This is a genomic window from Micromonospora sp. NPDC000663 (genome assembly GCF_042898105.1).
GTDB lineage: Bacteria > Actinomycetota > Actinomycetes > Mycobacteriales > Micromonosporaceae > Micromonospora.
On the sequence record NZ_JBIAYR010000001.1, the window covers coordinates 1758570 to 1815119 of the forward strand.

Genomic DNA, 56550 nt, shown 5'->3' on the forward strand with positions numbered 1-56550 from the left:
CATCAGCGAGGAACTGCGCCCCACCGCCACCCAGCAGCTCTGGATCTTCGACATCTACGGCTTCGTGCTGGCCGGCCTGCTGATCACGATGGGCGCTCTCGGCGACCGGATCGGCAGGCGCCGACTGCTGCTGCTCGGCGCCATCGCCTTCGGCGCGGCGTCCCTGCTGGCCGCGTACGCCCACAGCGCCGAGACGCTCATCGCCGCGCGTGCCGTGCTCGGCATCGGCGGCGCCACCCTGATGCCCTCCACCCTCGCCCTGGTGCGCAACATGTTCCACGACGCCCGGCAGCGGGGCACCGCGATCGGCATCTGGACGGCCACGCTCACCGGCGGCATCGCGATCGGTCCGGTGCTCAGCGGCGTCCTGCTGGAGCACTTCTGGTGGGGCTCGATCTTCCTCATCAACATCCCGGCGATGCTGATGCTGCTCCTGCTCGCCCCGGTCCTGGTGCCCGAGTTCCGCAACCCGGCCGCCGGGCCGTTCGACCTGGTCAGCGCGGTCCTGTCGCTCGGCGCGCTGCTGCCGGTGATCTACGGCAGCAAGGAGATGGCCCGCGACGGCGTCGACGCGACGCGGGTCCTCGCGGTCGTCGCCGGCCTGCTGGTCGCGGCGCTGTTCCTGCGCCGGCAACGGACCCGGCCGTACCCGATGATCGACCTGGCGCTGTTCCGCCGACCCGGCTTCGGCGGGTCGCTCGCGGTCAACCTGCTGGCGATGTTCGCGCTCGTCGGTTTCGCCATCTTCACCACCCAACACCTCCAGCTGGTGCTCGGCATGAGTCCGCTGCGGGCGGCACTGTGGAGCCTCGTGCCGTCGCTCGCCGTCGGCGGTGTCGCGCCGGCCGCCGCCGCGCTCGCCCAGCGCGTGGAGCGGGCGTACCTGATCGGCGCGGGTTTCGGGATCGCGGTGCTCGGCTTCGTGGTGCTGACCCGGGTCACGCCGGACTCGCACCTGTGGCTGCTGCTGGCCGGCGCCAGCGTCTACGCGGGCGGCCTGGTGATGGTGATGTCCCTCGTCACCGAGCTGGTCCTCGGCGCGGCGCCGCCGGAGCAGGCCGGCGTCGCCTCCGCGCTCACCGAGTCCGGCAGCGAGCTGGGCGGCGCGCTGGGAATGGCGATCCTGGGCAGCGTGGGCGCTGCGGTCTACCGGCGCGAGGTCGTCGACGGTCTGCCCGCCGACCTGCCGCAGGGCGCCCGGGACACGGCTCGGGAGACGTTGGGCGGTGCGCTCGCCGTGGCCAAGGGGCTGCCGGGGGAGCTGGGTGACGCAGTGCTGCACGCCGCCCGGTACGCGTTCGCCGACGGGCTGCACCTGGCCGCCTACGCGGCCATGGCGACGATGCTGCTGGGAGCGGCGACCGCGCTGCTGACGCTGCGCGGTGTGCGGCCGGCCGACCCCGCGGCGGTGACCGCCGCCGAGCCGACCGGTACGCCGGTGTCGTCGGTCAGTCGGTGAGCACGTGCGCCAGACGGTCGCGGAACCGCCGCTCGGAGTCGCTTACCGTCTCACCGCCGATGCCGAGCAGCCCGCCGCTGGACGCCGCGCCCACCACCTGCTCGGCGATGGTGACCAGCCAGTGCTTGTACGCGCCGGCCTCGCCCTCGTCGACCCGGGCGGCCAGCAGCGCGGCGGCCTCGCCGGCCCGCAGCAGCACGTCGTCGATGTACGCCCGGGGTTCGGCGGGCTCGATGACAGGCAGTTCCGCACCGGTCTCCGGGTCACCGACCCGGGTCACGATCTCGCCGGCCACGGCGGCGACAAGCGGGCTGGCCGACTCCCGGCCGGCGGCGATGGTCTCCAGCCCGGCCGCGGTCTCCGCCATCGTCCGGCGGGTGCCGTCGGACTCGGCGGCGCTCGCGGCGGTCAGCACCGACTGCGGCAGACCGACGAGCAGCCCCCACTCCCCGTCGGAGAAACCAAAACCGGTGTACGCCGGCTGCTCGATCACGGCAACGCCCCTTCCGCCCTGCTCTGTGTGGTCAATCGGTGCCCGGGTCAGGCTAGTCCAGTGTCAGCAGGCCCTGTTCGGACACCACGCGCACGGACAGCGTCTTGTACCCGACCTCGTCGAACAGAACCGTCATCTTGTCGTCCTCGTAGCCGAGCACCATGCCGTGCCCCCACTCCGGGTGGCGGACCTGGCTGTGCACGGGGAACGGCCCGACCGCGCCCTGGTCGGCGACGCTCGTGCCGTTGTGGCAGTTGTCGCAGTGCGCGCAGACCTTCGTCATCTGCTCGCCGAAGTAGGCGAGCAGGGTCTGCCCCCGGCAGGCGGTGGTCTCGGCGAACGCCCGCATCATGTCGGTCCGCGAGCGGGTTACCGTCTGCTGCCGTTCGGCCTCGGCCAGCGCCGCCGCGGCGGCCTCGGCCGGCTTGGGGGAGTAGCGGGGTGCGCCGATGCGCTGACGGGCGCGCGGCTCGGCGGCGCCGACCTGCTCCAGCAGTGACAGGTACTGGCCCAGCTTGCGCGGCCCGAGTCCGGTGGCCTCGCGCAGTTCGGTCTTGGTGGCCGGCTTGCGGCGCAGCAGCGCGGCGAGGTCACGCAGTTCGGTCTCGTCGGGCAGACCGCCGCTGAAGAAGCGTTGCAGACCCACGTCCTCGACCTGCCAGAGCAGCAGCACCCGGGCCGGCTCGCCGTCGCGGCCGGCCCGGCCGATCTCCTGGAAGTAGCTGTCCGGCGAGTCGGGCAGCGCCATGTGCACCACCCAGGCGATGTTCGGCTTGTCGATGCCCATGCCGAACGCCGAGGTGGCCACCATGATCGGCACCTGGTCGGCGAGGAACGCCTCGTGCAGGTCGGCGCGCGGGCCGGCGGCCATCCCACCGTGGTAGAACTGCGCCGGGTAGCCGGCGTCGGTCAACCGGCTGGCCAACTCCTCGGCCGCCCGACGGGTCGGCACGTAGATGATCCCCGGCCGACCCTCGTCGCGCAGCAGGGTCATCAGGCGCCGCCACCGGTAGTCCTCGGTGGGGCAGTGCGCCACCTCCAGGAACAGGTTCGGTCGGTCCAGACCGGACACCACAAGCTCCGGGTCGCGCAGGCGCAGTCGGGCGATGATGTCGTCGCGGACCGGCGGGGAGGCGGTGGCCGTCAGCGCGACCACAGGCGGTCGGCCGATGCCCTCGATGAGGTGCCCGAGCGCCAGGTAGTCGGGGCGGAAGTCGTGCCCCCAGGCCGAGATGCAGTGCGCCTCGTCGATCGCCACCAGCGCCGGCTTGAGCGACTTCACCTCGGCCATCCGGTCGGGGTTGCTCAACTGCTCAGGGGTGATGAACAGGAACTCCGCCCGACCCTCGCGGATCTCGGCGATCGCCTCGGCCTGCTGGGTGGCCGACTCGTTCGAACTGATCCGCACCGCCCGCAGCTCGGGGCGCTGCCGCTCGTTGAGGGCCGCGATCTGATCCTGTTGCAGGGCCAGCAGCGGGGAGATCACCACGGTGGGGCCGGGGATCAGGCTCGCCGGGATCTGGTAGATCGCCGACTTGCCGGCGCCGGTGGGCAGGACCACCAGCGCGTCGCGTCGCTTCATCACCGCGCGCATGGCGGCCAGCTGGTTGGGCCGCAGCGCGTTCCAGCCGAACAGGCTGCGCGCCGCGCGGCGCAACGACATCGAATGCGTGGACAGTTTCATCGAGGGCCGGAGGTACCCGAGCCCATGACCGCCGAAACACTTTCAACGATCATGGGCTCGTAACTCGTCGTCTCAGCGCAGTCGGGGCAGGACCTCCCGCCGGTAGAGGTCGAACAGACCCTGGAAGTGGGGGCCGGTGTTGGCCACGTACACCTCGTCGAAGCCGGCCTTGGCGTACTTGTCGATCATCTCCAGGTGCGCCTCGGCGTTGTTTCCGCAGACGAACGCCTCCTTCATCATCTCCGGCTTGACCAGCTCGCCGGCCTGCTCGAAGTGCCGCGGCGAGGGCAGCACCTGGGACAGCTCACCGGGCACCCCGGCGTTGGGCCAGCGCTCGTACGCGATCCGCACGCCCTCGTCCTCGCTGTCCGCGTACGCCGCCTTGAAGCCGCCCTGGCACGGCTTGTCGCCGCCGCCGTTCTCGCGGAAGCGCCGGACCATGTCGCCGTCGGGCATGGTGCTCACGTAGCCGTCGCCGATGCGGGCGGCCAGGTCGATGGCCTTCGGGCCGAACCCGGAGACGTAGATCGGCGGGGGAGCGTCGGGCAGCGTGTAGATGCGGGCGTGCTCGACCGTGTAGTGCGTGCCGTGGTGGTTGACGAAGCCGCCCTCCCACAGCTTGCGCAGCACCTCGACGGACTCCTCGAGCATCTCCAGCCGGACGTCGGCCTGCGGCCAGGCGTCGCCGAAGATGTGTTCGTTGAGCGCCTCGCCGGTTCCGACGCCGAGGACGAACCGTCCGCCGTGCAGCACCGCGCTGGTCGCCGCCGCCTGCGCGATCACCGCCGGGTGGATCCGCACGGTGGGGCACGTCACGGCCGTCGTCACCGGCAACGAGCAGACCTGGCTGAGCGCGCCGATCATCGACCAGACGAACGGGCTCTGGCCCTGGGCGTCCACCCACGGGTGGTAGTGGTCGGAGATCCACAGCGCCTCGAAGCCGGCCTGTTCGGCGCCGCGCGCCTGCTCCAGCAACTCCTCGGGCGTGTACTCCTCACTGGACAGGAAGTAACCGATCTTCATGGTGTCCCCTTCGGCGCGCGTACCTGCTGATGTCCACGCGGTACCCCGACGCCCTCCGGTCACACCGGCGGCGCCGTTTCTCAGCGCTTGCCGAACATCGCCCGGATCGCGGCGAGCAGCAGCAGGGCGCCGACGACGAGGCCGAGCAGGCGTACGCCGGGGATGTCGGCAGGGCTCGTCGCGTCGGCCAGCAGGGCGGGATCCATTCCCGCACTCTCCCCGGGCCTGCGCACTCAGGCAACTGTAAGGTTTATTGACTATTCAATCGCTCGGTGTGACCATGGCAGCACCGCCTGCCCGGGCGGTGCGCCGAGGGCGCGCGAGAGATGGGGTACGGGTACCGCATGAGCGAGCGCAACCAGCGGGTCGGCGGGTACGCGTCGACGCCGGGAACGGACGCCCAGCACCGCGAGGGGATCGCGTGACCGCGCCAGCCGGAGACCTGTCGGCGCTCGCCGCCGCCGTCCTGCAACCCGGGTTCGTCGGCACCACCCCACCGCCGTGGGTGTGCCGTTGGCTCGGCGAGGGCCTCGGCGGGGTTGTCCTGTTCGCCCGCAACATCGTCGACCCCGCCCAGGTGGCCGCCCTCACTGCCACGCTGCGCGCCGAACGCCCGGACGTCATCGTGGCGATCGACGAGGAGGCCGGCGACGTCACCCGCATCGAATCCGGCAGGGGCAGCTCCCGACCCGGCAACTTCGCCCTCGGCGCGGTCGACGACCCGGCGCTGACCGAGGCGGTCGCCCGCGACCTCGGCACCGAACTGGCAGTCGCCGGAATCACCCTCGACTACGCCCCGGACGCCGACGTCAACTCCAACCCGGACAACCCGGTGATCGGCGTGCGTTCCTTCGGAGCGGACCCGGCGCTCGTCGCCCGGCACACCGCCGCCTGGGTCCGCGGGCTCCAGGCCGGTGGTGTCGCCGCCTGTGCCAAACACTTCCCCGGCCACGGCGACACCCGGGTCGACTCCCACCACGACCTGCCCCGCATCACCGCCGACCGGGACCGGCTCGACGCCTGCGAGCTGGCCCCGTTCCGGGCCGCCGTGGCCGCCGGGGTGCAGGCGGTGATGACCGGCCACCTGCTGGTCCCCGCCCTGGACCCGGAGCTGCCGGCCACGCTGAGCCAGCGCATCCTGGGCGGGCTGCTCCGCGACGAGCTGGGCTTCTCCGGCTTGATCGTGACCGACGCCGTGGAGATGCGCGCCGTCGCCGACAGGTACGGCTTCGCCGGAGCGGCCGTGCGCGCGCTCGCCGCCGGCGCCGACGCGATCTGCATCGGCGGTGAACGCGCCGGCGAGCGGGACGCCCGCGAACTGCGCGACGCCATCGTGGCCGCCGTGGTCTCCGGTGAGCTGCCCGAGGAACGCCTCGCCGAGGCCGCCAAGCGGGTCGGTCAGCTCGCCGCCTGGACGGTCGCCGCCCGCACCACCCTGTCGAACGGGACTCGCGGCGCCACCGACGTCGGGCTCGTCGCCGCCCGACGCGCCGTGCGGGTCAGCACCACGCGACCGGGACCGGCCGTGCTGCCACTGACCCGCCCCGCGTACGTGGTCGAGTTCGAGCCGCCGCGCAACATCGCCATCGGCGCCGAAACGCCGTGGGGAATCGGGGAGCCGCTGGGCGAGCTGCTGCCGGGCACCGACACGGTCCGCTACGCCGAACCGGACGTGCCCGCCGACCCGGGCGCCCCGGCGGGTGGGCGTCCCCTTGTCCTGGTGGTCCGCGACCTGCACCGGCACGACTGGATGCGGGACGCCGTACGGCGGGCCGTGGCGGCCCGCCCGGACGCGGTAGTCGTCGAGCTGGGCGTACCCGAGCTGGTCACCGGGGCGGTGCACCTGGCCACCCACGGCGCCACCCGGGCCAGCGGGCGGGCGGCCGCCGAGGCGCTGACCGGCCGGGCCTAGGCCTGCTCGACGACCAGGTCGGCGTACTCGGGGTGTTTGTCGACGAACGCGGCCACGAACGGGCACTGCGGCACCAGCCGGCCACCCCTGGCGCGGATCTCGTCCAGGGCGCCCCGGATCAGCGCGCTGGCCACGCCCTTGCCCTGGAATCCCGGGTCCACCTCGGTGTGGGTGAGGACCAGCACCTCCCCCCGGGGCACGTACGCGGTGAAACCGGCAAGCGCGTCGTCGACCAGGATCTCGAAGCGGTTCTTGGCGGGGTTGTCCTCGACCAGGGTGCTCACCGGGTCATTCTCCCTTCCCGCTCGAGCACCACGTCGAGTTCGGCGAGCAACAGGTCCACCTCGTCGGCCGTGTTGTAGTGGTAGATGCTGGCTCGCACCGCACCGCCGCTGTCGCGCAGACCCATCAGTCGGAAGTACTCGTAGGCGTAGTAGTCGCCGGCCGAGAGGCAGAAACCGGCGGCGCCCAACGCCTCCTGGGTGGCCGCCGGTGACATCCCGGCGACCCGGAACGACACGGTCGGGCAGCGCCGGGCCGGCGAACCGTAGACGGTGACGGCGGGCCGTTCCGCCAGCCCGGCGAGCAGCCGCTCCAGCAGTGCCTCCTCGTGCGCCTGCGCGGCGGCCAGTCCGGCGCGCAGCCGTGCCCGCCGGTCGCCGACCGCCTCCGGGTCCAGCCCGGCCAGGTGGTCCACGGCGGCGGTGACGCCGGCCAGCAGCGGGAAGCTCGGGGTGCCGTACTCGAACCGGTCCGGCACCGCGTCGGACGACGGCAGCAGCTTCGCCGGGCGCAGCGTGTCCCAGTGCGCCGGGTCGGCCACCATCGCCGCCAGGTGCGGCCCGGACCACTTGTAGGCGCTGGTGACCAGCACGTCGGCGCCGAGCGAGGCCAGGTCGGTGGGCCCGTGCGGCACCGAGTGGACGCCGTCGACGCAGACCAGCGCGCCGACCGCGTGTGCGATCTTGGCGATCGCCGGCACGTCCGGCACGGTGCCGATGGCGTTGCTGCCGCCGGTCACCGCGACCAGCCGGGTCCGCTCGCCGACCAGGTCGGTGTACTGCGCGGCGGGCAGCTCGCCGGTCTCCCGGTCGACCTCGGCCCAGCGCACTGTCGCGCCGGCCGCCTCGGCCGCCTGCACCCACGGCCGCACGTTGGCGTCGTGGTCGAGCCGGGACACCACCACCTCGTCGCCCGGGCGCCAGGTCGCGCCGAGCGTACGGGCCAGGGTGTACGTCAGCGCGGTGGCGCTCGGACCGAGCACCACTCCGGCCGGGTCGACGCCGAGCAGATCGGCCACCGCCGAGCGCGCCTCGGCGACCAGCTCCAACGAGCGCCGACCCGGGACGAAGGCGGCACTGCGGTTGCCGACCGCGCTGCGCATGGCGTCGGCCACCGCGTCGATGACACCGGCCGCGGTCTGGGTGCCCCCGGCACCGTCGAAGTGGACGAAACCCTCGGTCAGGGCGGGGTAGGCGGCCCGGGTACGGGCGATGTCGAAGGGCATGTCCCGGACCCTAGCCGGGGTGCCCCGGGCCCTCGCCGCCGCCCGGCGTCGCGCCCGTCTCGTACTCTTGGCGGGGTGACGAACCGACCCGCCACCGTGCCCCCCGCCCCCGTCCGCCGCGCCGCCGGTCTGTTCGCCGGTCTGGCCCTCGGTCTCGCCGTGCTCGCCGGTTGCAGCTCCCAGGGCGCCTCCACCGACTGCGGGCTGGACGCCTGCACCGTCACCTTCGAGCGGGGTGTCGACGCGAGCGCGACAATCCTCGGCGTCGAGGCCAAGCTGGTCGGCGCCGAGGGCGACCAGGTGACAGTCGAGGTCGCCGGCGAGCAGTTGACCCTCACCACCGGGCAGCAGGCCACCGAGGCCGGCGGCTTCGCGGTGACCCTGGACAGCGTCACCGACCAGCAGGTCAAGATCCGCGTGTCCCGTAACCCGGGCAACTGATCGCCCCCGGGCGGCGGTGGCCGACGTTTGGAAATCTTCGTAAACGGAGATTGTGGCGCCATGTCACTTACCCGTAACGCCGAAGCCACCGCCTCCCGAACGGCGGACAGCCGGTGGCTGGAACTCCTCGCCCGGGCCGGCTTCATCGGCTACGGCATCGTGCACCTGCTCTTCGCCTGGCTGGCGTTGCAGATCGCGTTCGGCACGTCGTCCGACGACGGCGACCAGTCCGGCGCCCTGCGGACCCTCTCCGAACAGCCCCTCGGCAAGTTCCTCGTCATCGCCATCGCGGTCGGCCTGCTCGCGATGGCGATCTGGCAGGGGCTCGAGGCGGCTGTCGGGCATCGCGCCGAGCGCGACAAGGAACGGGTCATGGAACGGGTCGCCTCGGCCGGCCGGACCATCGTCTACCTCTACTTCGCCTGGACCGCGTTCAAGGTCTTCTCCGACGCCGGGTCGAACAGCGCCGACCAGCAGGAGGCGCTTACCGGCAAGCTGATGACCTCCAGCGGTGGCCGCTGGCTCGTCGGCCTGGCCGGGCTGGTGCTCGCCGCGATCGGCATCGGCCTGGTGATCTACGGCATCCGCAAGAAGTTCGAGAAGCACCTCAAGACCGGTGAGATGAGCCCCAAGACCCGCCAGTTGGCCCGCCGCCTCGGGATGGCCGGTTACGTCGCCAAGGGCGTCGCGTACGGCATCGCCGGTCTGCTGGTCATCGTGGCGGCGGTGAACTACGACCCGGAGAAGGCCCGTGGTCTGGACGCCGCGCTGCACACGCTTCAGGAGCAGTCGTACGGCACGTTCCTGCTGACCCTTGTCGCCCTGGGCATCGCCGCCTTCGGCGTCTACTGCTTCCTCCAGTCCCGGTACCGCAAGGTCTGAGCTGGTCGATTCCGGCTACGTGCGGCACTCTTGGGCTTTTGCCCGAAGCGCCGACGCTTGGTCGAAGGGAAGCACCGAACCCGTGCAGAGTTACCTCACGACGGCCGTCGCCGCGCTCGCCGCGGCGGCGGTCGCTCTCTTTCTGGTCGAGGTCGTCCACCGGCTCACCCGGCGGTTCGGCCGCCGGTCGCAGCTGTCGACCGAGCTGACCGATCACGCGCACCGCCCGTTCCAGGTCGCCGGGACGGTCCTGGCCGTGCAGTTCGCCGTCCGGTTCAGCACCGGGTACGCCGTCGGCGAGCACTGGCGGCAACTGCTGCTGCACCTGCTCGTCCTCGGCGTGATCGCCACCACCGCCTGGCTGGTCGCGTCGCTGTTGGTGGTGGTGGAGGACACCGCGCTGGCCCGCTTCCGGGTGGACGTTCCGGACAACAGGCACGCCCGGCGCGTCCGTACCCAGGTGGTGATGCTGCGCCGGCTCACCATCGCGGTGATCGTCATCCTGACCGTCGGCGTGATGCTCATGACGTTCCCGAGCGTGCGTGGCATCGGCGCCGGCGTGCTCACCTCCGCCGGTGTGGTGGGTGTGGTGGCCGCCCTCGCCGCGCAGAGCCTGCTCGGCAACGTCTTCGCAGGCCTCCAGCTCGCCTTCAGCGACGCCGTACGCCTCGACGACGTGGTGGTCGTCGAGGGGGAGTGGGGCCGCATCGAGGAGCTGACGCTCAGCTACGTGGTCGTGCAGATCTGGGACGACCGGCGGCTGATCCTGCCCACGTCGTACTTCACCAGCAAGCCCTTCCAGAACTGGACCCGCACCGAGGCGGCGGTGCTGGGTACCGCCGAGTTCGACGTCGACTGGGCGGTGCCGGTGCAGACCATGCGCGAGGAGCTGCGCCGCCTCGTGGAGGGCACCGAGCTGTGGGACGGGCGGGTCTGCGTCCTGCAGGTCACCGACGCCACCGGCGGAACGGTACGGGTACGCGCGCTGGTCAGCGCCGCCGACGCCGGCAGCCTGTGGGATCTGCGCTGCCTCGTCCGCGAACACCTGGTCGCCTGGATCCGGGACAACCGGCCCACCGCGATGCCCCGGGTGCGTACCGAGCTGGGCGACGCCAGCAGCAACCTGCCGTGGCAGTGGGTGCAGCCCCGCCGGCAGGTGCGCCGCCCCGGCGGCACCGAGGCCCCCGACGACGCACGCGTCTTCGGCGGGAGCGACGACGGCGACGCCCGCAGCGAGGCCTTCGTGGGCCCCGACGAAACCTCCTCCGCGTCCCTGCGCCCCTAGCGCGCGCGAGTCGGGGCGGTTGAGAGGTTTGGGCGGGCTTGGGTGGGGGATCCGCTGCCGGACTTCTCTGTCGCGGGCGGTCGCCGCCGTCGGATTTCGGCGGCGCGGCGACCGGACGACAGGGACGGGCACCCGCTCGCCGCGCTTTAGGATTGACGGGCGGCGACTCCGGGCATACAGCGCGGTGATGAGGAAAGGAGGACAGCATGGCTGACGTGGCGAACGCCCGCACATCCCGCAACGGGAGCGAGCCCTCCACCGCCGAGCTGGTGCAACGAGCCACCGAGCAGGTCTCCCGCCTCGTACGGGACGAACTGGCGCTGGCCCGGGCGGAGTTGACCGAGAAGGGCAAGCACGCCGGCATCGGGATCGGCCTGTTCGGCGGCGGCGGAGCGATGGCGTTCTACGGCCTGGGAGCGCTTGTCGTCACGGCGATCCTGCTGCTGGACCTGGTACTGCCCGCCTGGGCCGCGGCGCTGATCGTGGCGGTGGCGCTCTTCCTGATCGCCGGCATCCTCGCCCTGGTGGGCAAGAAGCAGGTCAGCCGTGCGGTCCCACCGGTCCCGGCGGCCACGGTACGCAGCCTGCGGGCCGACGTGGACACCGTCGCCGCCGCGGTGAAGGACAGGGGACGGGCATGACGGGTAACGGGACCGGCGACACGGAGGCGCTCCGCGAGGAGATCCGTCGTACCCGGGTCGAGTTGGGCGAGACGATGGAGGCGCTGGCCGCCAAGGCGGACGTCAAGGCGCGCCTGAAGGAGTCCGCAGGTCAGGCACGGGAGCGGGTGCGCGAGCAGGCGGCGCAGACCGTGGCCCGGGTCAAGGGGCAGGCCGTGCGCCACGCCGAGGACGTGCGGGCGCAGGCGTACGACAAGGGGGACATGGTCCGGCGCAATCCGGTGCCGTGGGCGACGGTGGCCGCCGGTGCGGTGGCCGCCGTGGTGTTGCTGATGATCGTGCGGGGGAGGCGTAGGTGAGCAAGAGCATCGGCAGGGCCGCGTACCGGCCGGCAGGCATCCTGTTGGGTCTCGCCGCGGGTACGGTGGCGGGCGCGATCTTCCGGCAGGTCTGGAAGGTCACCGCGGGCGACGGTGAGGCGCCCAACGCCACCGACGAGGACCGCGGCTGGGGCGAGATCCTCGCCGCCGCGGCACTTCAGGGGGCCATCTTCGCGGTGGTCCGGGCCGCAGTGGACAGGGGTGGAGCGGTGGGCGTACGCCGGATGACCGGCCACTGGCCGGACTGACCCGACACATCGACATCGGCCCCCTTCCCGTATCGACGGGAAGGGGGCCTTTCGCACGGTGGAGCACGACACCCAGCGATCTGAGGCATCCGTCAGGTCACATGTCGGAGAAATTCGTCGGAGAGGTCGTGCAGAGTTTTTGCGTACGTGATTTGCTGTTCCACGCTGTTGCGAGATGGCGTGGGTTGAGAGAAGCCCCGGTCGTGGGGCCGCCTCAGACGCCGCTGCTCGAAAACGGCCAATCGGCCGCACGGCGTGCACGGCCGCCAGTTTTAGAAGGAGATACACATGGCGCAGGGAACCGTGAAGTGGTTCAACGCTGACAAGGGCTTCGGCTTCATCACCGTCGACGGCGGGGGTGCTGACGTGTTCGTCCACTTCTCGGCCATCCAGACCAGCGGCTACCGCACGCTGGAGGAGAACCAGCGGGTGGAGTTCGAGATCGCTCAGGGTCAGAAGGGCCCGCAGGCTGAGCAGGTCCGTCCCATCTGAGTAGTGCGGCCGGCCCCCGCCGGCCAGTGGGACGATCCGGCCAGGGGTCGTTGTGCAGCCCCGTATCCCGGGAGGGATACGGGGCTGTTCCACGTCCCGGGGCCGACGGGTCAGAGTCGGCGGCGCGACCGCAGGCCGAACCAGATCACCACGAGACCGGCCAGCGTCACGATCGGGCCGAGCACCGCCCAGAACCGCTCGTCGGTCATCACGCTGCCACTGACATAGCCGAGGCCCTGCACCGTCCACACCGCACCGACCACGACCGCCAGCAGGCCGAGGCTGAGCGTGAGCCAACCCCTCATCGCGTCACCACCTGTCGTGCACCTGCGGGCGGATCAGCTCGTCGTAGACTTCGCGTACCCCTGCCAACTGTTCGGCGGTCAGCGGCGCCTGGGCCGCGGTGGCCGCGTTGCGCCGCGCCTGTTCGGCGTCGCGGGCACCGGGGATGACGACTGTGACGCCGGGCTGGTCCACCACCCAGCGCAGGGCGAACTGCGCCATCGTGCGGTCCGCGTCGACAAGTGGCGCGAGCCGGCGTACGGCGGCCAGGCCGCGCTCGAAGTCGACGCCGGAGAACGTCTCGCCGACGTCGAACGCGGCGCCGTGCCGGTTGAAGTTGCGGTGGTCGTCGGCGGGGAACTCGGTGTGCTCGTCGTACCGGCCGGAGAGCAGTCCGCTGGCCAGCGGCACCCGGGCGATGATGCCGACCCCGGCCGCCGAGGCCGCCGGCAGGACCTGCTCCAGCGGCTTGTGGCGTACCGCGTTGAGGATGATCTGCACGCTCGCCACGCCCGGTCGGGCGATGGCGGTGAGGGCCTGGTCGCAGGTCTCCACGCTGACGCCGTACCCGGCGATGGCCTTCTCGGCGACGAGGGTGTCCAGGGCGTCGAAGACCTCGTCGGAGGCGAAGACGGCGGTGGGCGGGCAGTGCAGCTGCACCAGGTCCAGTGTGTCCATGCCCAGGTTGGCCCGGGACCGGTCGGTCCACTGCCGGAAGTTGGCAAGGGTGTACGCCTCGGCGCGCTGCTCGACGCGGCGGCCCATCTTGGTGGCGACGGTCAGCCCGGCGTCGGGGCGGGAGCGGAGGAAGCGGCCGATGAGCTGCTCGCTGCGGCCGTCGCCGTACACGTCCGCGGTGTCGAGGAAGGTGACACCGGCGTCCACGGCGGCGGTGAGCACGGCCGTCGCGTCGGACTCGCTGACGGTGCCCCAGTCGGCGCCGAGCTGCCAGGCACCCAGGCCGACCACTCCGACGCTCCGGCCGAGCCGGTTGAAGCTGCGCTGTTCCATGCCCCGAGCCTAGTGATGGGGTTGCCGGGGTGCCACGCGAGCCGTACCTTAAAACAAGACGGACGTACGGTTTGGGAGGCGGCGATGTGGGATCCGACGACATACCTGCGGTACGCGGACGAACGGTCCCGTCCGTTTCACGACCTCGTCGCCCGGATCCCGGCCGGGCGACCCCGCACCGTGGTCGACCTCGGCTGCGGCCCCGGTCAGCTCACCGCCACCCTCGCCGAGCGCTGGCCGGCGAGCCGCGTGGTCGGCCTCGACTCCTCGCCCGAGATGATCGACCGGGCCGCCGCCCTGGACACCCCCGTCGACTTCGCCGTCGCCGACGCCTGCGACTGGCGGCCGGCCGGCGACGAGGACGTGGTCGTCGCCAACGCCCTCCTCCAGTGGGTCCCCGGCCACCGGGAGCTGCTGCGCCGCTGGGCCGCCGAGCTGCCCGCCGGCGCGTGGCTGGCCATGCAGGTCCCCGGCAACTTCGACGCCCCCTCGCACCGGGCGCTGCGCGAGGTCGCCGGCCGCCCGGCCTGGCGTGCCGAGCTGGCCCCCCTGCTGCGCGCCGACCCGGTCGACGACCCCATCGACTACGCCGAGCTGCTGACCGCCGCCGGCTGCTTTGTGGACGCCTGGGAGACTACCTACGTGCACCTGCTGCCGGCCCAGCCCGCCGCCGACCACCCGGTGCTGACCTGGATGGAGGGCACCGCCCTGCGCCCGGTCCGCGCCGCGCTGGACGCCGCCGGCTGGTCCGCCTTCCGCGCCGAGCTGGGGGTACGCCTCACCGCCGCGTACCCGGTCCGGCAGGGTCGGGTGTACTTCCCGTTCCGCCGCGTCTTCGTCGTCGCCCAGACCGGCGACCGTGCCGAGGAGATCTCGTGACCGACCTGTCCACCTTCATCGCCGGCCTGCCCAAGGTCGAGCTGCACGTGCACCACGTCGGCTCCGCCTCGCCCCGGATCGTCTCCGAGCTGGCGGCCCGGCACGAGGGCCGCACCCCGGTGCCGGCCGACCCGGCGGCGCTCGTCGACTACTTCGAGTTCCGCGACTTCGCGCACTTCGTCGAGGTCTACCTGAGCGTCGTCGACCTCATCCGTGACCCCGAGGACGTCTGGATCCTCACCCACGAGGTCGCCCGGGAGCTGGCCCGCCAGCAGGTCCGGTACGCGGAGCTGACCATCACGCCGTACTCGCACGTGCGGCGGGGCATCCCCGCGCCGGCGTTCTGCGAGGCGATCGAGGACGCCCGCAAGCGCGCCCTGACCGACTTCGGCATCGAGCTGCGGTGGTGCTTCGACATCCCCGGCGAAGCCGGCCTGCCCGCCGCCGAGGAGACCCTGCGCATCGCGCTGGAGGAACGCCCCGAAGGGCTGATCAGCTTCGGACTGGGCGGCCCGGAGATCGGCGTACCCCGACCGCAGTTCCGGCAGTTCTTCGACCGGGCCCGCGCGGCCGGGCTCCGCTCGGTGCCGCACGCGGGGGAGACCACCGGCCCGCAGACCGTCTGGGACGCGCTGCGCGAGCTGGGCGCCGAGCGGATCGGCCACGGCATCTCCGCCGCGCAGGATCCGGAGTTGCTCGCGTACCTGGCCGAGCGTCAGATCGGGATGGAGGTCTGTCCGACGTCGAACGTGCGGACGCGGGCGGTGGCCAACCTCGACGAGCACCCGCTGCCCCGACTCGTGGAGGCGGGCCTGCTGGTCACCATCAACTCCGACGACCCGCCGATGTTCGGCACCACCCTCAACGACGAGTACGCGGTGGCGGCCCGGCTGCTCGGGGTGGGGCCGCAGGGGCTTGCCGGGTTGGCCCGCAACGCGGTGACCGCGTCGTTCCTGGACCCGGCCGGCAAGCAGGAGATCACCGCCGAGATCGACGCGTACCTCGCCGCCGCCGGCTGAACGGGCTGACGGGGGAGCAGGGCGCGCGGCGGGAGCGTGGGTGTGGGGGGACCTGTGGCTCCCGCCGCGCGCGCGGCTCCACCGACCGGTGGGTGCACGGTGCGGTGGTCGGTGGAACTGGTGGGTTCTTGCGTCGATCCTGTCAGCCCGCGGCTGATCCACCCCGGTCGTTAACCGCGATCTAAGGAAGACTTGCGCCGGGGCACAGCCCTGGGTTCAGTCGTCGGTGGGGCGCTGCCGGGGCCAGCGGCGGCCGCTGGCCTTCTGCTCCCGGACGTCCCGCGCCATCCGACCCACCAGACCGAAACGGCTGACCTGCCGGGGCGTCGCCTCCGGGTCGGCGAGCAGCATCACCACGCTCGCCCCGCCCAGCCGGGCCCGGTCGATGCTCACCGATCCGTTGGCCTGCAACGCCACACGCTTGGCGATGTCCAACCCGAGGCCTGTCGAACCCTGGTCGCTGGCCCCCCGGCGCAGCGCCCGGTCCGGGTTGGCGATGCCGGGGCCGGCGTCGTCGATCCGGATGGCCACATAACCGTCGCGGCGGGACACCGCCACCTCGAACGCGGTGCCCTGCGGGGTGTAGCGGAAGACGTTGCCGATCACCGCGTCCAGCGCGGCGGCCAACTCGGCGCGGGGCACCGGCGCCGGGATGCGCAGCTGCGCGCCTGTCACCCGCTGCGGGCGGTTCTGGTCGCTGGCCAGCGCCGCCCAGAACACCATCCGGTCCCGGACCACCTCGCTCACGTCGCACATCGCCGGCCCGGCCTCGTGCGCCACCGCCTTGCGCGTGGTCTTGATCAGCACGTCGATCTCACCTTCAAGGGTGACGATCGCCTGCCGGATCCGCCGGATTCCGCGCCGACGGTCCAGTTCGGCCTCGGAGAACGACCCCACACTTGTGTCGTCGGACTCCAACGCCTCCGCGTCCAGCCGCAGCACCGTCAACGGGGTACGCAGCCGGTGCGACAGGTCGGCCACCAGCTCCCGCTCGTCGGTGCGCGCCGCGTCCAGCCGGTCCGCCATCCGGTTGAAGGCGTACCCGGCCTCGGCCAGCTCCCGGGGGCCGGTCGGCTCCACGCGGACGCCGAGGTCGCCGTCGCCGATGGAGAGGGCGGCTTTGACCAGGCCGCGGGTCGCGTCCACCGCGCGGGCGGCGACCCGGTCGACCACCAGCACCGCCGCGCCGGTCATCGCGGCGCCCACCGCGAACAACAGCAGCCAGGTGCCGCCGGCGCCCCCGCCCAGCGCCGAGTCGGGTACGAACACCTCGACGACCGCCGTCCGGTCGCCCAGCACCACCGGATCGAGCCGGACGACCCCGCCGTCGACGTCGGCGACCATCGAACGGCGCTCGGCGCGGGCCTGGTCCACATCCCTGGCACCGGCCCGGCCGGCGGACTCGTCCAACCCCAACCCGTGCACCACGGGACGGGTCGGCGCGCCCTCGGCGCTCGCCACCACGGCCCGTTCGACCACCGCGGGGTCGGTGCTCACCGCCAGCGCGCCGGTCACCAGCGCACTACGACGGGCCGCCTCGGCGATCGCCTCCTGGCGGTTCTGCTCCCGCAGACTCAGCCCCAGCGGGATCAGGAACGCGAGCGCGACGAGACTGCACATGCCGGCCGTGAGCAGGGCCAGCGCGGACCTCAGTCCGGCGCCACCAGCCGGAACCCGACCCCCCGCACGGTGCGCAGGTAGCGCGGCTTCGCCGCGGACTCGCCCATCTTTCGGCGTAGCCAGTACAGGTGAACGTCGATGGTCTGATCCTCGCCGACCGATGGCTGACGCCATACCTCCTCCAAGAGTTCCCGGCGGGACACTACCCGCCCGGGTCGTGCGGCGAGATAGGCCAGCAGGTCGAATTCCTTGCGGGTCAGCGCCAGCGCCTCCCCGTCGAGCTGGGCGCTGCGCTCACCGACGTCCACCCGCAGCCCACCGACAGTGTGCACCGCGGGCTGCACCGTCCGGCTGGCCCGCCCGGCCCGCCGCAGCACTGTGGTGATCCGGGCGTCCAGGTGCGCGCCGGTGAACGGCTTGACCATGTAGTCGTCGGCGCCGGCGCGCAGCAGCTTCACCACCGACTGCTCGTCGTCCCGGGCGGTGGCGATGATGATCGGGACGTCGGTGATGCCGCGCAGCATCCGCAGCGCGTCCGAACCGTCCAGGTCGGGCAGCCCGAGGTCCAGCACCACCAGGTCGGGTGTCTCGGCGGCAACGCGGCGCAGGGCGTCCAACGCCGTACCCACGGCGTGCACGGCGTGCCCCCGGTCGGTGAGGGACCGCAGCATCGCGCCGCGTACGACGTGATCGTCTTCGACCAGGAGCACGGAGGCCACGACAAGACCGTACTTGGCGTGGCAAGTTGATCGCGTTGCGGCGTACCTGGGAAGCGGGCAAGCTGGTACGACGATGTCGTTCACCCTGTTCGTCGATGCCCGCCTGGCGCTCGCCCGGGACAGCCTCGCCGGTCTCTCGACCGGCGACGCGCTCGGCGCTCGGTACTTCCTGCCGGGCGAGGCGTTCCCGGATCTCGGCGTGGAGGCGCTGCCCGCCGCGCCCTGGGAGTGGACCGACGACACCGAGATGGCCTGCTCGGTCCTCGCCGAGCTGGCCGACGCCGGCGGCATCGACCGGGACCGGCTGGCGCTGGCGTTCGCGCACCGGTGCTCCCCCCACCGCGGCTACGGCTCCGGCGCGCTGGCGATCCTGCGACTCATCCGCACCGGCACGCCGTGGCCGCTGGCTGCCGCGTCCGCGTTCGACGGCGAGGGCTCGTGCGGCAACGGCGCGGCGATGCGGGTGGGTCCGTTGGGTGCGTACTTCGCCGACTCGACCGCCCGCGCAGCGGCGCAGGCCCGCGCCTCGGCGGAGGTGACCCACGCGCACCCGGAGGGGATCGCCGGCGCGGTCGCGGTGGCGGTGGCCGCCGCGTTGGCCGCCCGTGCCCGCCTCGACGGGCACCGGCCGGCTCCCGAGCGGTTGCTCGCCGGGATCGCCGCCGCCGTCGACCCCGGCACCGAGGTGCATCGCGGCGTCAGCCGGGCGGCGGGACTGCTCGGCCGGCCACTGCCCCGGGTGGTGGCGGCGCTGGGCAACGGCTCCCGGGTGACCGCCCAGGACACCGTCGGGTTCACCCTCTGGGTGGCCGCCACCCACCTCGACGACTATCCGGCGGCGATCCAGACGTGCGTGCGCGCCGGTGGGGACGTGGACACCACGGCCGCCATCGCGGGTGCGGTGGTGGCCGCGTACACCGGCGTCGGCACCCCGGGCGGGGTGCCCGAGGCGTGGCTGGCCGCCCGCGAGCCGCTACCTCCCTGGGTGCCTTGACCCCACCTCTCACCGGCGGGCACCTGCCCCCTTCGGTCTCCTGTGCCGACCGCCAACCTGCCCTTGCACCCCCTTTGCTCTGCACCCCTACGTGCTCCAGGCACGCTCCGTAACCGGTGCATGGGCGGGTGCAGAGCAAAGGGGGTGGAGGGGGTTGGTTCGCTCCGGTCCCGGCGGAGTTCGTCAGCCGGTGCGGACCGGAGTGCCGACCGGGGCCGACTCCGCCCCGGACGCCGCCTGCGCCCCGGCGACCTGCGCCCCGGCGACCTGCGCCCGGTCGACGTCGGCGGGCTCGGCGGGCTCGGTCGCCTCGTCCTCCGCGCCGGTCACCTCGGCAAGCGCCGCGTCCTCGGCCGGGTCGCGCCGCCGCCACCGGCTCACCAGCCAGCCGATCGCCGTGCCGCCCCCCAGGCCCGCCAGCAGCCCGGCGCCCAGCATCGCGTCGGCGCTGCCCTGCTCCTCGCCGGAGCCGCCCGCCGCGTCCGTCGCCGTCCCACCACCGGTGTTGGAATCGGCGTTGGTGTCGGCTCCGTTCGCCGGAGCACCGTGACCGCCGTGGCCGACCGGTCCGGCAGCGCCCGCCGCCGGCAGCAGGGTCAGCGTCGGGGCCGGGTGCGCCCCGTCGGCGTCCGTCCACCTGACGACAGTGCCGTCGGCGTACGTCTGGACGACCTCGAAGGTGAGCTTGTCGGCCTGCGGCAGTGGGCCCATGGACAGCGCCAGCCGGGCCGGTCCGGGTGCGGCCTGGCCCACCCGCACCCAGGTCACCGCCGTGGTGACGGTGCTCACCCTTGAGGAGTGGATGCCCGTCACCGGCTTGTCCAGGGTGCGGGAGCTGATCCGGGGCGCCCAGCCGTCGACCGACATCGGGTAGACCTCGGCTACCGGCGCGTCGGCCGGCAACCGGACCTCGATCTGCCGGGTGGTGGTGCCCGCCCGCTCCTCCGGCACGCTGAACTCCAACCGCACCGCGTCGCCCTGCCGGGCCTCGGACGGGGTGGTCGTCACGTCGGCTCCGTACGCCGTCGCGGGCCAGAACAGCAGCCCGGCGGCCGTCAACGCGGTCACCGCCACGATCCGCCTCCGGCGGCCACCACCGTCCGTGCTCGCCATCTCGTGCCCCCATCCGTGTCGACGCGACCGGCACCGGTTTCCGGCCACACCCTCTAGTTCGGCTCCGAGGCGCGAAAGGTTCAACGCCGGACGTCAGGAAGGTGCCGTTCCCGGTCCGAGGCGGGCCGACCGATAGCATCGGCAGGAGCCGAGGATCGGCCCCGTTTCGTACCGCTTGGAGGAGTCACCGTGTCCGCACCCCGTACCCCCGCCGTGGCCGACCCCGTCGTCGTCGCCGCCGGGACGACGGCGGCCGACGCGGTGGCCGCGGCCGGACTGCCCGCGAACGGCCCCAAGGCGATCGTCGTGGTCCGCGACCCGCAGGGTCAGCTGCGCGACCTGGACTGGTCGCCGGCCGAGGAAACCGTCGTCGAGCCGGTCAGCCTGGACTCGCCGGACGGGCTCAACGTGCTGCGCCACTCCACGGCGCACGTGCTCGCCCAGGCCGTGCAGGACGTCTTCCCCGAGGCCAAGCTGGGCATCGGCCCGCCCATCGAGAACGGGTTCTACTACGACTTCGACGTCGACAAGCCGTTCCAGCCCGACGATCTCAGCAAGCTCGAGAAGCGCATGCAGGAGATCATCAAGTCGGGGCAGCGGTTCCGCCGGCGCCGCTTCGGCAGCCTCGACGAGGCGCGCGCCGAGCTGGCCGACGAGCCGTTCAAGCTGGAGCTGATCGAGGTCAAGGGCGAGGGCCTGGACACCGACGAGGTGATGGAGGTCGGCGGCGGCGAGCTGACCATCTACGACAACCTCGACGCCAAGGAGGACAAGGTCTGCTGGTCGGACCTGTGCCGGGGCCCGCACCTGCCGACCACCCGACTGATCGGCGCGTTCAAGCTGATGCGCTCGGCCGCCGCGTACTGGCGGGGGTCGGAGAAGAACCCCCAGCTCCAGCGGGTGTACGGCACCGCGTGGCCGACCCGCGACGAGCTCAAGGCGTACCTGAAGCTGTTGGAGGAGGCCGCCCGGCGCGACCACCGCAAGCTCGGCGCGGACCTGGACCTGTTCAGCTTCCCCGACGAGATCGGCTCGGGTCTGGCGGTCTTCCACCCCAAGGGCGGCATCATCCGCCGGGAGATGGAGACCTACTCGCGGCAGCGGCACGAGGCCGCCGGGTACGAGTTCGTCAACAGCCCGCACATCAGCAAGGCGCAGCTGTTCCACACCTCCGGGCACCTGCCCTACTACGCGGACACCATGTTCCCGCCCATGCAGCTCGAAGGCGCGGACTACTACCTCAAGGCCATGAACTGCCCCATGCACAACCTGATCTTCAGGTCGCGCGGGCGGTCGTACCGTGAGCTCCCGCTGCGGATGTTCGAGTTCGGCACCGTCTACCGGTACGAGAAGTCGGGAGTGGTGCACGGCCTGACCCGGGTCCGTGGCCTCACCCAGGACGACTCGCACATCTACTGCACCCGCGAGCAGATGGCCGGCGAGTTGTCGACGCTGCTCAGCTTCGTGCTCGACCTGCTGCGCGACTACGGCCTGGACGACTTCTACCTGGAGCTGTCCACCCGCGACGACTCGCCCAAGTTCATCGGGGCCGACGAGGACTGGGCGGAGGCCACCGAGGCGCTGCGGACCGCCGCCGAAACCTCCGGCCTGGAGCTGGTGCCCGACCCGGGCGGCGCGGCGTTCTACGGGCCGAAGATCTCCGTGCAGGCCCGCGACGCGATCGGCCGGACGTGGCAGATGTCCACGATCCAGGTCGACTTCAACCAGCCGGAGCGGTTCGGGCTGGAGTACCAGGCCGCGGACGGCAGCCGGCAGCGGCCCGTGATGATCCACCGTGCGCTGTTCGGGTCGATCGAGCGGTTCTTCGGGGTGCTCACCGAGCACTACGCGGGGGCGTTCCCGGCCTGGCTGGCGCCGGTGCAGGTGGTGGGCATCCCGATCCGTGAGGACCACACCGACTACCTGCACGGTTTCGTCGCGGCGCTGCGCGCCGAGGGCGTTCGGGCGCAGGTGGACGCGGGTGACGACCGGATGCAGAAGAAGATCCGCACCGCCCAGCAGCAGAAGATCCCGTTCATGGTGATCGCCGGTGACGACGACGTGGCCGCCGGCACGGTCTCCTTCCGCTACCGGGACGGCTCGCAGCGCAACGGGGTGCCGGTCGCCGAGGCGGTGACCCACGTCCTGGACGTGGTGTCCTCGCGTACCAACATCGGCCCCTCGGCCGCCGCGGAGTAGCGCCGCGCGCCGGTGGCCTCCCCGCGTCGGGGAGGCCACCGCTGCCGCTCGGGGTCAGATGCCGCAGTTGGGCGCCGACCAGCCGCCGACCGCCGCCACGTGGGTGTGGTCGTTGTGGTCCGGGTAGCCGGGGCCGAGGATCTGCCCGAACCCGTGGTAGCGGGCCTGCTGCGCCAGCCGGCAGAACGACGGGGACCCGACCAGGTCGACCCCGTCGCCGTAGAGGTGTCGACTGTTCGACGCCCCGCCGACGGCGCTGTTGCAGGCGTAGCTGCGGAAGCTGCTGCTGATCGCGATGGAGACGTCGCCGAGGGCGTGCCGCATGGCCTGGAGCTTCCACATCGACACCAGCGCGTTGAACCGCGCGGTGCTCGCGGAGACCGCGCCACCGGACCAGTCACTGTTGCAGTTGTTCAACTCGGCGTAGCTGAAGTTGGCAGGTGTGCAGTCGTTGTCCTGGAGGGCGTAGAGCCGGTTGAAGGTCTGCGGGCCGGCGACGCCGTCTGCGGACAGCCCGTACGCCTGCTGGAAGCGGATCACCGCGGACCGGGTGGCGGGCCCGTACGAGCCGTCGAGGGTGAGTACGGCGCCGTAGCCGGGGTAGCCGGCGACCCGGATCTGGAGTTGCCGGACGTCCTCGCCGGTCATCCCCTGGGACAGGGCGCGACCCCAGGTGTAGCAGCCGTCCGCCTGTGCGGCGCCGGCGGTGAGGGTGACGCCTGTCACTGTGGTGGCGGCCGTCAGGGCGAGTGCCGCGAGGAGTCGGCCGAGTCGTCGGATCATGAAGCCCTCCATCAACGCATGGAAGTTCTTGGATGCATGGAATTTTCAGGTTTCGGCATTGATCCGTCAAGAACTTGCAGCATCCATTTTCCCGACGGTGGGAGTCGCCGCCCTCCCGGGCGGCTCCGTAGGATCGGCTCGTGACTGGGGCACAACGGGACACCGACAGCGGCGGCATGGCCGACGGCCTGGAGCGGCTCTGGACGCCGCACCGGATGACCTACATCTCCGGCGAGGACCGGCCCGAGGGCGGCTACGAGAAGCCGACCGGCTGCCCGTTCTGTCTCGCCCCGGGCCTGCCCACCGAGGAGAGCCTCGTGGTGGCCCGTGGCGAGCACGTGTTCGTGGTGCTCAACCTCTACCCGTACAACCCGGGGCACCTGCTCGTCTGCCCGTACCGCCACGTCGCCGACTACACCGACCTGGACGTGCCGGAGACCACCGAGCTGGCCTCGTACACCCAGAACGCCATGCGGGTCATCCGCAAGGTGAGCAACGCGCACGGCTTCAACCTGGGCATGAACCAGGGCGGGGTCGCCGGCGCAGGCATCGCCGCGCACCTGCACCAGCACGTGGTGCCCCGCTGGGGCGGCGACGCGAACTTCATGCCGGTGATCGGCCGCACCAAGGTCCTGCCGCAGCTGCTGCACGACACCCGCGACCTGCTCGCCCGCGCCTGGCCGTCCTGACCCGCGAGGTCCGCGCGGCGTCCGCGCCGGTCGGCGTCAGCCGGCGCGCAGCAGCGCGGTCAGCTCCGGCCAGCTCTCCACCCGGTGTACGTGCGGCAGCAGCGCGGCGTACGCGGCGACCTGTGCCGGGCATGGCCGGAACAGGTAGCGGTGCGGCACCGAATCCAGGTAGCCCAGCACCTCCAGCTTGTCGTCCACGAAGTGGGTCAACCCGAGCCGCCTGGCGATCGGCGCCTTGTCCCGCCGGGTACGGCAGAAGTGCACCCGCTCGGCCGGGATGCCCGTGCGGGCCGGGAAGTCGTGGTGGGCGAGCCACTGTCTGGTCCGGCGCTCGGTGGCCTCGCCGCACTTGGACACCAGGTGCACCTCGTCGAACGCCGGCTCGAGCGTCGCCAGAGCGTCGAACGCCCCGTCGACAGGCGGCGTACGCAGGTAGTGCGCGCCGAAGAAGGACGTGTCGGCATCCTCGTCGGCCGGCTCGATGATCACACCGCCGATGTCCACACCCAGCAGTCGCATGACGAGATCATCTCGCATCGTGACCGTCGCCGCGCCCCGCGTGTTCCCGCCCGGGAGTTGCTACGCGCCGCCCGACGAAGGTGGCACGATCGGCCGATGGCAGTGACGACACGGACGTTGGGGCGCAGCGGCATCGAGGTCAGCGCCCTCGGCATGGGCTGCTGGGCGATCGGTGGCCCCTGGGCGGAGGGTACCCAGCCGCTGGGCTGGGGCGCGGTCGACGACGACGAGTCGGTGCGGGCCGTACGCCGCGCGCTCGAAGAGGGCGTGACCCTGTTCGACACCGCCGACACGTACGGGGCCGGGCACAGCGAGCGGGTCCTCGGCCGGGCGCTCGCCGGCCGCCGCGACGAGGCGGTGATCGCCACCAAGTGGGGCTACACGTTCGACGAGGCGACCCGGCAGGCGACAGGCGAGGACGCGTCACCGGCGTACCTGCGGCGTGCCGTCACCGCCTCGCTGCGCCGGCTGGACACCGACCACATCGACCTCTACCAGCTGCACCTGGCCGACCTGTCCGTCCCCCGGGCGGAGGCGCTCGTCGGCACCTGCGAGGACCTGGTCGCCGAGGGCCTGATCCGGGCGTACGGGTGGAGCACCGACCGCCCCGACCGGGCCGCCGCGTTCGGGCAGGCGGCAGCCGGGGCCACCGCCGTGCAGCACGCCCTGTCGGTGCTGCGCGACGCCCCCGAACTGCTGGCGGTCTGCGACAAGTACGACCTGGCCAGCATCAACCAGGGGCCGCTCGGAATGGGCCTGCTCACCGGCAAGTACACGGCCGCATCGACGTTGCCCCGCGACGACGTGCGGGGGCTCGCGCCGGGCTGGCTGGAGTGGTTCCGGGGAGGCCGGCCGGCGCCGGAGTGGCTGCGCCGCGTCGGCGCGGTCCGTGCCGCGCTCACCGCCGACGGGCGCACCCTCGCCCAGGGTGCGCTGGGCTGGATCTGGGCCCGCAGCGGACGCACCATCCCGATCCCGGGCTGCCGTACGGTCGCCCAGGTCGAGGAGAACGCCGCAGCCCTGCACCGGGGCCCGCTGCCGGCTGACCAGTTCGTCGAGGTGGAACGTCAGCTCGCCGCCCTGCGCACCGCCGCCCTGCGCGACGCCGACCGCCCCCACTGGCCCCGCCCCACCCACCCCACGGTCCACCCGTAACCCGCCCTCCGCCCCGCCTCCCGCCGATCTTGCGCTTCCGGTGGTGACTTACGCGGGCAACAGCGACATGAGGGCGACAGAAAGTGCAAGATCGCCGAGGGCGGGGCGGGGCGGGGCGGGGCGGGGCGGGGCGGGGCGGGGCGGGGCGGGGCGGGGCGGGCCGGGCGGGGCGGGGTTACGGGGTTTTTTCCTTGCGGGCCTGGTCGGCCAGGTGGGTGGGCATGGGGTCGTGGCGGACGAAGTGACGGCGGAAGGTGCCGGTGCCGGCGGTCATCGAGCGCAGCTCCACCGCGTACCGGAGCAGTTCGATGGCCGGGACCTCGGCGCGGACGAGGGTGCGGCCCTCGGCGTCGGGGTCCGGTTCGGTTCCGAGCACCCGGCCACGCCGGCCGGACAGGTCACCCATCACGGTGCCGACCGAGCCGTCCGGGATGCGGATGGTGACCTCGTCGATGGGCTCCAACAGGGCCGGCTGGCCGCGCTCGGCCGCGTCGCGTAGGGCCAGCGCGCCGGCGGTCTGGAAGGCCGCGTCGGACGAGTCGACGCTGTGCGCCTTGCCGTCGACGAGGGTGACCCGCAGGTCCACGACCGGGTGGCCGGCGACCAGGCCGCGTTCGAGTTGGGCGCGCACGCCCTTCTCCACCGAGGGGATGTAGTTGTGCGGCACGGCGCCGCCGACGACCCGGTCGACGAACTCGAAGCCACCGCCCCGGGGCAGCGGCTCGACCTCGATGTCGCAGACCGCGTACTGGCCGTGGCCGCCGGACTGCTTGACGTGCCGGCCGTGCCCGGTCGTCGGCACGGTGAGCGTCTCGCGCAGCGACACCTTCACCGGTTCGGTGTCCAGTTCGACGCCGCCGGCGCGGAGCCGGTCGAGCACCACGTCGGCGTGGGCCTCGCCCATGCACCAGAGCACCAGCTGGTGGGTTTCGGCGTTGCGCTCGAGCCGCAGGGTGGGGTCGCCGGCGACCAGGCGGGACAGGTTGCGGGCGAGGGCGTCCTCGTCGGCGCGGCTGCGGGCGACGATCGCCACCGGCAGCAGCGGCTCCGGCATCTCCCAGGGGGCGATCAGCAGCGGGTCGTCCTTGGCCGAGATGGTGTCGCCGGTCTCGGCGCTGCCCGACTTGGTGATCGCGCAGATGTCGCCGGCCACGCAGTGCGGCACCTCCCGCAGCGTCGCACCCAGCGGGGTGTAGATGTGCCCCACCCGTTCGTCGGCGTCGTGGTCGGGGTGCCCGCGTTCGGCCATGCCGTGCCCGGAGACGTGCACGGTCTGCTCGGGGCGCAGCGTGCCGGAGAAGACCCGGACCAGCGAGACCCGGCCGACGTGCCTGTCGACTGTTGTCTTGACCACCTCGGCGACGAGCGGCCCGCTCGGGTCGCAGGTCAGCGGCGGGCGGGGCGAGCCGTCCACGCCGGCGACCGCGGGCAGTTCGTGTTCCAGGGGTGACGGGAACGCGGCGGTCAGCACCTCCAGCAGCGCGTCCAGGCCGACGCCGGTCTCGGCGCAGACCGGCACCACCGGGTAGAAGTGCCCCCGGGCGACCGCCTTCTCCAGGTCCTCGATGAGCACCTCGGTGCTGATCTCCTCGCCGTCGAGGTACCGGTCCATGAGGGTCTCGTCCTCGCTCTCGGCGATGATCCCCTCGATCAGCTCGTTGCGGGACTCGTCGATGGCGGGCTGGTGCTCCGGGTCCGGGTCGCGGACGTCGGCCGGTAGCCCGGCGGTGTAGTCGAAGACCCGGCGGGTGATCAGGCCGAGCAGACCCTCGGTGGAGACGCCGTCGTCGCCGAGCATCGGCAGGTACAGGGGCATCACGTTGTCGCCGAACACTCGCTGGCAGAGCGCCACCGACTCGTCGAAGTCGGCGCGCGGCTGGTCCAGTCGGGCCACCGCCACGGCACGAGGCATGTCGACGGCTGCGCACTCCTCCCACAGCGCCACCGTGGCGGCGTCCATGCCGCCGGCCGCGGAGACGACGAACAGGGCGGCGTCGGCGGCCCGCAGACCGGCGCGCAGCTCGCCGACGAAGTCCGCGTACCCGGGGGTGTCCAGCAGGTTGACCTTGATGCCGTTGTGCAGCAGGGGCGCGCAGGAGAGGCTCACCGAGCGCTGCTGGCGCACGGCCGCCGGGTCGTGGTCGCCGACTGTGGTGCCGTCGATGACGCTGCCGGCGCGCCCGATCGTGCCGGTGGCGGCGAGCAGCGCCTCGACCAGTGTCGTCTTGCCCGCGCCGGAATGCCCGACGAGCACCACGTTGCGTACCCGGTCGGGCTCGGTGACCACCGGCGTGCCGCCGGTGGACCCCTTCTCGTGATTCTTCTGCGCCATGGGGCGCACCTCCCTCAGCCGGTGGTGGGTGGCGACCGCCGCGCGAGGTGGAAGCGGCCCGGGGCGAGTGCGCGGCGATATCCTCCGGTGGTCTGCTGCACAGCGGGAACGCAACGGGCGGACGGGTGAGCTGGCTCACCTCCCCGGCTCGATCTCACACCCGTTGTCGGGTCGACACAAGCCTGCCCCGGCGGGTCGGCGGTACCGGCTGTGTCGGCGGAGCTGGGCGGACCGTTATCGTGGGGACCGCCATGGCGAAGATCTTCCAAGTGTCGGCCCGCGCGGGGATGACCCGCGTCGTCGAGCCGATTGCCCGCGCCCTGCTGCGCGCGGGCGTCACCCCCAATGCCGTCACCGTCGCGGGCACCGTTGGTGTGCTCGTCGGCGCGCTCGGCTTCGGTGCCCGCGGCCATCTGGTCGCGGGCGCGTTGATCGTCACCCTGTTCGCGCTCACCGACCTGCTCGACGGGACGATGGCCCGGATGAGCGGCGGCTCCACCCGGTTCGGCGCCTTCCTCGACTCGAGCATGGACCGGGTCGCCGACAGCGCCGTCTTCGGCGCTGTCGCGTACTGGCTGGCCACGCAGGGCAACCACTCCGGGGTGGCCGCCGCGCTTGTCTGTCTTGCCGCCGGCGGCCTGGTCTCCTACGTCAAGGCCCGCGCCGAGGGGCTCGGCATGACCTGCAACGTGGGCATCGCCGAGCGCACCGAGCGGCTGCTCATCGTCGGGGTCGGCGGGATCCTCACCGGCGTCGGCCTCGATCCGGCGCTGGAGATCGCGCTGTGGCTGCTCGCCGCGGTGTCGATCTTCACGGTGGGGCAGCGGATGGCACACGTCTACCGCCAGGCCCAGCAGCTCCAGCCGGACGGCCAGGCGTGAGCGGCGCGGTGCCGCCCCGGCGCCGGACGACCGGCGGCCGGGTCGCGTGAACCTCACCGAGCTGGGCTACGTCGCCGGCTGGCGGGTCGTCCGCGCGTTGCCGCGGCCGCTGGTGGCTGCGGCGTTCCGGGCGGGCGCGGACCGCGCCCACCGACGCGGCGGCGGGGGTACGGAGCGCCTGCGCGCGAACCTGCGCCGGGTGGTCGGCCCGGACCTGCCCGAGGCCGAGCTCGACGATCTCGTCAGGCGCGGACTGCGCTCGTACGCCAGGTACTGGATGGAGGCGTTCCGGCTGCCCGCGTTGAGCCGGTCGCAGATCCTGTCCAATTTCCGGCTCGACGGCGCCGAACTGCTCGCCGCCGACGTGGCCGCCGGCCGGGGCGCGGTGGTGGCGCTGCCGCACGCCGGCAACTGGGACGCCGCGGGCGCGTGGGTGGCAGCCACCGGTTGGCCGATCGCCACGGTCATGGAGAGGCTCGAGCCGGAGGCCGTGTACGAGCGCTTCATGGCCTTCCGGGAGGGCCTGGGGATGGAGATCCTGCCGACCCACGGTGGGCCGCGTCCGGCGTTCGACGTGCTGCTGGACCGCGTCCGGGCCGGTGCGGTGGTGCCGCTGCTTGCCGACCGGGACCTCTCCGCCCGTGGCGTGGAGGTGGACTTCTTCGGCGGGAGGACCCGGATGCCGGCCGGGCCGGCGCTGTTGGCGCTGCACACCGGCGCGCCGCTCTACGTGGCCTCGATGTGGTACGAACCGGACGCGGCGTGTGCGTCGCTCGCCGGTCCGCTGCCGGTGCCGGGGCCCGAGGCGGGGCCTTTGGACCAGCGTGTCCGTTCGGTGACGCAGCTGATCGCCGACCGTCTGGCGGCGGGTATCGCGAGGCATCCGGAAGACTGGCACATGTTGCAGCGGATGTGGCTGGACCAGCGGGGGTCGGGGGGCGGCACGGCGCTGCCCCCGTCGTCCGCCGGCCGGTCCTGAAGGGGGTGGGCGCTGTGGGATGGTGTCCCGCGGACGAGGGGCGCTGACGCATGCGGATCGGCATCGTCTGCCCGTACTCCTTCGACGTCCCCGGCGGCGTGCAGAACCACGTGATGGACCTCGCCGAGGCGCTGATCGCCCTCGGTCACGAGGTGAGCGTGCTGGCCCCCGCCGACGAGGACTCCCCGCTGCCGCCGTACGTGGTGTCGGCCGGGCGGGCAGTGCCGCTGCCGTACAACGGGTCGGTGGCCCGGATCGCGTTCGGGCCGGTCTCCACGGCCCGGGTCCGACGTTGGATCACCAACGGCGACTTCGACGTGCTGCACGTGCACGAGCCACTCACGTTGAGCCTGTCACTGCTGGCTGTGCTCTCCGCGCGGGGGCCGGTGGTGGCCACGTTCCACACCGCGATGACCCGCTCGCGGGTGCTGGCGGCCGCCCAGGGTGTGCTCCAGATCGTGCTGGAGCGGATCACCGCCCGCATCGCGGTGAGCGCGCTGGCCCGCAAGGTGCAGGTCGAGCACATGGATGGCGGCGCCGTGGAGATCCCCAACGGGGTGGCGGTGGCCAAGTTCGCCGACGCGGAGCCGTTGCCGGGCTGGCCGGGGGAGTGTGCCACGGGTACGGGCGGCACGCTGGGCTTTCTAGGCCGTTTCACCGAGGCGCGCAAGGGTTTCCCGGTGCTGCGCGACGCGTTCGTGGCGCTTGCCGGCACGCGGCCCGGGCTGCGGCTGCTGGTGGCCGGCCCCGGTGACCCCGACGACCTGTACGACCAGTTCCCGCCCGAGCTGCACGAGCGGGTGACCTTCCTCGGTCTGGTCACCGAACCGGACAAGGCGCGGATGCTGCGAAGCGTGCACCTCTACGTGGCGCCGAACACCGGCGGCGAGTCGTTCGGCATGATCCTCACCGAGGCCCTGGCGGCAGGTACGACTGTGGTCGCCAGCGACCTGGACGCGTTCCGGCGGGTGCTCGACGGCGGGAGGGCGGGGCGGCTGTTCCCGACCGGCGATCCGGTGGGGCTGCGGGACGCGGTGGGCGAGCTGTTGGACGATCCGGCCGGCCGGGCGGCCCTGAGCGCCTGCGGCGACCAGGTGGTGGCCAATTTCGACTGGCCTGTGGTTGCCCGCCGTGTTCTGGAGGTATACGCAGCGGCGATCGAGGCGACCGACGGGCGTGTCATCGACCAGGAGTGGGTGGGGCTGGTCTGAGCCGGTGTGACGGATGGTGCGATCGTGACCGGTGCGGACCGGGGTGAGCGCGCCCAATCGGAGGCGAACGGAGCAGCACTACGATGCCGCACATGTGGTGGGTGGTGGCCGGGAGCGTGGTCGTGGGGCTGGTCGCGGCGTACCTCATCTGGACCGCCGGTCGGGTCGAACGACTGCAGGGCCGCGCGGAGCTGGCGGCCCGGGCTCTCGACGCCCACCTGTTGCGCCGGGCGGCGGCCGCGGCCGTGCTCGCGGAGCGCCGTTTCGGCGTCGAGCTGTACGCGGCGGCGCGCATCGCGCTCGACGCGCGGCCCGAGGAGCGGGAGGCGGCGGAGAACGACCTGACCCGGCAGCTGCGGTCGGTGCGGTTGGACCCGGCCGATCCGGACTGCGGGGCGGTGATCGCCGCGAGTCGCCGGCTGGCGCTGTCCCGGCAGGTGCACACCGACCTGGTCCGGGACGCCCGTTCGGCGCGCAGCCGTCCGCTTGTGCGGTTGTTGCGGATGGGGCGGGGTCACGAGTGGCCGCGGTACTTCGACATCGACGACCCGACCCTGACGGTGCCGGCGGACGTGCCCGCGAGCTGACCCCGGGGCGGTGAGCGGTGCCACACCGCAGGCCACAGGGGGGTTGATTGGCTGTCGGTGTGGCGTTGTGCCGTACGTAGCATTTTTTCTGCCACCCCCACCGCACGTCCGAGGAGCGATGAGCCGTGTCTGAGACCCCTGCCCCGACCACCGGCACCACCCCCGTCGTCGGCACCGCTCGCGTGAAGCGGGGCATGGCCGAGATGCTCAAGGGTGGCGTGATCATGGACGTGGTCAACGCCGAACAGGCCAGGATCGCCGAGGATGCCGGAGCGGTCGCGGTGATGGCCCTGGAGCGGGTGCCCGCCGACATCCGCGCGCAGGGCGGGGTGTCGCGGATGAGCGACCCCGACATGATCGACGGGATCATCGAGGCGGTCTCCATCCCGGTGATGGCCAAGGCCCGCATCGGGCACTTCGTGGAGGCGCAGATCCTCCAGTCGCTGGGCGTGGACTACGTGGACGAGTCCGAGGTGCTGACCCCGGCCGACTACGCCAATCACATCGACAAGTGGGCGTTCACGGTCCCCTTCGTGTGTGGCGCGACCAACCTGGGCGAGGCGCTGCGCCGGATCACCGAGGGCGCGGCCATGATCCGCTCCAAGGGTGAGGCCGGCACCGGTGACGTCTCGAACGCCACCACCCACATGCGGAAGATCCGCCAGGAGATCCGCCGGCTCTCCTCGCTGCCCGCAGACGAGCTGTACGTCGCGGCCAAGGAGTTGCAGGCCCCGTACGAGCTGGTCAAGGAGGTCGCCGAGAGCGGCAAGCTGCCGGTGGTGCTGTTCACCGCGGGCGGGATCGCCACCCCGGCGGACGCGGCGATGATGATGCAGCTCGGCGCGGAGGGCGTCTTCGTCGGCTCGGGCATCTTCAAGGCCGGCAACCCGGCCCAGCGGGCCGCCGCGATCGTCAAGGCCACCACCTTCCACGACGACCCGGACGTGCTGGCGAAGGTCTCCCGGGGTCTGGGCGAGGCGATGGTCGGCATCAACGTGGACGAGATCCCGCAGCCGCACCGCCTGGCCGAGCGGGGTTGGTGAGTAAGGAAGGGCACCTTATTAACGCCTGGTGTATAGGAAGGGCACCTTCCTGACAACGGGAACGGCAACGAGAGGAACGGTGCGACAGTGGCCGTACCCACGATCGGTGTGCTCGCCCTCCAGGGGGACGTCCGCGAGCACGTCGCGGCGCTGGCCGCGGCGGGCGCGGACGCCCGCCCGGTCCGCCGGCTGGGGGAGTTGGACGCGGTCGACGGGCTGGTGATCCCCGGCGGCGAGTCCACCACCATCAGCAAGCTCGTCGACATCTTCGAGCTGCGCGAGCCGATCGACAAGCGGATCGCCGGCGGGATGCCGGTCTACGGCTCCTGCGCCGGCATGATCATGCTGGCCGCCGAGGTGCTGGACGGCCGAGCGGACCAGCGGGGCTTCGCCGGCATCGAGATGACCGTCCGGCGTAACGCGTTCGGCCGTCAGGTGGACTCGTTCGAGGCGCCGGTGGAGATCGACGGGGTGCCGGGGGAGCCGTTCCACGCGGTGTTCATCCGCGCGCCGTGGGTCGAGCGGGTCGGCGCGGCCGTCGAGGTGATCGGGACGGTGACCGGTGGCCCGGCGGCCGAGCGGATCGTGGCGGTGCGGCAGGGCAACCTGCTGGCCACCTCGTTTCACCCCGAGCTGACAGGTGACCTGCGCGTACACGCGTACTTCGTGGAGCTGGTGCGGGCCGCCTGAGCGGCGGACGCGTGCGGGCCGGCATGAATCGCGCCCCCGGATCGTTGGTCTGAGCAGGCCCCGGCCCCGTGCCGCCGCCCCGGGCAGGTCCCGGGTGTGACATGGCGGGGTGTGACCTCGGTAAGATTGCCGCGGTTCGGCAGGGCCGTCGCCCGGCGTGGCATTTCCCGCGGGGCCGACCGGCAGCCGGATCGCTCGATGCGGCGCGGAATCGGTGCGGCAGTCGACGCAGGCGTGCAATGACAGACGGAGGTAGAAGATGTCCGGCCACTCAAAGTGGGCGACGACCAAGCACAAGAAGGCCGTCATCGACGCCAAGCGCGGCAAGATGTTCGCCAAGCTGATCAAGAACGTCGAGGTGGCCGCGCGGACCGGCGGTGGCGACCCCGCTGGCAACCCGACGCTCTACGACGCCATCCAGAAGGCGAAGAAGAGCTCGGTGCCGAACGACAACATCGACCGCGCCGTCAAGCGCGGCTCCGGCCTGGAGGCCGGCGGCGCCGACTGGCAGACGATCATGTACGAGGGGTACGGCCCCAACGGTGTGGCGATGCTCATCGAGTGCCTCACCGACAACCGCAACCGCGCGGCGACCGAGGTGCGCACCGCGCTCACCCGCAACGGCGGGTCCCTCGCCGACGCCGGCTCGGTGTCGTACATGTTCTCCCGCAAGGGCGTGGTGATCGTCCCCAAGGAGGGCACCACCGAGGACGACGTGATGATGGCCGTCCTGGACGCCGGCGCCGAGGAGGTCAACGACATCGGTGAGGCGTACGAGGTGGTCTCCGAGCCGACCGACCTGATCGGTGTGCGCACCGCCCTGCAGGACGCCGGCATCGAGTACGAGTCGGCCGAGTCCTCCCTCATCCCCAGCATGAACGTGCCGCTGGACGAGGAGGGCGCCCGCAAGGTCTTCAAGCTGATCGACGTCCTGGAGGACTGCGACGACGTGCAGAACGTCTACGCGAACTTCGACGTCAGCGACGACGTGATGGCGGCGGTGGACGCCTGAGCAGGGCTGTGGTACGACGGTTCGCGCCGGGCGACGTGGTCGTCCGGCGCGAGATCCTGCGGGGCGAGGTGTGGTTCGGCTGCCCGACGATCTGCGTCGAGGACTCGCCCGACCTGCTGGCCCTCTACCTCCCGCCGGGGGCCGAGTTCGGCTTCCCGCAGGCCGGTGACTTCCCGTGTGGCCGGCACCCGTGGGAGACCGCGGGGCACCGGGCGTGGTCGGGGCACGGCAAGCTGATGCTGCACCGCCCCGGTGAGGCGCACTCGGTCGACGTGTTCTGGACGGGGCCCCGGCGCGACTTCGCCGGCTGGTACTTCAACCTTCAGGACCCGCTGCGGCGTACGCCGATCGGGGTGGACACCCTCGACCACGAGCTGGACCTGTGGTGGGCCGCGGACGCCGACGGGTACGTCTGGAAGGACGTGGAGATGTTCGCCCAGCGCCTCGTCGAGGGGCGTTACCCGGGCATGGCGGACGCCATCCGGGGTGAGGGGGACCGGATCGCCGCGCTGCTCGACGCCGGCGAGCGCTGGTGGGACCCGGCGTGGGCGCGGTGGCGGCCCGACCCGGCCTGGACGGCGCCCCCGCTGCCCGCCGGCTGGGACACGGTGCCACCGGCCCGCTGACCGTCGGCTCAGCCGATGGTCTCGCGCTCCCGCCACGCCGTCCGCAGCGACGTGCGGCCGTTGGTCCGCAGCAGCGACCCCTCGTAGATCCGCGCGCCGCCGACGAGGAACGCTCCGGCGGCGGCCAGCAGGACGGCGAGCGAGACGAACGGCTCCCAGCCTGCCGCGTCCCCGGTGAACAGTCGCAGCGGCATGGCGGTGGGCGACGAGAACGGCAGGTAGGACAGCACCCGCATCGCGGTGTCGTTGTCGTTCAGGAAGATCACCGCGAAGAACGGCAGCATCACCGCGATCTGCACGGGGGTCGACACCCCGGCGATGTCCTCCTGCCTGTTGACCAGGGCCCCGGCCGCCGCCCACATCGCGGCCAGGAGCACGAAGCCGAGCAGGAAGAACGGCACGAACCAGCCGATCGCCGGGGCGAGTAGCGTGAGCAGCCCGCCGCTGTCGCCGATCCGCATGCCGATCACCGTGACCACGCCGATCAGCGCGATCTGCCCCAGCGCCAGCAGCGCCCCCGCCACCACCTTGCCGGCCAGCAGCGCCCGTACCGGGACGGCGGCCACCAGGATTTCCACGATCCGGGTCTGCTTCTCCTCGGTGACGCTCTGCGCGATCTGCAGGCCGAACGTCTGCGAGGTGATGAAGAAGACGAACGCGAAGACGAACGGCACCAGGAACGCCACCACCGGGTCGACCGCGTCGGGGTCGAGCAGTTGCACCGGAGGCGCGCTGCTCAACGCCAGGACCACGTCGTTCGGGGTCTCGTCCATGGCGAGCACCTTCGGTCCGGACACCACCGCGGCGTCCACGTCACCGTCACGGACGGCCTGTTCGGCGGCCCCGTCGTCGGCCACCACGCGGACGTCGAGTCCGGCGTCCCGCAGCGGACCGGCGGCCTGCTGGGTGACGGCCACGCTCTCCGGCCCGCCGGCGAGCAGCGGCGGCAGGACCGTACCCGCCGCGGCGATCAGCAGGAAGAACAGCGTGCCGAACAGGAAGGTACGGTCGCGCAGCTTGACCCGGATCTCGCGTTCGGCGACCAGCCGGGTGGCCTGGGTGACGTTCACTGGGTGACCTCTCGGAAGATCTCGGTGAGCGAGGGGCTGACCGGCCGGAAGGCGCGGACCGGGCCGCGGGCCAGGGCGGCGTGCAGCACGGACTGTTCGTCGGCGCCCGCCGGCAGGTCGAACACGACACGGGCGCCGTCCAGCTCGACCAGGGTCACGCCGGGCTCGTCGCGGACCCAGCCGGCGTCGGTCGCCACGACGAGCTCGTAGCGGGGCACGGTGTACGTGTCGCGGAGCTGCCGTCGACTGCCGGCGGCCCGGATCGCCCCGTCGGCGATGATGACCAGGTCGTCGCAGAGCCGCTCGACCACGTCGAGCTGGTGGCTGGAGAAGAGCACCGGCGCTCCGGCGGCTGCCCGTTCCCGCAGCACGGCGACGACCGTGTCGACGGCCAGCGGGTCCAGCCCGGAGAACGGCTCGTCGAGCACCAGCACCTCCGGATCGTGCACCAGGGCGGCGGCGATCTGGGCGCGCTGCTGGTTGCCCAGCGACAGCGTCTCCAGCAGGTCGTCGCCCCGCTCGCCGAGACCGACCCGTTCCAGCAGGGTGTCGGTGGCGCGTCGCGCGGCGGCCGCGTCCAGGCCGTGCAACCGGCCCAGGTAGGTCACCTGTTCGCGCGTGGTCATCTTGGGGTAGAGACCCCGCTCCTCCGGCATGTAGCCGAAGCGCCGCCGGTCCTGCCGGGTCAGCTTCCTGCCGCCCCAGCTCACCTCGCCCGCATCCGGGGCGAGTACGCCCAGGATGATGCGCATGGAGGTGGTCTTGCCGGCGCCGTTGGCGCCCACGAAGCCGGTCATCCGGCCGGCGGCCACCTCGAAGGACACGTTCCTGAGTACCTGCCGGTCGCCGAAGCTGCGGTCGACGCCGTCCAGGCGCAGCGTGCTGGTCACGGGCCCACGCTAGATCGGGTACGTCCGCGCGCCGTCCGCCCGAGGGCTGACTCGTGGGGTCCGTCCCGCGACGGATGCCGGTCAGCCGCCGGGGCGTACGACCCCGTTCTCGTACGCGAAGACCACCGCCTGGACCCGGTCGCGCAGGCCGAGCTTGGCGAGCACCCGGCTCACGTGGGTCTTCACAGTCGCCTCGCCGAGGTGCATCTCGACGGCGATCTCGGCGTTGCTCGCCCCGGCGGCGAGCAGCACCAGCACCTCGGACTCGCGCGGGGTCAGCTCCCGCAGCGCGGCGTCGGCGTCCGGCCCCCGGTGGGCGGTGCCGGACGGGTCACCGGGGCGGGCGAAGGTGGAGATCACCCGACGGGTGATCTCCGGGGCGAGCAGGCCGTCGCCCCGGGCGAGCACCTGGATCGCCTCGACCAGTTCCTCAGGTGTGCCGTTCTTGAGCAGGAAGCCGCTGGCCCCGGCCCGCAGGGCGGCGAACAGGTAGTCGTCGCGGTCGAAGGTGGTGAGGATCAGCACCGCGGGAGCGCCGGGCCCGTCGCCGGTGATCTGCCGGGTGGCCTCCAGCCCGTCCATCCCGGGCATCTCGACGTCCATCAGCACCACGTCGGGTTGGGTGGCGCGGGCCATGGTGACGGCACGCTCGCCGTCGGCGGCCTCGCCGACCACCTCGATGTCGTCCTCCACCTCGAGGATGACCCGGAAGCCGGTGCGTACGAGGTGCTGGTCGTCGGCGAGCAGCACCCGGATGGGGGTACCCCGTTCGGCGCTCACGCCTACCGCCCCGCGCCGGAGGTCACGGACCGCTCGTCGGTGCTCTCCCGGCGCCCGGCCGGCTGCTCCGCGAGCGGGAAGCGGGCGCGTACCCGCCAACCGCCGCCGGCGCGGGGGCCGGCCTCCAGTTCGCCGTCGTGGGCGGTGACCCGCTCGCGCATGCCGATCAGGCCGAGCCCGGCGGCGTCGGGCCGGCCGGGTCGCCCGTCGTCTGTCACGTCGACCTCCATCTCCCGGGCCAGGTACCGGACCCGCACGTCCAGCAGGCCCGCCCCGGCGTGCTTCAGCGTGTTGGTGACCGCCTCCTGCGTCACCCGGTAGGCCGCCTGCGACACCGACTCGGGCAGCGCGACGGGGTCGCCGTACACCCCGAGGGTGGCCGTCAGACCCGCTGCCCGCGCCCGCTCGACCAGCTCCGCGATCCGCTCGACGTCGCCGGCCGTGGGCTGTTCGACGTCGGCGCCGCCGGAGGTGCGCAGCACGCCGAGCATCCGGCGCAGCTCGTCGACGGCAGTACGGGCGCTCTGCTCGATGGCGGTGAGCGCCGTGCGGGCCTTGCCCGGGTCGCGGTCGAAGACCCGCCGGCAGGCGGACGCCTGCACCCCCATCACCGACACGTGGTGGGCGACCACGTCGTGCAGTTCCCTGGCGATCCGGACCCGTTCACCGAGCACCGCCCGTTCCCGGGACTCGGCCTGGGAGCGGCGCAGGTCCTCGGCCTGTTCGCGAAGCTCGTGCTCGCGTCGTGCGGCCACCCAGGCGGTCTCGCCGAAGAAGTACGCGAACCCGAAGACGAGCACGTTGGCCAGGACGCCGGTGACCATCGCGGCGAGCACCGGCGGCACCGGCCCGACCGCGTCGGCGAACGCGTCCGGCGGGATGTGGTCGATCTTCACCGCGTAGTAGACGCCCAGCCAGGCGAACATCGTGGCGATCACGCCGATCCGCAGCCGGCGGGCCAACAGGTGATCGGGCCCCCACGCGCCGAGGGTGTAGAGGGCGCAGAACAGGGCCCACGAGGAGAACTGGGTCTCCGGGGCCGACCGTGCCTGCGCGGCGATGAACGCCCCCGAGACGACCAGCAGGATGGCGGCCGGCCAGCGTCGGCGCCAGATCAGCGGCACGGTCACCGCGACGGTCCAGAACAGTTGCTTCGGCCCGGACGGGGGCGGACCCAGCTGGAACGCCCCGGTGCTGCGGGCCAGCGTGAGGCTTACCAGCGCCAGCCCGGTCACCGCCAGCCCGAGCCACACGTCGTTGCGGCGCTGCTGCGGCGTCGGCCCGGGACGGCGCCATTCCTCTCGCTCTGCGACGACTGCCATCCGGGAACGATGCCACGTCAGCCGCCGTACCGGCAGACCTGGCAGGTCGGTGCGGCCCGGGTCACGTCCACGGGCGGCGGCCCGGCGCGGGGTACGCGCCGGGCCGCCGTGTCCGGTGTCGCTCACACCGCCTGGCGGCGCGTCTTCAGGGCGGTGTCGACCAGATCCCACACCATGATCACGGCCACGCCCACCGCGATCGTGGCCCCGAGCGTGTTGCGGTTGTCCGCGTCGGCCAACCAGGCCAGGCGCTCGCCGAGGGCCGGGTTGAGCAGCCGGTCGTTGAGGGCCAGCCACACCACCGGCACCGAGAACGCCAGGTTGAGCAGGGCCTTGGTCCCGTACAGGGGCCAGGTCCAGCGTCCGACCCGGTACTTCACGATCTCGAACACCACGCTGGCGGCCAGGACGACGATCAGCGCCGGCAGCCAGAAGGACCAGAGCGCCGGTTCGAGGACCGGGATGTTGTCGCCGTCGGTGTCGCGCACCCAGGACCGGTAGTGCTGCAACGGCAGGTACGCGATCGTCACCAGCAGCATGACCACGGACGCGATGGTCTCGACCAGGGAGATGTCCCGGTGCGCCGGGACGTCGGGCAGTTGGTCGACGGTCCAGTCCGGCAGGTCGACGGTGGGCTGGAACCGGTCGATGAGGACGAAGGTCAGGGTGAGCCAGAAGGCGATCTGCACCCCTGTCTGCATGGCCGCGACGATGCCGGGCCCGATGGCGCCGAAGCCCTTGCCCTCGGCGACCTCGACGATGGCGACGATCGTGCCGACGATCGCCGGGATGAGACTGAGCAACAGCTTCATCAGCCGCCACCAGATCAGGTAGTACGTCGGCCCGAGGAGTTGCAGTCGACGGTCGGCGTACCGGGCGGCCAGCAGATCGGGGTTGCCCAGCTCGGTGAGCACCTCCCGCTCGGCGGTGGCGACGTCGGCGCCCCCGCTGGTGCGGTCGTCGATCATGTCGCCGATGGAAGCGCGCAGCTCGGTGGCGATCTCGTCGCGGCGCTGGGCAGGCACCGAGCGCAGGGTGGCGGCGAGGTAGCGGTCGGTCAGGGTGTTCATCGGTCGACTCCTTGGATAAGCCCGGTGATGGAGGTCTGCACGGCGGCGAGGTCGTCGAGAAGCCGGCTCAGCATCGACTCGCCCTCGTCGCTGGTCCGGTAGAACTTGCGCGGCCGGCTCTCCTCGGTGTTCCACTCGCTGGTGAGCAGCCCCTGGTCCTCCAGGCGGCGCAGCAGCGGGTAGAGGGTGTTGGCGTCCACCGGGAAGCCGTGGTCGGTGAGCCTTTGCAGTAGTGCGTAGCCGTAGTCCGGTCGGCGGAGCGCCACCAGGCTGGCCACCACGACGGTGCCTCGACGCAGCTCCTGCAGATGCGTCCGTAGAACGTCCTCGCTAACCATGTGTCACACCATACTGTGTGGCACACACTGTTGTCTAGGCCAATAACGTCGCGTCTGTTGGGGGTGTGCGGCGGCGGCCGGAAGTTCGGCCGGCGACGGGCCCCGCAGGCCCTCCGACCAGGCCTCCGGTCCTCCTTTGCTCTGCTGCTGCGGATGCGCCGCCCAGGTCGATGCCGGGCGGTGCGTATGTGGCAGCAGAGCAAAGGAGGGCGCACATGAGGGTGGCCCGGCGCCCAGGGGGCGTCGGGCCAGGTGGTCGAGGGGGGACGCGCTCGCCGCGTCGTCCGTGCTACTCGAAGCGGGACACGTCTCCCGCGCCCCGGCGCAGGATCTCCGGCTCCGACCCGGACAGGTCGATCACCGTCGTCGGCTCCCTGCCGCAGTCGCCGGCGTCCAGCACCGCGTCGAGCTGGTGGTCGAGCCGTTCCTTGATCTCCCAGCCCTGGGTCATCGGCTCGTCGTCGCCGGGAAGCACAAGCGTGCTCGACACCAGCGGCTCGGCCAGCTCGGCCAGCAGCGCCTGGGTCACGGTGTGCCGGGGTACGCGGACACCGACTGTGCGCTTTCTGGGGTGCAGCATCCGGCGGGGCACCTCACGGGTGGCCGGCAGGATGAACGTGTAACTGCCCGGGGTGGACGCCTTGACCAGCCGGAACACCGCATTGCTGATCTGGACGAACTGGCCGAGCTGCGCGAAGTCCCGGCAGACCAGGGTGAAGTGGTGCCTGTCGTCGAGGTGACGGATCTGCCGGATCCGGTCCAGCCCGTCCTGGTTGCCCAACTGGATGCCGAGCGCGTAACAGGAATCCGTCGGATAGGCGACCAGCCCTCCACCGCGGATCAGGTCGGCGACCTGGCCGACGATCCGGGGCTGCGGGTTCTCCGGGTGCACGTCGTAGTACCTCGCCATGCTGACGAGCCTAGGCTCATCCGCCGACGTCGAGGGGGCGCGGGCCCGGCCGGACCGGTCGGTCCTGCGGGACGCCCCGGCTGTCGCTCAACGGGTAACGTCCACCCGGTGGAGCACGGTGAGACTCACCTGACAGGCCCTCTTCATGCCCGGTCCCTGGAGACTCCGCGGCTGCTGCTGCGCCGCTGGCACAGCGATGATCTGGACGGGTTCGCCGCGGTCAACGCGGACCCCGAGGTGATGCGCTACATCCATGACGGCCGCACCCTGGACCGGGCCGCGACCGCGGAGCGTCTGGCCACCTACCGGCGGCACTGGGACGAGCGGGGCTTCGGCCTGCACGCGGTGGAGATCAGAGAGACGGGCGAACTGGCTGGTTTCACCGGACTGGCGGTGCCGACCTTCCTGCCCGAGATCATGCCGGCGGTGGAGATCGGCTGGCGGCTCGGCCGCGCGTACTGGGGCCGGGGTCTGGCCACCGAGGCGGCCCGGGCGGTCGTCGCCCACGCTCGTGCCGAGCTCGGCCTGCGGCGACTGGTCAGCATCCACGTCGTCGGCAACGAGGCGTCCGCGCGGGTGATGATCAAGCTGGGGATGTCGCTGGAGCGCGAGACCGTACAGCCGGACACCGGCCGCCGGGTCCGGGTCTACGCGATGGACCTCTGAGCGGATCGTCGTGCCCAGGGCCGAGGCCGTCGACACACGGGCGGCGCGGCCGGTGGAGCCGTCGAGATCACCTCGGTAGGGTAGGTGCCGGTCGGCTCCGACCAACAAGATCCACACCGCCGGGGGGCGCCACGCATGGCCGATTCGTTCGCGCATCTGCACGTGCACACCGAGTACTCGATGCTCGACGGAGCGGCCCGGCTGAAGGACCTGTTCGCCGAGGCCAACCGACTGGGCATGCCGGCCGTGGCGATCACCGACCACGGCAACATGCACGGCGCGAACGACTTCTACAAGCAGGCGATGGCCGCCGGCATCACCCCGATCCTGGGCGTCGAGGCGTACGTGGCGCCGGAGTCGCGCTACCACAAGGCGCGGGTCAAGTGGGGTCGGCCGGAGCAGAAGAGCGACGACGTCTCCGGTAACGGCGCGATCACCCACAAGACCATGTGGGCGAAGAACGCACAGGGCCTGAAGAACCTGTTCACCCTCAACTCGCGCGCGTCCATGGAGGGGCACTACGTCAAGTGGCCCCGGATGGACATGGAGCTGATCGCCGAGCACGCCGAGGGCATCATGGCCACCACCGGCTGCCCGTCCGGCGCGGTGCAGACCCGGCTGCGGCTCGGTCAGTTCGACGAGGCGCTCAAGGTCGCCGGCAGCTACCAGGACATCTTCGGCAAGGACAACTACTTCCTGGAGATCATGGATCACGGCCTCTCCATCGAGCGCCGGGTCCGTGACGGGCTCACCGAGATCGCCCGCAAGCTCGACATCCCGCCTGTCGTCACGAACGACTCGCACTACACCCACGAGGCGCAGGCCACCGCGCACGACGTGCTGCTCTGCGTGCAGACCGGCAGCAACATCGACGACCCCAACCGGTTCCGGTTCGAGGGCGGCGGCTACTTCATCAAGAGCGCCGACCAGATGCGCGCCGTCGACTCGTCGGAGCTGTGGCAGCAGGGCTGCCGCAACACCCTGCTGGTCGCCGAGAAGGTCGACCCGACGGGCATGTTCGAGTTCCACAACCTGATGCCGCGCTTCCCGGTGCCCGAGGGGGAGACCGAGGAGTCCTGGTTCCGCAAGGAGACCTTCGCGGGCCTGGGACGCCGCTACCCGAACGGCATCCCCGAGGGCCACGTCGTGCAGGCCGAGTACGAGCTGGGCGTCATCAACCAGATGGGCTTCCCGTCGTACTTCCTCGTGGTCGCCGACTTCATCCAGTGGGCGAAGAACCAGGGCATCGCGGTTGGTCCGGGTCGTGGCTCGGCGGCCGGCTCGCTCGTGGCGTACGCGCTGGGCATCACCGACCTGGACCCGATCCCGCACGGGCTGATCTTCGAGCGGTTCCTCAACCCGGAGCGCGTCTCGATGCCGGATGTCGACATCGACTTCGACGAGCGCCGGCGCGGCGAGGTGATCAAGTACGTCACCGACAAGTGGGGTGAGGACAAGGTCGCCCAGATCGCGACCTTCGGCACGATCAAGGCGAAGGCCGCGATCAAGGACTCCGCCCGGGTGCTGGGTTTCCCGTACGCGGTGGGCGACCGGATCACCAAGGCGATGCCACCGGCGGTGATGGGCAAGGACATCCCGCTCACCGGCATCTTCGACAGCAAGCACCCCCGGTACGCCGAGGCTGGCGAGATCCGTGGCCTGTACGAGTCCGACCCGGACGTGCGCAAGGTGATCGACACGGCAAAGGGCATCGAGGGGCTGATCCGGCAGACAGGTGTGCACGCCGCCGGCGTCATCATGTCCGCCGAGCCGATCATCGAGCACATCCCGCTGATGCGCCGCGACGCCGACGGGGCGATCATCACCCAGTTCGACTACCCGACCTGCGAGTCGCTCGGGCTGTTGAAGATGGACTTCCTCGGCCTGCGCAACCTGACGATCATCGACGACGCGGTCAAGAACATCGAGCTGAACCACGGCCTCAAGCTCGACCTGCTGGGTCTGCCGCTGGACGATCCGGCCGCCTACGAGCTGCTGGCACGCGGCGACACCCTTGGTGTCTTCCAGCTCGACGGCGGGCCGATGCGCTCGCTGCTGCGGTTGATGAAGCCTGACAACTTCGAGGACATCTCCGCAGTCCTGGCGCTGTACCGGCCCGGCCCGATGGGCGTCGACTCGCACACGAACTACGCGCTGCGCAAGAACGGCCTCCAGGAGATCACGCCGATCCACCCGGAGCTGGAGGAGCCGCTGCGGGAGATCCTGGCGCCCACCCATGGCCTGATCGTCTACCAGGAGCAGGTGCAGCGCGCCGCGCAGATCCTCGCCGGCTACACGCTCGGCCAGGCGGACCTGCTGCGCCGGGCCATGGGTAAGAAGAAGAAGGAGATCCTCGACAAGGAGTTCATCCCCTTCCGGGACGGCTGCCGCGAGCGCGGCTACTCCGACGAGGCGATCCAGGCCGTGTGGGACGTCCTGGTCCCGTTCGCCGGGTACGCCTTCAACAAGGCGCACTCCGCCGCGTACGGGCTGGTCTCCTACTGGACGGCGTACCTGAAGGCGCACTACCCGGCCGAGTACATGGCCGGGCTGCTGACGTCCGTCGGCGACGACAAGGACAAGATGGCGCTGTACCTGTCCGAGTGCCGCCGGATGCGCATCCAGGTGCTGCCACCGGACGTGAACACCTCGGCCGGGCCGTTCACCCCGGTCGGCAAGGACATCCGCTTCGGCCTGGCCGCCGTCCGCAACGTCGGCGCGAACGTGGTCGCCTCGATCATGCGCTGCCGCCAGGAGAAGGGCGACTACACCGACTTCTACGACTTCCTGTCCAAGGTGGACGCGGTGGTCTGCAACAAGAAGACGATCGAATCGCTGATCAAGGCGGGGGCCTTCGACTCGCTGAACCACCCGCGCAAGGGCCTGCTCGCGGTGCACGCGGACGCCATCGACGCGTACGCCGACGTCAAGCGCAAGGAGGCCGTCGGCCAGTACGACCTGTTCGGCGCGGGCTTCGGCGACGCCGACACGGGCAGCACGACCGTGATGCCGGTGATCGGCGACAGCGAGTGGGACAAGCGCGACAAGCTGGCCTTCGAACGCGAGATGCTCGGCCTGTACGTGTCGGACCACCCGCTGTTCGGCCTGGAGCACATCCTCAACGCGGCGGCCGACACCACGATCGCCTCCCTCGCCGAGGACGGCGCGGTGCCCGACGGGGCGGTGGTCACCCTCGCCGGCATCCTCTCCGGCGTGCAGCGGCGGGTCACCAAGCAGGGCCGGGCGTGGGCGTCGGCCACCCTCGAGGACCTGGCCGGTGGGGTGGAGACCCTGTTCTTCCCCAACACGTACGAGGTGATCGGGCAGTACATCGCCGAAGACGCCATCGTGGTGGTCAAGGGCCGCGTGGACCGCCGCGACGACACCCCACGCATCATGGCGATGGACATGTCCATGCCGGACGTCAGCACCAGCGCCACCAACAAGCCGGTCACCCTGACCATTCCGGTGCACAGGTGCACGCCACCGCTCGTGGAACGCCTCAAGGAGACCCTGGTGCTGCACCCCGGCGACACCGAGGTGCACGTCAAGCTGCTCAATGGTGGTCGTACCACCACCCTGCGGCTGGGTCCGTTCCGGGTCGCGGCGACCACCGCGCTGATGGGTGACCTGAAGAGCGTCCTCGGCCCGGCCAACGTGAGCTGAGCCGGCTCGCGGCCCGGCCGTATTCCGGCCGGGCCGCGCACGGTCGTCGGGGGTCAGCCCCGGTCGGGGGCCGCGATCTCCCGTAGCTGGCCGCCGGCCAGCCGCAACCAGCGCCGCACGCCGATCTCGGCGAGGAACCGTTCGTCGTGGCTGACCACCACGAACGCCCCCTGGTACGCGGACAGCGCGCTCTCCAACTGCCCGACGCTCACCAGGTCCAGGTTGTTCGTCGGCTCGTCGAGCAGCAGCAGTTGCGGTGCCGGCTCGGCGCAGAGCACGCAGGCGAGGGTGGCGCGCAGCCGTTCGCCGCCGGAGAGCACCCCGACGGGCAGGTTCACCCGCGAGCCCCGGAACAGGAACCGGGCGAGCAGGTTCATCCGCCGCGCGTCGGGCAGGCTCGGCGCGTACGCGGCGAAGTTCTCCGCGACCGTGCGGTCGAGGTCCAGCAGGTCCAGCCGCTGTGACAGGTACGCGATCCGCCCGTCGGCCCGCCGGATCTCGCCGCCGGCCGGTGCGAGGTCGCCGTTGACGAGGCGCAGCAGTGTCGACTTGCCGGTGCCGTTCGCCCCGGTGAGGGCGATCCGCTCCGGTCCCCGGATCACCAGGTCGGCGCCGTCGCCGCCGAACAGGTCGCGGTCGTCGAAGCGGGCCCGCATTCCCGTACCGGAGAAGACCGTGCGACCACTAGGGACGGTGGTGTCCGGCAGGTCGACGGTGATCCGGTCCTCCTCGCGGAGCGCCCGGCCGGCCTCGTCGAGTCGGGACCTGGCCTGCCCGAGCCGGTTGGAGTGCGTCTCCTGCGCCCTGCCGGCCGACTCCTGCGCGCTGCGCTTGAGGCCGCCGGCGACGATCCGGGCCAGCCCGGCGTTCTTCAGGTTCTTGGAGGCGTTGCTGGCCCGCCGGTCGGCGCGCTCGCGGGCCTGCTGCATCTCCCGCTTCTCCCGCTTGACCTCCTGCTCGGCGTTGCGCATGTTGCTCTCGGCCACCTCCCGCGCGGCCTGCACCGCCTCGGTGTACGCGGTGAAGTCGCCCCCGTACCAGGTGATCTCGCCTCGTTCCAGCTCGGCGATGCGGTCCATCCGGCCCAGCAGTTCCCGGTCGTGGCTGACCAGCAGCAGGCATCCCGACCAGTCGGTGAGGACGTCGTAGAGCTTGTGCCGGGCTTCCAGGTCGAGGTTGTTGGTCGGCTCGTCGAGCAGCAGCACGTCCGGGCGTCGGAGCAGTTGCGCCGCCAGGCCCAGGGAGATCGCCTGGCCGCCGCTGAGGGTGTGCAGCGGACGGTCGAGCGACAGCTCGCCCAGGCCGAGCCGGTCCAGTTCGGCTCGGGTGCGCTCCTCGATGTCCCAGTCGTCGCCGATGGTGGCGAAGTGTTCCTCGCTGGCGTCGCCTGCCTCGATGGCATGCAGCGCCGCGACCCGTTCGGCGACGCCGAGCACCTGCGCCACGGCCAGGTCGCCGGCCAGCGGCAGCGTCTGCGGCAGGTAGCCGAGCAGGCCGTCGACGGTGATGCTGCCGCCGCTGGGCCGCAGCTCACCGGCGATCAGCCGCAGCAGCGTGCTCTTGCCGGCGCCGTTGGGGGCGACCAGGCCGGTGCGACCGCCCGGGACGGTGAAGGACAGGTCCGAGAAGACAGGGGTGTCATCCGGCCAGGAGAAGGACAGGTTCGAGCAGACGATGAACGCATCAGACATGGAGAGTGACCTCAGAGGGTGGGCTGGGCGTGCGTAAGCCGCCCGACGACGAACGGGACCGGTGGAACGACGACAAGGCCACGTCGGCCGCGCACCGCGCGCCGAACCGATGGCCGAACACATCCGGGCTCACCCGGAGATGTCGTCGTCACCCGCCATGTCTGGTCTCCCTGGTCGTACCACTAACCCAACCCGCCCAGTCTAACAACGGATCTTCACCCCGCCACCGGGTTCCCGGGCCGCCCGAAGCCCGGCGGCGGGGCGCGCCTCCCCAGGTCCGCGCAACATCGGGGATGTTGCTGCTTCGCGCCCGTCGGAGGCAGCAATATCGGGCAACTTGCTCGGATCTTGGACCGCAGTCCGCGGTCGCGCTCAGCGCGGACGGTACTCGACCTCGGGGCGGCCGGGGGTGCCGTAGCGGGGGGTGCGGACGGCCCGGTCGACTGTCACCAGGTATTCCAGGTAGCGGCGGGCCGTCACCCGGGAGATGCCAGTCGCCGCGCTCACCTCGGTCGCCGAGAGTCCCGCCTGCGGGCCGGTCCCGTCGGCCAGCGCCGCGCGCACCCGGTTGAGGGTCTGCGCGTCCAGCCCCTTGGGCAGGGAGTGCCCGGCGGTGCCGCGCAGGGTGGCGAACATCCGGTCCACGTCGTGCTGCGCGGCCACCTCACCGTCGGCGAGAGCCTGCGCGCGGTAGTCCGCGTACCGTTCCAGCTTGTCGCGGAACGCGGCGAACGTGAACGGTTTGAGCAGGTAGTGGGTCACCCCGAGGGACACCGCGGTGCGCACCACCGCGAGGTCCCGCGCGGACGTCACCGCCAGCACGTCGACGCTGCTGCCGGCGGCCCGCAACGCCCGGCAGACGTCCAGGCCGTGCAGGTCGGGCAGCCGAAAATCCAGGAGTACGAGGTCCACGTCGCCGCCGTCGTTGGCGCGCAGGGCCGCCATCGCCGCCCGCGCCGTGTGTGCCACCCCGACAACCACGAAACCGGGAACCCGTTCCGTGTACGCGGAATGTGCCTCAGCCAGCAGCGGTTCGTCCTCGACGACGAGCACCCGGATGTCGGTCACCGTCGTTCACCTCCACCGGGCAGGCGGACGGTGAACAGGCTGCCGCCGTCGTCCGAGCGGCCCACCTCGTAGCTGCCTCCGTGCCGGCGTACCACCTGCCCGACGAGCGCCAGGCCGAGGCCGCGACCTGTGCTCTTGGTGGACCAGCCGCGCCGGAACGCGTCGGCCACCCGTTCCGGGGCCAGCCCGGGGCCGCTGTCGGCGACCCGCACCACCAGTTCGTCGTCGACCGCGCCGACGAAGACGCGTACCCGGCGGGGCGCCGGCGTGCCGGCCACCGCCTCGAGCGCGTTGTCGACCAGGTTGCCGACCACGGTGAGCAGGTCGCCGCTGGGCAGTGGGCTGTCGTCGAGGCGGCAGTCCGGTTCGATGACCAGGTCCACTCCGCGCTCGCCGGCCTGCGCGGACTTGCCGAGCAGCAGCGCCGCCAGGGCCGGCTCGGTGACCGCGCCGACCACCCGGTCGGTCAGCTGCTGGGCGAGGGCCAGGTCGCGGGTGCCGAGCCGTACGGCCTCCTCGGTGCGGCCCAGCTCGACAAGGGTCAGCACGGTGTGCAGCCGGTTTGCCGACTCGTGGGTCTGCGCCTGCAACGCCTCGGTGAGCGCCCGTACCGAATCCAGCTCGCTGGCCAGGGTGCGCAGCTCGGTCTGGTCACGCAGGGTCAGGACGGTGCCGAGCGCCGCGCCCTCGAAGCGGGTGGTCCGCTGGTTGGCGACAAGCACCCGGTCACCGGCGAGGACTGGTTCGTCACGGGCGTCGCGACCGGAGCCGAGCAGGTCGGCGACGGCGGGCGGCAGGTCGATCCCGGCGGCCGGCTGGTCGATCACCGGCGCGTCCCCGTCCAGCCCCAGCAGACGGCGGCCCTCGTCGTTGATCAGGGCGATCCGCCGGTCGGTGGTCAGCACCACGAGGCCCTCGCGCACCGAGTGCAGGACCGCGTCGTAGTACTCGTACATGCGGGTCATCTGCGCCGGTCCCAGACCGTGCGTCTGGCGACGCAGTCGCCGGCTGAGCAGCCAGGAACCGGTCGCGGCGAGGGCGAGCGCCGGTGCGGCGACACCCAGCAGCACAGGCAACTGGCCGAGCAGCTTACGGTCGATCGCGCGGGTGGTGATGCCCACCGAGACCAGGCCGACGATGCGCCGCCGCTCGTCGTATACCGGGACGACCGCGCGCACCGACTCGCCGAGCGTGCCGACGTTGGTGGTGGTGAACGGTCGGCCGGCCAGGGCGGGTCCGATCTCCCCGACGAACGGCTGGCCGATCAGGTTCCGGGTGGGGTGCGAGAACCGGGTGCGGTCGGGGGCCATCACCACCACGAAGTCGGTGCCCGTCGCGAGTCGGGTCGATTCGGCGTACGGCTGCAGGACGCTGGCCGGGTCGGCGGTCGTGAGGGCCGCGCGGACGTCGGGGGAGCCGGCCACTGTCTGCGCCACCGACAGCACCTCCTCCTGCGCCGCCTGGCGGGAGTCGCTGCGGGCCAGCCACACGGCACCGGCCGCGCCGGCCAGCACGAGCAGTGTCACCACCATCGCCTGAAGGGCGAAGAGTTGCCCCGCGATGCTCCACTGGCGTCGGGCCACGTCCACCACCTCCTGGGGTTTTCGCGGTGAACAGAATGACCGCAAGGCTGTCAACGGGTGAGACGCGCTTCACATTGTCGACATGGACACCACCGCAGCCACCACCACAGCGGAGCCGTCGGCTCGCCGGGACCGTACCCGTTACCTGTATCTGGCCGTCATCGTGGCGGTGCTCGCCGGCATCGTGGTCGGTCTGGTCGCCCCCGATTTCGGCAAGGAACTCAAGCCGATCGGCACCGGCTTCGTCAACCTGATCAAGATGATGATCAGCCCGGTCATCTTCTGCACCATCGTGCTCGGCGTCGGCTCCGTCCGGCAGGCCGCGAAGGTCGGCAAGGTCGGCGGCCTGGCCCTCGGTTACTTCCTGACCATGTCGACTGTCGCGCTCGCCATCGGCCTGGTCGTCGGCAACCTCATCCACCCCGGCTCCGGCCTGAACCTCGGTGCGGACCTCGCCGGCGCCGGCAAGGCGGCCGCGGGCGACGAGGCCGGCGGTACGACGGAGTTCCTGCTCGGCATCATCCCGACGACGCTGTTCTCCGCGCTCACCGAGGGCGAGGTGCTCCAGACGCTGCTGGTCGCGCTGCTTGTCGGCTTCGCCGTGCAGGCGATGGGTCGGCGCGGTGAGCCGGTGCTCGGGGCCATCGCCGTCATCCAGCGGGTCGTCTTCAAGGTCCTCGCCATGATCATGTGGCTGGCGCCGATCGGCGCGTTCGGCGCGATGGCGGCCGTGGTCGGCGCAACAGGCGTGGACGCCCTCAAGAGCCTCGCCCAGATCATGGTGGGCTTCTACGCCACCTGCCTGATCTTCGTGCTTGTGGTCCTGGGCGCGCTGCTCTGGTTCATCGCCAGGATCTCGATCTTCTCGCTGCTGCGCTACCTGGGCCGGGAGTTCCTGCTGATCCTCTCCACCTCGTCGTCCGAGTCGGCGCTGCCGCGGCTGATCGCCAAGATGGAGCACTTCGGCGTCAGCAAGCCCGTCGTCGGCATCACGGTGCCGACCGGATACTCGTTCAACCTCGACGGCACGGCGATCTACCTGACCATGGCGTCGCTGTTCATCGCCGACGCGCTGGGCAAGCCGCTCGCCGTCGGGGAGCAGATCTCGCTGCTGCTGTTCATGGTCATCGCCTCGAAGGGGGCGGCGGGCGTCACCGGCGCCGGGCTGGCCACGCTCGCCGGCGGGCTCCAGTCGCACCGCCCGGACCTCGTCGACGGGGTCGGACTGATCGTCGGCATCGACCGGTTCATGTCCGAGGCCCGGGCGTTGACGAACTTCGCCGGCAACGCCGTGGCGACGGTGCTCGTCGGCACCTGGACCGGCGAGTTCGACAGGGACCGGGCGGCGGGGGTGCTGCGCGGCGACGACCCGTTCGACGAGGCGACCATGCTCGACGAGCACGACGACGAGGGCGAGACGCCGGCGCGGCGTTCCGACGACGAGAAGGCGACGGCGGTGCCTGCCTGACGGAATCGGCTCCGGCTCGGCGACATCGGGGTGACCCCGCATCCAGGGCACCCCGATGTCGCCGAACTCGCGTCGGTCACTGTGGACGTGCCGGCTCACGACTCCGCAGCAGGAGATGGAAGGGGTCCTCGCCGCAGGTGAGCCAGGTGCCGTCCCCGAGTGCCATCGGGCTCTCCGACACGGGCACCGGGTACTCCACCCGACCGAGCACCTTGTCGGCGGTTCTGGGCGAACCGGGTACGCGAGGGGAGTTCGACGGGACCCGGAACGACGCCACGAGGCCGGGGGGTGATGCGCACCGCAGCATCCTGCCAGGGTTGCCGCGAAACGCGCCGCCCCCGAGGAGCGCCGTGGACAATGGGGGCCGGGGAGGTGTGCTGCGGCGGACCCGGGGGAGCAGGCGTGCGCGGAACCAGCCTCCTGGGCGCGCTGCGCACCCGTGACCCGGGGTACGTCGTCCTGCGGCGCGCCGCCCGGCTGACCCTCGTCGCGTCAGTGGTGTTCTACGCCTGCCGGTACGGGGCGGGCAGTCCGATGCTCGCCACGTACGGCCTGTTCGGAACGATCGCGGCAGGCTCGTTCGCTCAGCTGCCCGGTCCGGCGCCGCAGCGGGCGCGGATCCTCGTCACGTCGCTGCCCGTGGTGTGGGCGCTGGTCGCGGCGGGTTCGCTGTTGGCGTGGAGCACGTGGGCGGCGGCCGGCGGGATGCTGGTGATCGGGTTCGTCGTGGCGTTCGCCGGAGTCGGCAATCCACGCCTGGTGGGGTGGGCCAGCGCGTTCCAACTGTTCTACATCCTGGCGTCCTTCCCGCCGTACCAGCCGGACACCCTGCCGCAGCGCCTCGGCGGCGTCACTCTCGCCATCGTGCTGCTCGCCGCCGCCGAGGTGTTCCTCTGGCCCGATCCGGTGCCGGTCTCGTACCGGCAGCGGCTCGCCGAGGCGGCGGAGGGCGTCGCGGCGTTCCTCGACGCCGCCGCGGAGGCACTGGCCGACCCGCACGCCGGTCCCGGTGGTCGCGAGGCCCGGCGCCAGCGGGCGTACGACGTGGTCGCCGCTCTCGACCTGGCCCGCAACCCTCCGGCGTGGGCGCCCACGGCGGCGGGCGCCCAGGACCGGGCACTGCGGATCTGCGCGGCGGCGTTACGGGAGGTGCTCGCCGAGGCGGATCGCCTGGCGGCGGACGCCCCACCGGAGCCGATCCCGGATCTCGCCGCGGCGGGACTGCTGCGCTCGGGCGCCGCCACGACCCGCGCCGCCGGCCGCAGCCTGTCCCCGGGCGCTCCGCCGGTCGACCTCGGCGACCTGGATGTCGCCATCGGGCGGGCCGAGGAGGCGTACGCCGGCGGTCGGGACGCGCCAGACGTACCCCGCCTGTGTCGGGACGCGACGGCCCTGGCCCTCGCCGACCAGGTGCGGGTCTTCGCCGTCGGCACCCGGGTGGCCACCGGGTCGCGGGCCGACGGCGCGGACGACCCTTCGGGGCTGTTCGAGTTCGCGCGGCACAGTCCGTGGACGTTGTACTGGAGGCAGTTCCGCTCCCACCTCGCCCCCCGATCGGCCCACCTGCACAGCTCGCTGCGGCTGGCCGTGGCGCTGGCCGTCGCCCGGGTGGCGGCGGGGCTCCTGCAGCTCACCCACGGCTTCTGGGTGCTGCTGGCCACCCTCACCGTCCTGCGCACCTCCGCGGCGGACACCCGCACGGCCCTGCGGCCCGCGCTGCTGGGCACCATCGCCGGCGCCGCCGTCAGTGGCCTGGTGATGCTCGTCGTCGAGGAGCCGGTCGTCTACGCCGTCGTCCTGCCGGTGACCCTGATCCTGGCCTTCGGCGTCGGTCGCCTGCTGGGGCCGGTCTGGCAGCAGGCGCTGTTCACGGTGCTGCTGACTGTCGTGTTCGCCCAGCTCAGCCCGGAAGGGTGGCGGCTCGCCGAGGTTCGCCTGGTCGACGTCCTGCTCGGCGCGCTGGTAGGTGTGCTCGCCGGGGTGGCGATATGGCCGCGCGGCGCGGGTCACGACCTGCGACGCAACGCCGCCCGCCTCCTGGTGTCCAGCGGGGACGTGGTCGAGCGGACCGTCCAGGCGGTGCTCGGCGGCCCCGACCACCCCGGCCCGGCCCTCGACCAGATCCGTCGACGGATGGTCCTGGTCGACTCGTCGTACTGCCAGTTCCACTCCGAGCGGCACGACCCGCGTCGACAGCAGGTGAGCTGGGACGTCGTCCTCAGCGCCGGGCACCGCGTGGTGCCGGGCGTCGAGTCGCTGCTGCGCCGCAACCCGCCCGGCTGCCTCGCCGGCTGGCCCGCGGCCGCGGCCCTGCTGCGGGACACCGCCGGGCACCTGCATTCGGCGTACGACGACCTCGCCGACGAGGTGGCACACGGCCGGACGGCGGCGCCGCTGCCCCTTGCGAGCGACTGTGTGGACGAGTTGAACCGGGTCCGTCCGCTGCTCGGCGCGGCCGACCCCGCGTCGGTGCGGCATCTCGTGGAGGTGGACAGGTGGCTCGCCGGCCTCGCCGACAACCTCGGCCGGATCCGTCTGCCCGCCGACCGGGAGGTCAGCCGGGAGGGGACACCGTGAGGGGCCGAGGTGGCCGGACAGGATTCGGGGACCACCGCCCGGAGCGCCGACCGGCTCGGTGCTCAGCGGCGCGCCACAGGCCGCCAGTCGCCGATTGGCCGTGCCGCCGCGAGGCGATCCCGCCTAGCGTCGATGCATGCAGATCGCGCAGGCGCAGCAGTTGTGGAAGCCGGAGCCCGCCTGGTTGAACACCGCCTCCTACGGGCTGCCGCCCGAGCCGGCCTGGACGGCGTTGCAGGAGGCACTGTCCGACTGGCGGGTGGGCAGCAGGTCGTGGGAGGGCTGGGACGACTCCGTGCAGCGTTCCCGTACCGCGTTCGCCGGTCTGATCGGCGTGCCGGACACCGACGTGGCGGTCGGTGCCACCGTCTCCCAGATGCTCGCGCCGGTCGCGGCGGCGCTGCCGGCCGGAGCGACGGTGGTGGTGCCCGAGGTCGAGTTCACCTCCAACCTGTTCCCTTGGCTGGTGCAGGAAGAAAGGGGTGTCACGGTCCGCACGGTGCCGGCGGATCGGCTGGTCGACGCGATCGACGCCGACACCGACCTGGTCGCGTTCAGCCTGGTGCAGTCTGCCGACGGGTCGGTCGCCGCGTACGACGAGATCGTGGCCGCCGCCCGCGCGCACGGCGCGCTGGTGGTGGTCGACGCGACCCAGGCGTGCGGGTGGCTGCCCTTCGACGGGAGCCTTGCCGACGTGGTGGCGGTGGGCGGCTACAAGTGGCTGATGAGCCCGCGCGGCACCGCGTACGCCTATCTGGCCCCGGCGTTGCGCGACAGGCTGCGCCCGGACGCGGCCGGCTGGTACGCGGGCCGCGACCCGCACGCCTCCTACTACGGCCCGCCGCTGCGGCTGGCCGACGACGCCCGCCGGTTCGACATCTCCCCGGCCTGGTTCAGCTGGGTCGGCGCGGCCCCCGCGATGGAGCTGGTCGCCCAGATCGGTGTGCCGGCGATCCGGGAGCACGACGTGGCGCTGGCCAACCGGTTCCTGACCGGCCTGGGCCGGCCAGCGGGGGACAGCGCCATCGTCGCCGTCGACGTGCCGGACGCCCAGCAGCGCCTGGAAGCGGCGGGCATCCGGGCGGCCGTGCGCGCCGGGCGGGTCCGCGCATCCTTCCACGTCTACTCCACCGAAGCGGACGTCGACGCGGCGCTGGAGGCGCTCGTCGGCTGAGGCCGGCCGCGCCCGCAGCGGGGCACGGCCGGCCGGTGCTCAGGAGCAGACGCTGAAGCTCGCGTACGTGTACGCGAGGGGCTTCCACTCCAGATTAGGCCCGAGGCTCATGTCCCACCTGCCGTCGGCGAGGCGCCCGAAATAGACGAAGTTGCTGCCGAGCCCGTCGTAGTAGAACCAGTTGTCACCCTCGTACGTGGTGAGGCGGGTTGCCGCCCTGGCGAAGGTCCTGGGGCCGACGACGCCGTCGCTCAGGAGTCCCCGGTCGGTCTGCCACCGTTTCGTCGCGGCCGTGGTCGTCGGCCCGAACCGGCAGTCGACACCGGAGGCGGCGAGGTAGCCGTCGGCCACCAGGATCTTCTGCCACATGGCGACGACGTTGTTGTACGAGCGGGTCGACGCGGAGATCGGGCCCTCGTCGCCCCAGTCGTCCGTCCAGGTGGCCGATCCCATGACGTAGCCCTGACTGACGTCGGCCGACGCCGGCGCGGCCGGAACCGCGACGGCGCCGATCGTGGCGACGACCATCGCCGTCGCGACGGCCCTGATTCGTAGGTGCATGAGCATCCCCCTTTGGCTGACGGGCATCTGTCACAGGTGTAGATGCTCGGCAGAGCCAGGGAGTTCACGACGGACTGACATTCGGGCTCAGGCCAGGTGACCGCCGATCTTCGTGTACCCGCGCAGCAGGTCCCGGGAGATGATGAGCCGCTGCATCTCGTCGGTGCCCTCGAAGATGCGGTACAGCCGGACCTGCCGGTACCAGCGCTCGATGGGCAGCTCCCGGGTGTAGCCCATGCCGCCGTGGATCTGGAGGACCCGGTCGACCACCCGGTTGACCATCCCGGCGCCGTAGAGCTTGCCCATCGACGAGGCGTGACGGGGGTCCATGCCCTGGTCGACGGTCCACGCCGAGCGCAGTACCAGCCAGCGGGCCGCCTCCAGTTCGGTCTCCGAGTCGGCGATCATCCACTGGATGGCCTGGTTGGTGCCGATCTTGCTGCCGAAGGTCTCCCTGGTGTTGGCGTACTCGATCGCCATCTGCAGCACCCGCTCGGCGATGCCGATGGCGTGCGACGGGATGGTGTAGCGGCCCTTGCCGATCCACTCCATGCCGAGCGTGAAGCCCTGCCCGATCTCGCCGAGGATGTTGCGGTGCGGCACGCGTACGCCGTCGAAGATCAGCGACGCGGGCCCGCCCTCGCCCATGGTCTGGATGAACTCCGAACGCCAGCCCATCGACCTGTCCACCAGGAACGCGGTCGCGCCGCCGTTGCGGGCGCCCTTCTCCCGGTCGGTCACCGCGACCACGATGGCGAAGTCGGCGTCGTGGCCGCCGGTGATGAAGGTCTTCTCGCCGTCGAGGACCCAGTCGTCGCCGTCACGGCGGGCCGACAGCCGGATGTTCGCCGCGTCGGAGCCCGCGCCCGGCTCGGTGATCGCGAAGCAGGACCGCCGCTCGCCCTCGATGGTCGGGATGAGGAACTCGCGCTTCTGCTCCTCGGTGG

At 72.1% G+C, this 56550-nt stretch carries 54 protein-coding genes (2 of these 54 running past the window's edge); 28 read left to right on the forward strand and 26 right to left on the reverse strand.

The annotated features are described in order from the left end of the window. Positions 1–1459: the 3' portion of an MFS transporter gene (locus tag ACFY1S_RS08310; protein ID WP_387114040.1), read on the forward strand. It extends 125 nt beyond the left edge of the window; only the last 1459 of its 1584 coding nucleotides appear in the window; its start codon lies off the left edge, out of view; it ends in the stop codon at positions 1457–1459. On the opposite strand, the gene ACFY1S_RS08315 is transcribed toward ACFY1S_RS08310, so the two are convergent. From ACFY1S_RS08315 to ACFY1S_RS08330, 4 genes are all read right to left on the reverse strand, one after another. Then, positions 1449–1952 (reverse strand): hypothetical protein, encoded by a 504-nt coding sequence (locus tag ACFY1S_RS08315; protein ID WP_387114042.1) that lies wholly within the window; start codon positions 1950–1952, stop codon positions 1449–1451. The genes ACFY1S_RS08310 and ACFY1S_RS08315 overlap by 11 nt on opposite strands. Before the next feature lie 52 nt (positions 1953–2004). Next, complete coding sequence (locus tag ACFY1S_RS08320) at positions 2005–3636, reverse strand: RecQ family ATP-dependent DNA helicase (protein WP_387114044.1); 1632 nt, start codon at positions 3634–3636, stop codon at positions 2005–2007. A gap of 72 nt (positions 3637–3708) precedes the next feature. Next, positions 3709–4659: a TIGR03557 family F420-dependent LLM class oxidoreductase gene (locus tag ACFY1S_RS08325; protein WP_387114046.1), complete on the reverse strand. Its 951-nt coding sequence runs from the start codon at positions 4657–4659 to the stop codon at positions 3709–3711. Between the two features lie 80 nt (positions 4660–4739). Next, on the reverse strand, positions 4740–4865 hold the full coding sequence (locus ACFY1S_RS08330; RefSeq protein ID WP_334628212.1) for a hypothetical protein: 126 nt from the start codon (positions 4863–4865) through the stop codon (positions 4740–4742). 215 nt (positions 4866–5080) lie between these two features. On the opposite strand from ACFY1S_RS08330, the gene ACFY1S_RS08335 reads away from it, so the two are divergent. Next, on the forward strand, positions 5081–6571 hold the full coding sequence (locus ACFY1S_RS08335; RefSeq protein WP_387114049.1) for a glycoside hydrolase family 3 protein: 1491 nt from the start codon (positions 5081–5083) through the stop codon (positions 6569–6571). Here ACFY1S_RS08335 and ACFY1S_RS08340 read toward each other — a convergent pair. After that, positions 6568–6855 (reverse strand): GNAT family N-acetyltransferase, encoded by a 288-nt coding sequence (locus ACFY1S_RS08340; RefSeq protein ID WP_387114051.1) that lies wholly within the window; start codon positions 6853–6855, stop codon positions 6568–6570. The genes ACFY1S_RS08335 and ACFY1S_RS08340 overlap by 4 nt on opposite strands. Continuing rightward, on the reverse strand, positions 6852–8078 hold the full coding sequence (locus ACFY1S_RS08345) for a cysteine desulfurase-like protein (RefSeq protein ID WP_387114053.1): 1227 nt from the start codon (positions 8076–8078) through the stop codon (positions 6852–6854). Before ACFY1S_RS08345 ends, ACFY1S_RS08340 begins: the two co-directional genes overlap by 4 nt. A gap of 75 nt (positions 8079–8153) precedes the next feature. Here ACFY1S_RS08345 and ACFY1S_RS08350 point away from each other — a divergent pair, with 75 nt between their 5' ends. From ACFY1S_RS08350 to ACFY1S_RS08380, 7 genes are all read left to right on the forward strand, one after another. After that, positions 8154–8519, forward strand: coding sequence for a hypothetical protein (locus ACFY1S_RS08350; RefSeq protein ID WP_387114055.1), 366 nt, complete (start codon positions 8154–8156; stop codon positions 8517–8519). Between the two features lie 60 nt (positions 8520–8579). Beyond that, positions 8580–9401 carry a DUF1206 domain-containing protein gene (locus tag ACFY1S_RS08355; RefSeq protein ID WP_387114057.1) on the forward strand — a complete coding sequence of 274 codons (822 nt, stop codon included), beginning with the start codon at positions 8580–8582 and terminating at the stop codon, positions 9399–9401. An 82-nt stretch (positions 9402–9483) separates the two neighbouring features. After that, positions 9484–10686 carry a mechanosensitive ion channel family protein gene (locus ACFY1S_RS08360; RefSeq protein WP_387114059.1) on the forward strand — a complete coding sequence of 401 codons (1203 nt, stop codon included), beginning with the start codon at positions 9484–9486 and terminating at the stop codon, positions 10684–10686. 206 nt (positions 10687–10892) lie between these two features. Next, positions 10893–11327, forward strand: a complete 435-nt coding sequence (locus ACFY1S_RS08365; RefSeq protein WP_387114061.1) for a phage holin family protein — start codon at positions 10893–10895, stop codon at positions 11325–11327. Then, a complete protein-coding gene (locus tag ACFY1S_RS08370; protein WP_387114063.1) occupies positions 11324–11665 on the forward strand; it encodes a DUF3618 domain-containing protein in 342 nt (113 codons plus the stop codon). The genes ACFY1S_RS08365 and ACFY1S_RS08370 overlap by 4 nt, the downstream gene beginning before the upstream one ends. Beyond that, complete coding sequence (locus ACFY1S_RS08375) at positions 11662–11934, forward strand: DUF4235 domain-containing protein (RefSeq protein WP_387114065.1); 273 nt, start codon at positions 11662–11664, stop codon at positions 11932–11934. Before ACFY1S_RS08370 ends, ACFY1S_RS08375 begins: the two co-directional genes overlap by 4 nt. Before the next feature lie 288 nt (positions 11935–12222). Beyond that, positions 12223–12426, forward strand: coding sequence for a cold-shock protein (locus tag ACFY1S_RS08380; RefSeq protein ID WP_007075740.1), 204 nt, complete (start codon positions 12223–12225; stop codon positions 12424–12426). Between the two features lie 110 nt (positions 12427–12536). Here the strand turns inward: ACFY1S_RS08380 and ACFY1S_RS08385 are convergent, their stop codons facing one another. Together ACFY1S_RS08385 and ACFY1S_RS08390 are read right to left on the reverse strand one after the other, a co-directional pair. Continuing rightward, positions 12537–12731: a hypothetical protein gene (locus ACFY1S_RS08385; RefSeq protein ID WP_387114067.1), complete on the reverse strand. Its 195-nt coding sequence runs from the start codon at positions 12729–12731 to the stop codon at positions 12537–12539. A 4-nt stretch (positions 12732–12735) separates the two neighbouring features. Beyond that, positions 12736–13719, reverse strand: a complete 984-nt coding sequence (locus ACFY1S_RS08390) for an aldo/keto reductase (RefSeq protein ID WP_387114069.1) — start codon at positions 13717–13719, stop codon at positions 12736–12738. A gap of 84 nt (positions 13720–13803) precedes the next feature. Between ACFY1S_RS08390 and ACFY1S_RS08395 the strand changes: the two genes are divergently transcribed. Next, entirely contained in the window at positions 13804–14598 is a 795-nt protein-coding gene (locus ACFY1S_RS08395; RefSeq protein ID WP_387114071.1) for a trans-aconitate 2-methyltransferase, read from the forward strand. Continuing rightward, positions 14595–15617 (forward strand): adenosine deaminase, encoded by a 1023-nt coding sequence (locus tag ACFY1S_RS08400; RefSeq protein WP_387114073.1) that lies wholly within the window; start codon positions 14595–14597, stop codon positions 15615–15617. The genes ACFY1S_RS08395 and ACFY1S_RS08400 overlap by 4 nt, the downstream gene beginning before the upstream one ends. 216 nt (positions 15618–15833) lie before the next feature. Here ACFY1S_RS08400 and ACFY1S_RS08405 read toward each other — a convergent pair whose 3' ends face one another. Together ACFY1S_RS08405 and ACFY1S_RS08410 are read right to left on the reverse strand one after the other, a co-directional pair. Next, the gene (locus ACFY1S_RS08405) at positions 15834–17237 is read right to left on the reverse strand and encodes an ATP-binding protein (RefSeq protein ID WP_387114075.1); all 1404 of its coding nucleotides are present in this window, start codon (positions 17235–17237) and stop codon (positions 15834–15836) included. Between the two features lie 29 nt (positions 17238–17266). Then, positions 17267–17956, reverse strand: a complete 690-nt coding sequence (locus tag ACFY1S_RS08410; protein WP_139586301.1) for a response regulator transcription factor — start codon at positions 17954–17956, stop codon at positions 17267–17269. A gap of 73 nt (positions 17957–18029) precedes the next feature. Here ACFY1S_RS08410 and ACFY1S_RS08415 point away from each other — a divergent pair, with 73 nt between their 5' ends. Beyond that, positions 18030–18950 carry an ADP-ribosylglycohydrolase family protein gene (locus ACFY1S_RS08415; RefSeq protein ID WP_387114078.1) on the forward strand — a complete coding sequence of 307 codons (921 nt, stop codon included), beginning with the start codon at positions 18030–18032 and terminating at the stop codon, positions 18948–18950. Between the two features lie 183 nt (positions 18951–19133). Here the strand turns inward: ACFY1S_RS08415 and ACFY1S_RS08420 are convergent, their stop codons facing one another. Next, the gene (locus ACFY1S_RS08420) at positions 19134–20063 is read right to left on the reverse strand and encodes a YcnI family protein (RefSeq protein ID WP_387114080.1); all 930 of its coding nucleotides are present in this window, start codon (positions 20061–20063) and stop codon (positions 19134–19136) included. 189 nt (positions 20064–20252) lie between these two features. Here ACFY1S_RS08420 and thrS point away from each other — a divergent pair, with 189 nt between their 5' ends. Further along, positions 20253–22262, forward strand: coding sequence for a threonine--tRNA ligase (gene thrS, locus ACFY1S_RS08425; protein ID WP_387114082.1), 2010 nt, complete (start codon positions 20253–20255; stop codon positions 22260–22262). Positions 22263–22316: 54 nt separating this feature from the next. Here thrS and ACFY1S_RS08430 read toward each other — a convergent pair whose 3' ends face one another. Beyond that, positions 22317–23045, reverse strand: coding sequence for a D-Ala-D-Ala carboxypeptidase family metallohydrolase (locus ACFY1S_RS08430; RefSeq protein ID WP_387114084.1), 729 nt, complete (start codon positions 23043–23045; stop codon positions 22317–22319). 176 nt (positions 23046–23221) lie between these two features. Here ACFY1S_RS08430 and ACFY1S_RS08435 point away from each other — a divergent pair, with 176 nt between their 5' ends. Further along, positions 23222–23734: an HIT family protein gene (locus tag ACFY1S_RS08435; RefSeq protein ID WP_387114400.1), complete on the forward strand. Its 513-nt coding sequence runs from the start codon at positions 23222–23224 to the stop codon at positions 23732–23734. Between the two features lie 36 nt (positions 23735–23770). Here the strand turns inward: ACFY1S_RS08435 and ACFY1S_RS08440 are convergent, their stop codons facing one another. Beyond that, positions 23771–24253 carry a hypothetical protein gene (locus ACFY1S_RS08440; protein WP_387114086.1) on the reverse strand — a complete coding sequence of 161 codons (483 nt, stop codon included), beginning with the start codon at positions 24251–24253 and terminating at the stop codon, positions 23771–23773. Positions 24254–24349: 96 nt separating this feature from the next. Between ACFY1S_RS08440 and ACFY1S_RS08445 the strand changes: the two genes are divergently transcribed. Beyond that, the gene (locus ACFY1S_RS08445; protein WP_387114088.1) at positions 24350–25408 is read left to right on the forward strand and encodes an aldo/keto reductase; all 1059 of its coding nucleotides are present in this window, start codon (positions 24350–24352) and stop codon (positions 25406–25408) included. 175 nt (positions 25409–25583) lie between these two features. Here ACFY1S_RS08445 and ACFY1S_RS08450 read toward each other — a convergent pair whose 3' ends face one another. Further along, a complete protein-coding gene (locus ACFY1S_RS08450; RefSeq protein ID WP_387114090.1) occupies positions 25584–27740 on the reverse strand; it encodes an elongation factor G-like protein EF-G2 in 2157 nt (718 codons plus the stop codon). 251 nt (positions 27741–27991) lie between these two features. Between ACFY1S_RS08450 and pgsA the strand changes: the two genes are divergently transcribed. The 8 genes from pgsA (at position 27992) to ACFY1S_RS08490 (ending at position 34769) form a co-directional block, all read left to right on the forward strand. After that, positions 27992–28621: a phosphatidylinositol phosphate synthase gene (pgsA, locus tag ACFY1S_RS08455; protein ID WP_364371315.1), complete on the forward strand. Its 630-nt coding sequence runs from the start codon at positions 27992–27994 to the stop codon at positions 28619–28621. 46 nt (positions 28622–28667) lie between these two features. Further along, entirely contained in the window at positions 28668–29600 is a 933-nt protein-coding gene (locus ACFY1S_RS08460; RefSeq protein WP_387114092.1) for a phosphatidylinositol mannoside acyltransferase, read from the forward strand. Between the two features lie 50 nt (positions 29601–29650). Next, positions 29651–30811 (forward strand): glycosyltransferase family 4 protein, encoded by a 1161-nt coding sequence (locus ACFY1S_RS08465; RefSeq protein WP_387114094.1) that lies wholly within the window; start codon positions 29651–29653, stop codon positions 30809–30811. 83 nt (positions 30812–30894) lie between these two features. Continuing rightward, positions 30895–31398: a hypothetical protein gene (locus ACFY1S_RS08470; RefSeq protein WP_364371306.1), complete on the forward strand. Its 504-nt coding sequence runs from the start codon at positions 30895–30897 to the stop codon at positions 31396–31398. A 125-nt stretch (positions 31399–31523) separates the two neighbouring features. Then, positions 31524–32441: a pyridoxal 5'-phosphate synthase lyase subunit PdxS gene (gene pdxS / locus ACFY1S_RS08475; RefSeq protein ID WP_387114096.1), complete on the forward strand. Its 918-nt coding sequence runs from the start codon at positions 31524–31526 to the stop codon at positions 32439–32441. A gap of 87 nt (positions 32442–32528) precedes the next feature. Continuing rightward, positions 32529–33131: a pyridoxal 5'-phosphate synthase glutaminase subunit PdxT gene (gene pdxT / locus ACFY1S_RS08480; protein ID WP_387114098.1), complete on the forward strand. Its 603-nt coding sequence runs from the start codon at positions 32529–32531 to the stop codon at positions 33129–33131. A gap of 259 nt (positions 33132–33390) precedes the next feature. Further along, on the forward strand, positions 33391–34143 hold the full coding sequence (locus ACFY1S_RS08485; protein WP_364371293.1) for a YebC/PmpR family DNA-binding transcriptional regulator: 753 nt from the start codon (positions 33391–33393) through the stop codon (positions 34141–34143). A gap of 8 nt (positions 34144–34151) precedes the next feature. After that, entirely contained in the window at positions 34152–34769 is a 618-nt protein-coding gene (locus ACFY1S_RS08490) for a DUF402 domain-containing protein (RefSeq protein ID WP_387114101.1), read from the forward strand. 8 nt (positions 34770–34777) lie between these two features. Here ACFY1S_RS08490 and ACFY1S_RS08495 read toward each other — a convergent pair whose 3' ends face one another. From ACFY1S_RS08495 to ACFY1S_RS08525, 7 genes are all read right to left on the reverse strand, one after another. Then, positions 34778–35839 carry an ABC transporter permease gene (locus ACFY1S_RS08495; RefSeq protein ID WP_387114103.1) on the reverse strand — a complete coding sequence of 354 codons (1062 nt, stop codon included), beginning with the start codon at positions 35837–35839 and terminating at the stop codon, positions 34778–34780. Continuing rightward, positions 35836–36729 carry an ABC transporter ATP-binding protein gene (locus ACFY1S_RS08500; RefSeq protein ID WP_387114105.1) on the reverse strand — a complete coding sequence of 298 codons (894 nt, stop codon included), beginning with the start codon at positions 36727–36729 and terminating at the stop codon, positions 35836–35838. The genes ACFY1S_RS08495 and ACFY1S_RS08500 overlap by 4 nt, the downstream gene beginning before the upstream one ends. 81 nt (positions 36730–36810) lie before the next feature. Next, complete coding sequence (locus ACFY1S_RS08505) at positions 36811–37509, reverse strand: response regulator (protein ID WP_387114107.1); 699 nt, start codon at positions 37507–37509, stop codon at positions 36811–36813. Positions 37510–37511: 2 nt separating this feature from the next. Further along, positions 37512–38831 (reverse strand): sensor histidine kinase, encoded by a 1320-nt coding sequence (locus ACFY1S_RS08510; RefSeq protein WP_387114109.1) that lies wholly within the window; start codon positions 38829–38831, stop codon positions 37512–37514. A 122-nt stretch (positions 38832–38953) separates the two neighbouring features. After that, positions 38954–39901, reverse strand: coding sequence for a permease prefix domain 1-containing protein (locus ACFY1S_RS08515; protein WP_387114111.1), 948 nt, complete (start codon positions 39899–39901; stop codon positions 38954–38956). Next, positions 39898–40239 carry a PadR family transcriptional regulator gene (locus ACFY1S_RS08520; protein ID WP_110564981.1) on the reverse strand — a complete coding sequence of 114 codons (342 nt, stop codon included), beginning with the start codon at positions 40237–40239 and terminating at the stop codon, positions 39898–39900. The genes ACFY1S_RS08515 and ACFY1S_RS08520 overlap by 4 nt, the downstream gene beginning before the upstream one ends. 289 nt (positions 40240–40528) lie before the next feature. Further along, positions 40529–41149, reverse strand: a complete 621-nt coding sequence (locus ACFY1S_RS08525) for an L-threonylcarbamoyladenylate synthase (RefSeq protein ID WP_387114113.1) — start codon at positions 41147–41149, stop codon at positions 40529–40531. Between the two features lie 108 nt (positions 41150–41257). On the opposite strand from ACFY1S_RS08525, the gene ACFY1S_RS08530 reads away from it, so the two are divergent. Both ACFY1S_RS08530 and dnaE read left to right on the forward strand, forming a co-directional pair. Continuing rightward, positions 41258–41815: a GNAT family N-acetyltransferase gene (locus tag ACFY1S_RS08530; RefSeq protein WP_387114115.1), complete on the forward strand. Its 558-nt coding sequence runs from the start codon at positions 41258–41260 to the stop codon at positions 41813–41815. 135 nt (positions 41816–41950) lie between these two features. Further along, a complete protein-coding gene (dnaE, locus tag ACFY1S_RS08535; RefSeq protein WP_387114117.1) occupies positions 41951–45481 on the forward strand; it encodes a DNA polymerase III subunit alpha in 3531 nt (1176 codons plus the stop codon). A gap of 53 nt (positions 45482–45534) precedes the next feature. On the opposite strand, the gene abc-f is transcribed toward dnaE, so the two are convergent. From abc-f to ACFY1S_RS08550, 3 genes are all read right to left on the reverse strand, one after another. Next, positions 45535–47172, reverse strand: coding sequence for a ribosomal protection-like ABC-F family protein (gene abc-f, locus ACFY1S_RS08540; RefSeq protein ID WP_387114119.1), 1638 nt, complete (start codon positions 47170–47172; stop codon positions 45535–45537). 372 nt (positions 47173–47544) lie between these two features. Next, positions 47545–48240 carry a response regulator gene (locus ACFY1S_RS08545; protein ID WP_387114121.1) on the reverse strand — a complete coding sequence of 232 codons (696 nt, stop codon included), beginning with the start codon at positions 48238–48240 and terminating at the stop codon, positions 47545–47547. Next, the gene (locus ACFY1S_RS08550) at positions 48237–49823 is read right to left on the reverse strand and encodes an ATP-binding protein (protein ID WP_387114123.1); all 1587 of its coding nucleotides are present in this window, start codon (positions 49821–49823) and stop codon (positions 48237–48239) included. The genes ACFY1S_RS08545 and ACFY1S_RS08550 overlap by 4 nt, the downstream gene beginning before the upstream one ends. 82 nt (positions 49824–49905) lie before the next feature. Here ACFY1S_RS08550 and ACFY1S_RS08555 point away from each other — a divergent pair, with 82 nt between their 5' ends. The 3 genes from ACFY1S_RS08555 (at position 49906) to ACFY1S_RS08565 (ending at position 55042) form a co-directional block, all read left to right on the forward strand. After that, positions 49906–51291 (forward strand): cation:dicarboxylate symporter family transporter, encoded by a 1386-nt coding sequence (locus tag ACFY1S_RS08555; protein WP_387114125.1) that lies wholly within the window; start codon positions 49906–49908, stop codon positions 51289–51291. Positions 51292–51693: 402 nt separating this feature from the next. Next, positions 51694–53868: an FUSC family protein gene (locus ACFY1S_RS08560; protein WP_387114127.1), complete on the forward strand. Its 2175-nt coding sequence runs from the start codon at positions 51694–51696 to the stop codon at positions 53866–53868. Between the two features lie 136 nt (positions 53869–54004). Next, entirely contained in the window at positions 54005–55042 is a 1038-nt protein-coding gene (locus tag ACFY1S_RS08565; RefSeq protein ID WP_387114129.1) for an aminotransferase class V-fold PLP-dependent enzyme, read from the forward strand. 39 nt (positions 55043–55081) lie between these two features. Here the strand turns inward: ACFY1S_RS08565 and ACFY1S_RS08570 are convergent, their stop codons facing one another. Then, positions 55082–55603 (reverse strand): peptidoglycan-binding protein, encoded by a 522-nt coding sequence (locus ACFY1S_RS08570; RefSeq protein ID WP_387114131.1) that lies wholly within the window; start codon positions 55601–55603, stop codon positions 55082–55084. Between the two features lie 87 nt (positions 55604–55690). After that, positions 55691–56550 carry the 3' portion of an acyl-CoA dehydrogenase family protein gene (locus ACFY1S_RS08575; RefSeq protein WP_387114133.1) on the reverse strand. The gene runs 313 nt beyond the window's last position, so 860 of the gene's 1173 nt are visible here — the last part of the coding sequence; its start codon lies off the right edge, out of view — the gene reads right to left on this strand; its stop codon occupies positions 55691–55693.

Bases quoted from the DNA above. Each gene is read 5' to 3' on its own strand.
- ACFY1S_RS08520 (WP_110564981.1), bottom strand. From the start codon at position 40,239: ATGGTTAGCGAGGACGTTCTACGGACGCATCTGCAGGAGCTGCGTCGA.
- ACFY1S_RS08515 (WP_387114111.1), bottom strand. From the start codon at position 39,901: ATGAACACCCTGACCGACCGCTACCTCGCCGCCACCCTGCGCTCGGTG.
- dnaE (WP_387114117.1), top strand. From the start codon at position 41,951: ATGGCCGATTCGTTCGCGCATCTGCACGTGCACACCGAGTACTCGATG.
- ACFY1S_RS08570 (WP_387114131.1), bottom strand. From the start codon at position 55,603: ATGCACCTACGAATCAGGGCCGTCGCGACGGCGATGGTCGTCGCCACG.
- ACFY1S_RS08355 (WP_387114057.1), top strand. From the start codon at position 8,580: ATGTCACTTACCCGTAACGCCGAAGCCACCGCCTCCCGAACGGCGGAC.
- ACFY1S_RS08470 (WP_364371306.1), top strand. From the start codon at position 30,895: ATGCCGCACATGTGGTGGGTGGTGGCCGGGAGCGTGGTCGTGGGGCTG.
- ACFY1S_RS08380 (WP_007075740.1), top strand. From the start codon at position 12,223: ATGGCGCAGGGAACCGTGAAGTGGTTCAACGCTGACAAGGGCTTCGGC.
- ACFY1S_RS08430 (WP_387114084.1), bottom strand. From the start codon at position 23,045: ATGATCCGACGACTCGGCCGACTCCTCGCGGCACTCGCCCTGACGGCC.
- ACFY1S_RS08415 (WP_387114078.1), top strand. From the start codon at position 18,030: ATGTCGTTCACCCTGTTCGTCGATGCCCGCCTGGCGCTCGCCCGGGAC.
- ACFY1S_RS08440 (WP_387114086.1), bottom strand. From the start codon at position 24,253: ATGCGACTGCTGGGTGTGGACATCGGCGGTGTGATCATCGAGCCGGCC.
- ACFY1S_RS08395 (WP_387114071.1), top strand. From the start codon at position 13,804: ATGTGGGATCCGACGACATACCTGCGGTACGCGGACGAACGGTCCCGT.
- ACFY1S_RS08555 (WP_387114125.1), top strand. From the start codon at position 49,906: ATGGACACCACCGCAGCCACCACCACAGCGGAGCCGTCGGCTCGCCGG.
- ACFY1S_RS08420 (WP_387114080.1), bottom strand. From the start codon at position 20,063: ATGGCGAGCACGGACGGTGGTGGCCGCCGGAGGCGGATCGTGGCGGTG.
- ACFY1S_RS08330 (WP_334628212.1), bottom strand. From the start codon at position 4,865: ATGGATCCCGCCCTGCTGGCCGACGCGACGAGCCCTGCCGACATCCCC.
- ACFY1S_RS08485 (WP_364371293.1), top strand. From the start codon at position 33,391: ATGTCCGGCCACTCAAAGTGGGCGACGACCAAGCACAAGAAGGCCGTC.
- abc-f (WP_387114119.1), bottom strand. From the start codon at position 47,172: ATGTCTGATGCGTTCATCGTCTGCTCGAACCTGTCCTTCTCCTGGCCG.
- ACFY1S_RS08450 (WP_387114090.1), bottom strand. From the start codon at position 27,740: ATGGCGCAGAAGAATCACGAGAAGGGGTCCACCGGCGGCACGCCGGTG.
- ACFY1S_RS08435 (WP_387114400.1), top strand. From the start codon at position 23,222: ATGGCCGACGGCCTGGAGCGGCTCTGGACGCCGCACCGGATGACCTAC.
- ACFY1S_RS08370 (WP_387114063.1), top strand. From the start codon at position 11,324: ATGACGGGTAACGGGACCGGCGACACGGAGGCGCTCCGCGAGGAGATC.
- ACFY1S_RS08405 (WP_387114075.1), bottom strand. From the start codon at position 17,237: ATGTGCAGTCTCGTCGCGCTCGCGTTCCTGATCCCGCTGGGGCTGAGT.
- ACFY1S_RS08385 (WP_387114067.1), bottom strand. From the start codon at position 12,731: ATGAGGGGTTGGCTCACGCTCAGCCTCGGCCTGCTGGCGGTCGTGGTC.
- ACFY1S_RS08390 (WP_387114069.1), bottom strand. From the start codon at position 13,719: ATGGAACAGCGCAGCTTCAACCGGCTCGGCCGGAGCGTCGGAGTGGTC.
- ACFY1S_RS08325 (WP_387114046.1), bottom strand. From the start codon at position 4,659: ATGAAGATCGGTTACTTCCTGTCCAGTGAGGAGTACACGCCCGAGGAG.
- ACFY1S_RS08320 (WP_387114044.1), bottom strand. From the start codon at position 3,636: ATGAAACTGTCCACGCATTCGATGTCGTTGCGCCGCGCGGCGCGCAGC.
- ACFY1S_RS08465 (WP_387114094.1), top strand. From the start codon at position 29,651: ATGCGGATCGGCATCGTCTGCCCGTACTCCTTCGACGTCCCCGGCGGC.
- ACFY1S_RS08525 (WP_387114113.1), bottom strand. From the start codon at position 41,149: ATGGCGAGGTACTACGACGTGCACCCGGAGAACCCGCAGCCCCGGATC.
- ACFY1S_RS08510 (WP_387114109.1), bottom strand. From the start codon at position 38,831: ATGGCAGTCGTCGCAGAGCGAGAGGAATGGCGCCGTCCCGGGCCGACG.
- ACFY1S_RS08345 (WP_387114053.1), bottom strand. From the start codon at position 8,078: ATGCCCTTCGACATCGCCCGTACCCGGGCCGCCTACCCCGCCCTGACC.
- ACFY1S_RS08565 (WP_387114129.1), top strand. From the start codon at position 54,005: ATGCAGATCGCGCAGGCGCAGCAGTTGTGGAAGCCGGAGCCCGCCTGG.
- pgsA (WP_364371315.1), top strand. From the start codon at position 27,992: ATGGCGAAGATCTTCCAAGTGTCGGCCCGCGCGGGGATGACCCGCGTC.
- ACFY1S_RS08365 (WP_387114061.1), top strand. From the start codon at position 10,893: ATGGCTGACGTGGCGAACGCCCGCACATCCCGCAACGGGAGCGAGCCC.
- ACFY1S_RS08445 (WP_387114088.1), top strand. From the start codon at position 24,350: ATGGCAGTGACGACACGGACGTTGGGGCGCAGCGGCATCGAGGTCAGC.